This window comes from Kitasatospora sp. NPDC088346 (assembly GCF_044740765.1).
In the GTDB taxonomy this organism is placed as follows: Bacteria; Actinomycetota; Actinomycetes; order Streptomycetales; family Streptomycetaceae; genus Kitasatospora.
On sequence record NZ_JBIURH010000029.1, the window covers coordinates 1 to 54656 of the forward strand.

The following is a 54656-nucleotide window of genomic DNA, read 5'->3' on the forward strand; positions in this document are numbered from 1 at the left end:
GCGAAGGGCGTTCCGCTCGCCGTTGCGGCCCCGGGCGCCCTCCGCCCCATGTGCAGCCCGGGCATGCCGCCCCGCGCCGTGGCGCACCCGGTGACCGCGGCGATGAGCAGGACGGCGAAGGCCGTCCGCAGGCCACCGCGTCGGACATCAGCCACTGAGGGACGCAGCGTTCGGGCCCTCCGCGACGGGGCCGACCTCTCGGTGCCGTCGTCGCGGACCGGGCCTTCCGGTCCGCGGGCGGCGTCCGAGCAGGCGCCGGAACAGGCGACAGACGGCTGGAGGACTACGAGTTCGGTGGTGGCGCCCGCCGCCGTCCTGCGCGTGAGGTGGAACATGCTTTCCCCCTGGGGAGTATGACCGGGTGGCGGCGGCCCGCAGAGCCGGGCAACGTTCCGGCACCACACCGATCGACAACGGATGGGTCGGGTGAATCTCCTGGCCGGCATGTCGTGCGAACGAAGAGGCCTCACAGACACCGCAGTTCGCCGACATGCACCAGGTGGGAAGAGTCCGCAGGCCCCGATCGAACCCGCCCTGTCGCGCGCCTGTGACACTCCCGCGACCCTCCCGCCACGAGCGCCTCATCCCGCGAGCCCGCCCAGCCAGCGAACGGGCGCCGTGGCGACGTTGGCGGCCGTGGCGCCGCGGCGCCGGAGCTGGTACCGCCCGTCGAGCTGAATGAGGCCAGGCAGATGCTTCAGGCTGTGCAGTCAGGTCGGCACGCGGCGACGTCGTGCAGTTGCCGGAGGCGCTGACCCGTCCGACGGCCCGGTGCCTGCCCTCTGCGTCCGTCTGGAACCTCACGACGTCGCCCTCCGCCGCCCTGTCCTGGAGGAAGGCAACGTTCTGCACCCGCGCCGTGTCAGCCCCGATCTAGGTTGCCCACAGGCCCTCCGCGTCCTGAGGGAACTGACAGTGGCCACGACATACGTTCTGATCCCATTGCTGTGGAGCGTCACCGGCTGTGCTATCGATCAGTCCGTGTGGAGGATCTGCAGGTGGAGAAGGCCGAAGCCGGCGCGCCCGTATCCGTCCCTTCTTGATCCGTTTAACCCTGTTTACGTTTCCCTCGACGCGGCCGGAGTTCCACTCCATCGTTAGGCCGGCGGTGACGGCCTCGAAGTCCTGGCGGAGGCCGCGGGCGAGGCTGGACAGGGAGGGCGGCGTCGGCCCGTTCGAGCCGGTCGGCGAGGTTGTGCCCTTCCGCTCGGTCATCGTCTCGGTGAAGGTGCGCACGCAGGTCGCGAGGCTGTCCAGCTCCGGGCAGTCGGACAGGAGCTTCTTGAGTCTGCGGGCACCGTTCCCCTTCGAGGCGCTCGGGATGGCTGGCCAGCAGCTTTGTCACCTGGCGGACGGCCAGTTCCTGGCTCACCCTGGGAGCGGGCTGGCCGCCGGCGCCCGGAGGGCGCCACCGGCTCGTCCCGCTGTCGGTCGGTGCTCCCGAGACCGTAGATAACACGTCGGTAACGAGCCGGGACGGGGGGCGGCGTGGACCTTCTTACTGGCAGCCGGCTCCTACCGAAGCCAGATGTGCGTGGGAGAGCGGGGAGGACGTATCCGCTCCACCGCTTGTCGCAGGCCACCGCGTTGCAAGGCCACCGTCACTTTCAGCTCCAAGGATGGTTCATGTCCCAGCGTCACAGTCACAGCCGTCGCGTCGGTGCACTTCTTGCGGCCGCATTGGTGGTGGGAGGCGTGTCCGTCGCCCCCACTGCGGCTGCGGAGTCCACCTCCATCCCCTTCAGCGACGGCTTCGAGTCCGGCAACACCGGTATGTGGCCCCGCAAGGGCATCGACGGCAGTGGCGCGGTGGACGTCGTGGCGGCACCCGGTGGACACGCGGGCAAGGCTGTTCGGTTCACCATGCCCGACCAGGGGAACTCCTACCGCACCGAGATTGCCACCAGCCGCCTGCCGTACGGCAGCTACCGCTACACCTTCTCCAACTACCTACCGCAGGACTGGATCTCCTTCGGGGCCCAGACCATCGTGTCCCAGTGGCACGGCGGGGAGGGCACTACCCCCGCCGTCGTCCTCGCGGTGAGGGAGGACCGGTGGATAATGATCGTCCACTGGACCGTCGGCGCAGGGCCCCTGAACGAGATCAAATATGATCTCGGCCCCGTACGGCTCGGACACTGGAACCAGTGGTCCTTCGACATCACCTGGTCCACCGCGACGACGCCCGGCTCCATCACCGCCCGGCTCGACGGGGCCCAGGTGGGATCCCACCAGGGCCCCAACAGCTACAGCCAGACCACCAACGCTCCGCACCGCGATACGGTCCCTTATCACAAGATCGGGCTGTACCGGCCGAACTGGAAGGCCGAGAAGGGGTATGTGAACGGAGGGACGCCGCCCGTGGTCATCTACTACGACGACATCTCCATCACCCCCATCTCCCCGGCTTCCGGCAACCCGACGGCTGTGCCGTCCTCTGCCGCGTCGGTCCCCGCCACATCCTCGAAGCCCATGTCGTCGTCCCCGTCCGCCCGATCCTCCGCATCGGGGTCGGAGCAGGAGCCGCCCTCGGCGCAGCCTTCCACGTCGGCCCCGATGAACGGATCGGCAGCGCCCGGGTCGCCGTCCGAATCAGCGGACGAGGTCCTGGCCGAGAAGGACACGGACACGGACACGGATAACAACGACCGCGCCCTGGCGCAGACCGGCTCCTCCAACAGCACCCCGGCCGTCATTGCCGTGGGCAGCGCACTGCTGATCGTCGGACTCCTCGTGATCTACCGGGTCCGCCTGAGGAAGGCAACCCGCCGGACCCACCGCAAGGCCCTCTGATACTCAGTGAGGCTTCTCTACTCGCCCTGCTCCTGTTGCAGACCGGACTCTGACCAGCCTGGCGAAGGCTGGCATTCCAGCAACCTCTGGCTCCCAGCGAAGGGCACCACCAAACGGGCCTTCGAGGCCTCGCTCAACCGATCCGGCGCCCGAACGCCACCTCGCCCTCTGCCCGCCGTGCCGGCAGGAGGTCGCCGGATTCCGCACCACGCTCGCCCGCCCGGGCTGCGCCGAGGCGAACGGCCACCACCCGCGCAGGAAGCGGCACCGCAACCGCCGTCTGGTCCGAGATCCGCGACCGCGCAGCCTTTCTCGCCGCCGACCTCCCCGCCCTTCCCGCCGGAGGGGCCGCCGGTGCGCAGGCTTGTGCGGGCGTGTACCCCGGGTGGGTGAGTCGGCCGTGCGGCCCTGGGGCTGCACGTCGGCGGCGCTGCGCAGCGGATCGGGACGCTCCGGGCGGCGCGGAGGTGGTGGGGAGCGGTTGCCGACGGGGCCGGGAGCGGGCCGAATCGGTGACGGGCCCCGCATGTCAGGGACCGGCGGGGCAGGCGGTGGACGACCGCTGAATCGACATGGAAGTGAGTGCAGCGATGAGCAAGGTTCAGGAATCGATCGACGTGGACGTGCCGATCAGCATGGCGTACAACCAGTGGACGCAGTTCGAGACCTTTCCGCAGTTCATGGACGGTGTCGAGGAGATCACCCAGATCGACGACCGCCACAACCACTGGAAGACGAAGATCGCCGGGGTGAAGCGCGAGTTCGACACCGAGATCGTCGACCAGGTCCCGGACGACCACGTCGCCTGGCGCACGACCAGCGGGGACGTGAAGCAGACCGGGATGGTCCGCTTCGAGCCGATCGACGCGAGCCACACCCGGGTGATGATGGAGATGGACTTCCAGCCGGGAGGTATGGCCGAGAAGGCCGCCGACATGGTCGGCATGCTGGACCGGCAGGTGAAGGGCGACCTCAAGCGGTTCAAGCACTTCATCGAGGAGCGCGGCACCGAGAGCGGCGGCTACCGCGGCCGGCTCTGACACCTCACCAACGGTCCCGTCTGCTGTGGCAGGCGGGACCTTGGGCTGTCGCGGCGCCGCTCCGCCTGCCGCCCCCCATCACGGACAGCGCCGACGGCACGGGCGCCGGCTGCAACGACGTGCGCCCCGCCCGTGGACATTGCGGGCCTGCCGTGCCCGATGGCGGTTCGGTTGAGCCGGCGCCCGGGCCGGCCTGGTGGGTCCGGGTCTGTCCTCCCGGAGACCGGCCGTCCGGGTCAGCTGTGGCCGCGGGCGGTGGTCGGTGGGCGGGGGATTGTTCTGCGCAGGGCGTAGAGGTCCTCGACGGTGGCTTGCTCGGCGAGCTGTTTCAGCAGGCGGCGCAGAACGCGGTCGTCGTGGTCGTGGACGGCCTCGGCAGTGCCGCGCAGCAGTGGTTGCGGGTCGGAGCGGGGTTCCATGGTGGGGTTCGGCCTCCTTCCGAGACAGGGGGCGGGGATGCCGGGGCGGTTCCTCGGCCACCTACGGGCGCCCGTGTGTGCGTCGGGTGGGCGGGAGGCGGTGACGATTCGTCCCGACGGCGGGTACCGACCCGGGATCAGGGTTGTTCGTCGTCGGGCCATGTGTGGGTGTCGCGGGGCCGGACGTAGGGTTCCTCGCCCTTCGGCAGGCCGCCCTCGATGGCGCGTCCACGGGAGAGTTCGGCGTCGAACTCCAGGCCGAGGAGGATGGCGAGGTTGGAGATCCACAGCCACACGAGGAAGACGATGACACCGGCCAGGGTGCCGTAGGTCTTGTTGTAGGCGGCGAAGTTCGCGACGTACAGGGCGAATCCGGCGGAGGCCGCCAGCCAGAGCAGCACGGCGAGCAGGCTGCCGGGGGAGATCCAGCGGACGCCGCGGTCGCGGACGTTGGGTGCGGCCCAGTACAGCAGGGCGATCATCAGCACGACGAGGAGCACCAGGACCGGCCACTTGGCGATGGACCACACCGTCAGCGCGGTACTTCCCACACCGAGCGCTCTTCCGACGCGGTCCGCGAGCGGGCCGGTGAACACGACGATGACCGCGCTCGCCGCGAGGAGCACCATCAGGAGCAGGGTGAGCCCAAGGCGCAGCGGGGTGGTCTTCCAGACGGGGCGGCCTTCGCGGATGTCGTAGACGGCGTTGGAGGAGCGGATGAACGCCGCGACGTAGCCGGAGGCCGACCACAGGGCGGCGGCCAGGCTGACGATCATCAGGATGGTGCTGGTGCCGCTGTTGTTCTGGAGTTGGTCGACGGCGTTGCGCAGGATGTCGCGGGCGGGGCCGGGGGCGAGTTTCTCCACGTTGTCCAGGACGGTGTCGGTCGCCGACTTCCCGACGACGCCGAGCACGGACACGAGGACGAGGAGCGCCGGGAAGATCGCCAGGACGCTGTAGTAGGTCAGGGCGGCCGCGCGGTCGGGGAGCTCGTCCTCCAGGAACTCCTTGCCGGTGCGGCGCAGGACCGCCCACCATGAGCGCCGGGGCAGCTCGCCGAGCTCGTCCGGGGCGGCTTCCTCCACCTGCCGGCTGGGCCCCGGGGGGCCGTCCCGCTTCTCATCACTGCTCTTGCGCCTGCGTCTGAACAGGGATCCCATACCGGACGTCTATCCTCGTCCGCTGCAGTGAACCAGGACTCCGGCGACTGGTGGGGCGTTTCCGCCTCCCCGGCTGGACGTCGCACGGCACGGCAGTGGCCTGATCCGGCCCGGGAGCACCGGGTGCTGCCCTCGGTTGGGGATCGCGAACCAGTCCTCTGGACGGCGGTTGCGTGTGCTTCGAGAGCTGGGGCGTACCCGGTGCGCGGCCTCGACGCGCTGACCGGACGTGCCGTGGCCCCGACGGCACGAGCAGGACAAACGTGCCCCGCCTGAGTGGCAGGGGCGCCGGCGGAAGGTCCGTCGTCGTTGTCCGTTCCGGCTACGGACCCGTCTCCGTGCTGTGCCGGTCGGTGCCCGGGGCGGCGTGCCGGTGTTCCCTGACCGCCATCCGGGCGAGGTTGCCGAGCAGCCGGCGGTTGCGGAGGTGCAGCAGGAGTTCGCTCGGCGGCCCCTGGAGCCGCGCGCCGGGGCCGGTCAGAGGGTGTTCGTCGAGGAGGACCAGGGTGTTGTCGCCCCAGGGGAGGAGCGTGAACGCGATGCGGGCGGCGCCGAAGGGGTCGGCTTTCGCTTCGAGTTCCAGACGGGTGCCGGGCTCGCATATCCGCACCGTGCAGCTGTCGTTGACAGTGAGCGGGCCGAGGCCGGCCCGGTAGTGCAACGCGGCGCCCACGTTCGGCCAGTCGGGGTCGGCGTGGTCGATGTCCTGGGTTCCGACGACCCACTCGGCGTAGCGGTGGCCGTCCGCCAGGACGTCCCAGACGGCGTGCGGTGGGCATTCGACGAACTGCTGGCGCCGTGCCATACGGTTCCTCCTCCGTGCGCGTTGTGCCGGACCGTGGCTCGGGAGCTGTGGCCGGGTGGTCGTCAGTCGTGCCGTTCGCGGGGGCCGGAGAGCATGCGTTGGGCTGCCGCGAGGCCCGGTGAGAGCACGCGGCCCGCCAGGAGACGGTGCGAGCGCAGGGCCGCGCGGGCGGCGTTGGCTCCGCAGGCACCGTGGACGCCGCCCCCGGGGTGGGCGGACGACGAAGCCAGATAGAGCCCGGTCACGGGCGTTTCGGGGCGGCCGGTGCCCGGCACCGGCCTAAAGACGAGCTGCTGGTGGAGCGCGGTGGTGCCGCCGTTGATGGCGCCGCCGACGAGGCTCGGGTCCAGGGACTGCAGCAGGGGCGGGGTGAGGATGCGCCGGGCGGCGATCCGGGCGCCGAACCCGGGGGCGAAGCGCTCCACCTGCTGCTCGATGCGTCCCGCCATGGCCTCGGCCTCCCGGGAGTCCCACCGGCCGGTGATGGCGTCGGGGCCGAGATCGTCCGTGATCGTCTGGGGGACGTGGGTGTAGGCCCAGGCGGATTGGGTTCCGGCCGGGGACCGTGCGGGATCGGCGGTGGTCATCTGCCCCAGGAGGAGGAACGGCCGCCGGGGGAGTCGGCCGGTGGTCAGCTGCTGGGCGTAGTCGCTCAGCTCGTCCATGTCGGCGCCCACGTGCACGGTCCCGGCTGCGGCGGCTGCGGGCGCTGTCCAGGGGACGGGGCCGGCCAGGGCCCAGTCGATCTTGACGGTGGAGAAGTCCCACTGGAAGCGCCGCAGGTCCGCCGGCATCCGGGCCGGGAGGTGCTCCCACCCCACCAGGGTGCCGTAGAGGGCGGGGGCCGGGACGTCCGCGAGGACCGCGCGACGGGCCGGGTGCGCCTGGCCGTCGGCGGTGCGCACCCCGAGCGCGCGGCCGCCGCGCACGACGACCTCCACCACGGGGACGTTGCAGTGGATGCGGCCCCCCAGGGCTTCGAGGCGGCGTACCAGCGCGTCCGTCAGGGCGGCGGCGCCGCCGATCGGAACGGGCCACCCGACCTGTTGGCCGAGCATGGCCATCAGCCAGCCGAACGCCGAACTGCCGACGCTCTCGGGCATCAGGTCGGCGTGCAGGGCGCACCCGGCGAGCAGCAGGCCGGCTCCCGGTTGGGTGAACTCCTCCTGCGCCAGGCGGCGTACCGGCAAGGTCAGGAAGCGCAACGCTCGCAGTCCGCCCGCCGCCCGCAGCCGCGCGGCCGTCGCGGCGCCGGACCTCACCGGTGGGAAGGGGGTGAACAGCGTTCGCAGGAGGTGCGGGTCCAGGTCGTCCCACAGCCGGGAGAGCCGCTGCCAGGCCTCGGCGTCCGCGCCGCCGAAGGCGCTCGCCAGGTTCGCGCACGTCGTGGCGGCACCCCGGTGCAGGGTGGCGCAGCGGCCGTCTGGCATCGGGTGGGCCAGCACGGTGGGTGCCTGGGTCCAGCGCAGTCCGTGACGTTCCAGGTCCAGGGCCCCGATGGCGGGGGAGGCCACGGCGAGGGGGTAGAAGGAGCTGAACACGTCGTGGACGTAGTCGGGGTGGACTCCCCGGTCGCTGCGGACGGCGCCGCCGGGTTCCGGTTGGCCCTCCAGGACGTCGACCTGCCAGCCGGCGTCGGCCAGGATGTTGGCTGCCACCAGCCCATTGGGGCCGGCGCCGATGACGATGGCATCAGACATGAGGCTCCCTTGCGACCTCCCCGTCCAGCACGCTACCCGCGCTGCCGCGGTGCGGCTTGTCGGGGGCGGGCATCGACGCCGGTGGGTGGTGGGCGGGCGCGAGGACGACGGCGGTGTCCTCGGCCAGTTCGGCGAGTGGGACCTGGTGGGCCCGGGCGTAGGCGCGGAAGGCGGCGAACGTGTCTTCGAGGGGGAGTTGCCAGCGTTCGGCGAGGATGCCCTTGGCCTGTTCGATGACGATCCGGCTGGTCAGCGCGTACTGGAGCTGGCCGCGTTCGAGCTCGCTGTCGTCGAGGGTGCGCTGCTGGAGGATCGCGAGGGTGGCGACGTCCGCGAGTGCCTGGGCGAGCACGACGTCGTCCGCGCTCAGCTGTCCGGGCGTGCTCTGGAAGAGGCCGAGGGTGCCGATCACCCGCCCGCGCAGCCGCACGGGGATCGCGTGGGCGGCCACGAAGCCGACCTGTCGGGCCTGGGATGCGAAGGCCTGCCACTCGGAGGCGACCTTCAGATCGGTGAGGTCGATGGCGACGCGCGCACTACCGGTGCGGTAGCAGCCGACGTACGGGCCCTGGTCGTGCTGACGGGCGAAGAGCTCCGGCATGTGCGTGCGCTCGTCCGAGGCGGCGATGGTCATGAGCCTGTCCCGTTGTTCGGCGAGAGGACCACGTGGTGCTCCTCGACGCTCTCCAGGACTTCCGCGTGGAGTTCGGCGCGGAGCTGACCCGTGAACGCGTCATCGAGGGTGGCCTACTGAAGCCGGATGCGATTGGCCGTGTTCCTTTCGGACAGGCGCCTGTCAGCCGCTCGGCCGGGGCGGTCACCCGAACCCGGGAGTTCGCGATGGGCAAGATCTTGTACAAGCCACTCGGGCTGTTGTTCGGCTCCTTCGGAGGGGTGGTCGCGGGTGCAGTCCTCAAACGCCTGTGGCGTCTGGTCGGGCACAAGAACGACGCCCCGCAGGCCGGCGACCGCGACCGCACCTGGCGAGAGGTGCTCACCGCCGCCGCCCTCCGAGGAGCGGTGTTCGCTCTCTTCAGGGCCGCGATCGACCGTCGCAGTGCTGCCGGCGCTCGCCGCCTCACCGGCGCCTGACCCGGCTTATCCCGTGCACCCGCCGCACGACGGCCCCGCCGACACAGGAAGGCAGCCCGATGAACGAGTTCGACCGTGAGCGCGCCCACCGCAAGTCAGCCGACCTGTCGCACCTGAAGGACGAGGTCGACGAGAAGAACACCGACCACATCGACCGGGTGCGGCAGAGCGACGACACCCGCCGCACCGACCCTGAACGGGACGCCGCCGAGCAGCCGCCGCAGGCCCAGGCGGACTGACGGCACGGCAGCCGGGTCGGGCCCGGGCGTCACGGGCCGCCCAGCCGCCCCAGCGGGGCGCGGCCACCGCCCGGGAGGTCCCGCGCGCGGTAGCCGCCCGGCTGCGCAGCTGCCCCCACGCCCGGGCGAGCTGCGACAGCTCCGGGGGCCTCGCATGTACCCGAGGCTCTCCTCAGTTCGCGGAGGCCGGGAATCGTTCCCAGCTGCGGTGGACGCTGAGCAGGTCCACGAGCAGGGGGATGGCGTCGGCGTCCTCGGTGGCCGTGATCACGCCGGGTGCCTGTGGGTCGACTCCCGCTGCCACCCAGAGTGCGCGGGTGTCGGCGAGGCCGGCGATCGGTTTGGCGTGCCGCCAGGCCTCGTTGACGAGTAGGGCGGCGCGGGAGTCGAGCGTCTGCTGCCCGCCCGCGACGGCGCCGGACTTGGCATCCCTGGCCCCGCGGTCGTCGGCGCCGGGCGCGGGCGCACCGACCACCAGGAGCGCGTCGAACTCGACGGACCGTGCGGCGGCGTAGGTCCGCTGCACGGCGAGGCCGTCGGCCAGGGGTGCCCCGGTGGGGGCGATGACCAGCGGCAGCAGCCCGGCGTCGAGGGCGGCCTCCCGCAGCTGCCGGACGGTGGAGGGGTCGCTGGCGGCGCCGGTGACGATGCCGAGCACCCGGCCGGTGGTCGGCCAGCGCTGTCCGACCTGGGACAGGGCCGGGCTCGGCGCGACCTCGACGCCCGTCCCGCCGGCCGCCTGCGGCGCGGGCAGCCCGAGGCCTGCGGCGACCTCCTGGCAGAGCACGTCGTCGACCTCCGCCAGGACGGTCAGCACCCGTTCCCTGATGGTCTGCTCGTAGACCTTGGACAGTTCGAAGGTGTAGGCGGCGATGACGTGCTCTCGCTCGACCGGGCTCAGGCTGAGCCAGAACAGGCGGGGCTGGCTGAAGTGGTCGGCGAACGACGCGGGGGGCTCGCGGACCTTGGCCGCGGCGGCGATCGGAGTGGGGAAGTCGATGAAGGCGTGCTCGCCGGGGCCGGCGAGGAACGGGCAGCCGCCGTCGAGGGAGTTGGACTTGTAGGGGGCGACGCCGCTGTGCACGGCGTCCTGGTGGAAGCCGTCGCGGAGCATGTCGTTGACGGGGGCGTGGGTGCGGTTGATCGGGATCTGGGCGAAGTTCGGGCCGCCGAGGCGGCTGATCTGGGTGTCGAGGTAGGAGAAGAGCCGCCCGGCGAGTAGCGGGTCGTCGGTGACGTCGATGCCCGGCACCAGGTGGCCGACGTGGAAGGCGACCTGTTCGGTCTCGGCGAAGAAGTTGGTCGGGTTGGCGTTGAGGGTCATCAGGCCGATCGGCCGTACGGGGGCGAGCTCCTCGGGGACGAGCTTGGTGGGGTCGAGCAGGTCGATGCCTTCGAAGGTCTGTTCCGGCGTGTCGGGAAAGGTCTGGATGCCGAGCTCCCACTGCGGGAAGTTGCCGGTCTCGATGGCGTCGGCGAGGTCGCGGCGGTGGAAGTCGGGGTCGACACCGGCCAGCAGCTGGGCCTCCTCCCAGACCAGGGAGTGCACGCCGGCTCCGGGCTTCCAGTGGAACTTCACGAGCGTGGTGACACCGTCGGCGTTCACGAGGCGGAAGGTGTGGACGCCGAAGCCCTCCATCATCCGGTAGGAGCGGGGGATGCCCCGGTCGGACATGTTCCACAGGGTGTGGTGGGTGGCTTCGGTGTGCAGCGAGACGAAGTCCCAGAAGGTGTCGTGGGCGCTCTGGGCCTGCGGGATCTCCCGGTCCGGGTGCGGCTTGCCGGCGTGGATGATGTCGGGGAACTTGATCGCGTCCTGGATGAAGAACACCGGGATGTTGTTGCCGACCAGGTCGAAGACGCCGTCGGTGGTGTAGAACTTCGTCGCGAAGCCGCGGGTGTCGCGGACGGTGTCGGCGGAGCCACGGGAGCCCAGCACGGTGGAGAACCGCACGAACACCGGTGTCTCGACGCCTTCGGCCAGGAACGCCGCCTTGCTGACGCCTGTGGCGGTGCCGTAGCCGCGGAAGACGCCGTGGGCCGCGGCGCCCCGGGCGTGCACGACGCGCTCGGGGATCCGCTCGTGATCGAAGTGCATCACCTTCTCGCGCAGGTGGTGGTCCTGCAGCAGCACCGGCCCGCGCGGGCCGGCTCTCAGCGAATGGTCGGAGTCCGGAAGCCGTGTGCCGTTCGCCGTGGTGAGGTAGCCGCCGTTCTGCGACGCGGCGTCTGCGGGGGCGCCGGTGTCCCGGCCGGTCGGAGAGAGCGCGACCGGCGCCCGCTGGTCCGCCTTGGGCGGCAGCGGTGCCCTCGGGTAGGTGGGCTCGGCCACCGGCGGCGGCTCGACGCCCGGCGCGCCGGGCACCTCGACCGTCGGCCGGCCCCCGTGCACGGCATCGGTGACCGCCTCGACGATCTTCTTCACCGGTCCGGGCTTGTCCATCATTCCTCCGACGCAGCGTGTGGTGCCCTGGGCTGTGATCCATGTCGGGGTACCGCAACCGCGGGCCTATCGATTCCGTACGAACGACTGACTGGTGGGACGGTCGTGCTCGAAACGTGCCTGCCCCAGCCGACCACACCCGTGCACGGTCGGCGCGGCGGGCTGCGGGTGCCCCAGCTGACCACGAGGCATCCCACCCGCCACGGGAGGCGGCGGCTCGTCAAGGGCTCCGTATACCCCCGACAGGGGGACAAGGCCCCGGGAGGAGCGATGCTGGGCTGATGAGGGCACCAGGACCCGGACTTCCCGCCGTCGGGGTGGAGGAGGACTGCTTCCCCGTGGACCCGGTGTCGCGCGACGTGGTGCCTGCCGGCGCCCGCGCGGCGGCTGCCCCTGCACGCGGAGACCACCTCATCGAGCAGTACCGCCCCTCGGCACCGTCGTCCTCGCCCCCCGGCCGATCCGTTCCTCCTGCCGCCTGCACTGCTCCGGCCGGCGCGAGTGTGTCGAGGGGCGCTGGACGGGCAGACGCCGAGTATGTGGCTGCTGAGAACGCCTGGTGTTTACCGTGCGCAGGAGGACAGCGAGCTGTTGATCGCGAGCCTGGGCCGCGAGCGGCTTCGCGAGGGCGACGAGGTGCTCGACCTCGGTACGGGCACGGGCGTCGTGGCCCTCGCGGCGTCCGGTACCGGAGCCCGGGTCACCGCGATCGACGTCTCCCGGCGCGCCCTGGCCACCGCGTGGATCAACGGTGCTCTGAACGGGCGGCACATCCACGTGCTGCAGGGCGATCTGCTGGAACCTGTTCGTGGCCGACGGTTCGATCTGATCGCCTCCAACCCGCCCTATGTGCCGGCCGCCGGAACCGCACTGCCCTCCCATGGCCCTGCGCGGGCCTGGGATGCCGGGCCGGACGGGCGGGCCCTGCTGGACCGGATCTGCCGCACCGCCCCCGGTTTCCTTGCGCCGGGCGGGGTCCTGTTGCTGGTGCACTCCTCCTTGTGCGGGGTCGGGGTGAGCTTGCGGGCCCTTCGGCGGGCGGCGCTGCGGACCGAGGTGGTTGCTCGACGGCGGATCCCGTTCGGTCCCGTCATGTCGGCGCGCGCCGACTGGTTCGAGGAACGGGGGCTCGTTGCTCCCGGGGTCCGTCACGAGGAGTTGGTGGTGATCCGCGGTGTCCGCCCCGAGTAGCCGGCCCTGTGCGTCCGCGCGCGTGGTCATGCCCGCCGATGTGGGGCCCGTGCTGGTGAGCGGTCCGGTCGAGATCGTGCTCCCGGACGGCACGGTCGAGGTCTGCGAGCGGCCGGTGGTGGCGCTGTGCGTCTGTCGACGCAGCCAGCGTTACCCGTTCTGCGACACCAGCCACCGCCGTCGCTCGCGCCCACCGGCGGAACCTGCGCGGGAGGGGACACCGCCGGACCCCGGCTGACACCGGGAGCGCGGGCGGGTGAGGGTCAGGCGGCTGCGGGGGTGCCGAGCGGGGCGAGCAGAGCGCTACGGCCCTGCTTCCAGCGGGTGAGGGCGTGGTGGGCGAGGCGGTCGTCGAGCAGGGTGCTGGCGGCGAGGCCGAAGGCGATGTCGTCCTGCAGTTCGGGTTCGTCGGCCAGGAGGGCGTCGATGACGCCGTGCCGCATCAGCTGCTCGTGGACGGCGTCCGCCTCGACGTGCTCCAGGTAGAAGCGGGTGCCCGCAGGACCGGCACCGAGCCGCTCCAGTGCGGCGGCCAGGCGCGCGGACCCGGGCGAGGAGCTGATCTCGACGCCGGCGAACTGTCCGACGAGGGCGCCGCGGTGCACACGGTGCAGGGCGAACAGGGACATCAGGTTGACGACCGCCAAGGCGGGTGCCGGCGCGTGGTCCAGGTAGTGGCCGTAGCCGCGGTCCAGACCGAGGTCGGCCATCATCTCCGCGAACAGCCGGGAGTGGGTCCGCTCGGCCCGGCCGGCGCCGTACTCGTCGTACTGCACTGCCATGAGAGCGGCTTGGGCGGCGCCGTGCAGCCGGGGGACGACCCAGCTCTGCGGGTCGGCTTCCTTCAGGTGGTAAAGAGACCGCAGGGCCAGGTACTCGCGAACCTGCCACCGCTCACCGTGGCGCAGCAGGAAGTGGGACGGGCCGTCTCCGTCCGGGGGCTCGATCAGGAGGTCCCGGAGCTGGTCCTCCAGCGGCGGCACCGCGCCGATCTCGGCCCGCAACGCCTCCAGGAAGGACTGTTCCAACTGCGCGCGCAGGCCCAGGATCCTTGGATCCCACTCCCATCGGGCGTCCACACCCGCGAAGGATCGGTAGTGGAGTTCGTAGCAGAGGTACAGCGCGAGTTGGGGGTCCTCGCTCCAGGCCGAGGTCGCCGGCGCGCCGCCGGGCACCTCGCCGGCCCCGGCATCGGGGTCGGTGGTCAGCAGGGCGACGAGGTCGCTGGTCAGCGGGCCGCGCGGTTGCGGGAGGCGAGGGCCGGGGCCGGTGGCGGTGACACCCACGGTGAAGACCTCCAGGAGAAGTAGTGGCTCGGGGTGCGCCTACCCCCGTGGGGGTGTCCGACGCGTCGTCGTCGCCTGCCCGCCCGGGGGCTCAGTTGCAGGACGCAACATTTGGGACCGCCGCCGGCTTTGGCGAGTTCCGAGACGTCGAGCGCGACGGGTCGGTACCCGTGATCGGCGAGACGCCGGGCAAGGGAGCGAGCTGCTGCGGGGAGGAGGACGTGGTGGCCGTCGCTGATGGCGTTCAGCCCGAACTGCACGGCATCCCGCTCCTCGACGCGCAGGGCGTCGGGGAAGAGTTCCGCCAGCCGGCGTCCGCTGGACGGAGAGAACGCGCCGGGCCAGTACATGATCTGCTCGTCGTCCAGGACGGCGAGGGCGGTGTCGAGGTGGTAGAAGCGGGGGTCGACGAGTGTCAGCCCGATCACCGTGCGCCGGAGGTAGTCATGGGTCTCGGCGTGGGAGGCCCGCGTGGTGCGGAACCCGTTCCCGGCGAGGATCACGCCGGCCACCAGCAGGTGATCGCCTTCGCCCTCGTTGGTGTGCTCGGCGCGGCGGACCTGTTCGGTGCCGCGGCCGCGGAACCACGTCTCGTACGCGTCGGCCTCGGGGGCGCGTTGCGGATGACGGAAGGTGGCGATCAGCGCCTTCCCGTCCACGACGGTGGCGCCGTTCGCGGCGAAGACCATGTCGGGCAGCGACGGCAGGGGCTCGATCAGCTCGACGCGGTGGCCCAGGCGTAACAAGGTCCTGCGGATGGTGTTCCACTGGTCGGTCGCGAGACGCCGGTCCACCGGGTGTGTCGGCACCATCCAGGGGTTGATTGTGTATTCCACCCGGAAGTGGGTGGGCGGGCACATCAGGTAGCGGCGTGGGGAGGCGGTGCGAGCCGAGCCGTGGGGCTTTGCCCTCATGTCGTTCTGCCTTCGCCTGGCCTGGTTCGCGCATCCACAGCACCACGGTGCCCGACAGAGGGCCGGGACGCGCGCCGGCCGGAGCAGCGGGGAGCCCGCCGTCATGCACGCTCTGCAGGTCGGTGGCCCGGCTCGGGTTCTCCGAGGCGCCGTCCGGCGCGGTCGCCTGGCACCGTGACGGATGCCGGAAGGGGGCCTCCGCGGAGGCTTCGGTGCCCGGCACATCGCGACGCGGGCGTGTCCCGGCGGACGGAAGCAGGCGTGCGGTGAGACCCAGCAGGCGGGTTGTGGTGGCCGGAGCGACGCCCTGCAGGGTGATGGCCACCCGGGCCGCGGGGGTGAGAACGATCTCGGGCCGGCGCAGTTCGGCCGCACGGACGATCGCGTGGGCGGCGCGTTCGGCGTTCATGGACAGCACGGGCAGCGAGGCCGCCGCGGCGAACGAGCTGCACTCGGCGCCGGGTCGGCCGTGGAAGCGCGCGGCGGTGTCGGAGCCGGTCCGCATCAGGCCGGGCAGGACGGCGGTGACGCTCACATGGGTACCGGAGAGTTCCTGGATGATGCCCGCGTTGTTCACCAGGATGTCCAGAGGGCCGAAGCTGGCGTGTACGGCGGCCAGCAGGCGTTCGGGTGCGCCGTCGTCGGTGTGACGTCACACGCACAAGCAGGTCCGCGCCCGCGTCGAGCATGTCTTCGCGCGGATCTGGAAGATCCTCCGCGACTGCCGCCTCGAAGGCGAAGGCGTCCACACCGCCATGCCTAGAATCTCGGACTTCCCATCCTGATCGCCGCGGCAATCGTCGCGGTGGCCGGGATCCTCACCAACACCGGTGCCGCGCACGAGCTCACCAACGCGTTCACCGTGTTCGGACACCACATGACCGGCTCCACGGGCACACCGTTCCTCTTCGGGATCATCGTCGGGGCGGCGGGCATGCTGGGGCTCGCACTCCTCCTGACCGGCGCGCGCCGCACCTCGCGCCGAAACGCCGAAGCGCGCCACGGACTGCGCGACTCCCGCCGTGAGGCGGAGGCGGTTGCCAAGGACCGCGACGACCTCGCCGAACAGCGCGACACCACCACGGGTGCGGCGGCGGGGACGCTGCCGCCCGTGGGCCGGACTCCCGCCGGGCCGAGGCCCGCGGTCACCCGGCCGCAGGGCGGCGAGTCGCTGGGCGATGACCCCGCGGTACAGCGGCAGCCGGCCAGGAGGTCGAGGGCGACGGGCACGCCATCCGGTCCGCCAGTCAGGCCTGACCCTGGTCGGCGCCGGTGACGTCGTCCCTGTAGTGGGGCAGCGTGTCGATCTCCTCGCGCAGCGCCTCCGTGATCCAGTCCACGACATCGGCAGGCATCCGCACGGTGCGCAGCTCGGTGTTGTGCCCGGTTCCGATTGTCACCTGCACCCCGCTGTCCGTTCCCGGGACGCCGACCCGTTCCACGAAGTCCTCCAGGACCTCGGCGAGGTCGGCAGCCGCGGCGGCCAAGGGCCTGGACGAGACGCTGCGCCCGTTCGCGGACACACCCGTCGGGCCCGTGCTGCTGATCGCCGCAGCGATCGGTTTCCTGCCTCCTTCTGCGAAGCCAGCTGGCACAAGACGGCTCAACAAGTCAGAGCCGCCCGCGCGATAGCGGCAGGCGTGCCGACAGAGCAACCGACCCCGTTCCGGGCACCGGAGTACACACCCGGGCCCGCCCGAGCAGCACCGACAGCACGCCGATCCACAACCCCTCGAAAGGGGGACCCGGCCCCACCCGCCACCGCTGCGGCCGGCCCACCCAAGCCCGGCAGGCCGCTCGCCGCGCCGCTGGCACAGCGACGGCATCGACCGTGGTACTCAACACCCATGCCGAAGAAGCCCCCCGACCCCGAGGTCCGACCGTCCCTGCTCGGGCGGCTGCGCCGCAGGGTCGGCCGTTCACCGGCCGGGCGCGGGTGGAGGCGGGGCAGCGCCCTCGAACTGTGGCAGCGGGCGCTGGGCTTCGCGGCGCTCGGCTTCCTCACCCTCGTGCCGCTGCTGATCGTCATCTCAGCGGCCGACCCGGCGAACGGGCAGGGCTTCGCACAATGGCTGGGCGAAGGACTCGGCGTGTCGGCGCCCTCCAGGAGCAAGGTCGAGCAGCTGATCGCCCTGCCCGGTGAGACGCTGCGGACCACGACGGCCTTCAGCGTCGCCGCCCTCGCCGTGTTCGGCCTGTCGTTCGGGGCGGCGGTGCAGACCACCTACGAGAAGATCTGGGACCTGCCACCGGCCCGTTGGTGGGCCAGGTGGCGGCACGTCGTGTGGCTCGCCGCCCTCATCGGGCTCCTCCTCCTGTCCGCCACCACCACCCTGTGGCGACAGACCCCGGCCGGTGGCGTCGCCGCGGTGCTGAGCGCCGTCCTGTTCCTCTGGTGGTCGCAGCGGATGCTGCTCGGCGGACGGGTCCAGTGGAGCGCCCTGCTGCCGGGAGCCGTGGCCACGACGGCCGGGCTGCTCGGCCTGAGGGTCTTCTCCCGGCTCGTCTTCTCGCCGCTGATCGCCACCAACACTCTCGCCTACGGACCGATCGGGACCGTCCTGGTCATCCAGTCCTGGCTGGTCGGCGTCGGCGCAGTCGTGTACGGCGGCGCACTGGCCGGCCGCCTGGTCCACGACGAATATCCCCGCGTGCCAGGTGCGCTGAGACGACGACGGTGAGGCCTGGACCGGTCCCGGATCACACCACCTTACCGAAGCAGGCACCGTGACCGCCGCTCAGCACAACGCACCGGCGTCCGCTGCGCCCGGATCAGACGGTCGGGGTACTCGAAGGTCTTCTGATTTCCCACGGCCTGACAGATGACCGGAAGTGCACTCGGCTGCTGTCCTGCCGCGCTGTCCCGCCGTGTGGGTGGCTCCTGTCACGCGGGTACCCGGACGGCTGCCTGGTGGCCGACTGCCGGGCTGTGCTGTGGTGCGTCCGGGGCGGTCGGTGCGTGCCGGTGGCCAGTCGGGCCGGAGCTGTTCCACGTGGGGGCTCGTGCTGGTTGTTTCGGTGGGATGGTCGGAGGGTCCGCGGGCGTGGGGAAGGACTGCGGGGGCCAGGGCTGGTGGGCCAGGTCGTGGCGGAGGGCGTCGAGTCTGGCCAGGCAGGTGTCGATGGTGGCGATGGCGGCGCTGCTTTGCTCGCGGATACGGCGTTCGATGGCGGCGAGCCGGTCTTCGATGTGCTGCCAGCGGTCCTCGGCGGTGGCGGGGGGTTCAGGTGCGTCGTTGGTCACTGTCATGGCGGAGGCGTTCGGTGCGGCGGGTGAGGTCGTCGAGGCGGGCTGTGAGGTCCGGGTGGGCGGGGGCGAGGTGGGGTCGCATGCCGGCGAGGGGCGATATCAGGGCGGCCGGGTCGGGGGCGCCGAGGGCGGTGGTGAGCGCGGTGAGGGCAGGGCGGGCCCGGAGGGTTAGGCCGGGTGCGGCGGTGATCTGTGCGGCGAGGACGCGTAGATCAGCGGCGTTGTCGCGGGCCCAGGCGGTGACGGCGCGTTCCGCGGCCCGGTGGTCGCGCACCGCCTTGACGCGCTCTGCCCCGGTCGCGGCCTCTTCGGGTCGGCTGGTGGCGGGCCGCAGGCGCAGGTAGCGGTTCTCGGCGGCCTGTCGGCTGGCGACTCCCATGGGTTGGGCGAGGTCGGCCCAGGTGGCGCCGCCGGCGCGGGCGGTCTCCACCAGGCCCGCCTCCCAGCCGGCGAGCTCGGTGCGCAGCTCGCGCAGCAGCACCAGAGCGGCCAGGGCCGGCTCCGGCCCTTCGTCCGGCGCACCGGTATCGGGCGGGGCGATGGGTTCGCCGGTGATCTGTGCGGTGCGGACGGCGTCGTCGATGGCGGCGAGCGCGGCGGCGGCGGCGAGGAAGGACGCCGGCCCCGTCGGTGGGCCGCCGGTGGCGGGCGCGTCGGACCGCTCTCCCATGGTGTCACTCCTTCAGCGACTCGGGTGTTTGTCATTGGATGGATGACATGTTAGAACGGATTCAGGTGAAGCGCACTGGCTCCCACAGCCCGACCACCTGGAGGTGTTTTCCATGCTGATGCGCACCGACCCGTTCCGTGAGCTGGACCGTCTGGCCCAGCAGTTCCTGAGCACGACCGGCACCTGGTCGCGCCCGACCCCGATGCCGCTGGACGCCTACCGCACCGGCGACGAGTACGTGATCTGCTTCGACCTGCCGGGGGTGGAACCGGAGGCGATCGACATCGACGTCGAGCGGAACATGCTGACCGTCAAGGCCGAACGCCGTCCGCGCCGCGAGGGCGAGGGCGTGAAGTGGGAGCTGTCGGAGCGCCCGCTCGGCGTGTTCTCACGCCAGGTCATGCTCTCCGACACCCTCGACCCCGAGGGGATCACCGCCGACTACGACGCCGGCGTGCTGACACTGAAGATCCCGGTCGCGGAGAAGGCCAAGCCCCGCAAGATCGAGATCAGTCAGAGCGGCGGCCGCAGGCAGATCCAGGCCTGACCGGATCCCCGGACCGCTGTCCCGCACCGCCAACCCCCGGGCCGTGCAGGACGGCCACCCGGCCGGCCGGCCCCACAGTCCCCGCCACACCACGCTGCGCGGGCCGGGCTGGCAGCGAGGGACGCCACGCGCGACCTGGGCCAGGCGCCCGCCGTGGTCCTGTCGCAGGTGACGTTCATGGACTGTGTGGGCCCGAGCGCTCTCGTCCACGCCCGCAACCGGGCCGACCGGTGCGGCAGGCGCCCGGTCCTTCGCTCACCCGCCTGAACCGGCGTCTGACCGGTAGGCCCTGACCGGGCGCCGGCGGTTCGCGCCGGCGCCCTGGACGTGGGGAGACCCGCTGTGACTCTGCGATGGGAGGCGTTCCTGGAGGAGGTCCGGGAGCGCGGTGAGTACGACACACCCCGGGAGGCCGAGCGGGCGACGCGCGTCGTCCTGGCCCTGCTCGGCGCCCACCTGGTCGGCAACGTGCGCGCCGGACTGGCCGCCCGTCTGCCGGAGACCCTTGCCCTGATCCTGCTCAACCCGTTGCCCGCTGCCGAGCCGCTCAGCCCGGACAGGTTCGTGCGCGCGACCGCGGCCTGGATCGAGGGCGCCACCGAGCAGACCGCCCTGTGGGACATCGGCGCGGTCCTCAGCACGACGGCCGACGCCGCCGGCGACGACCTCACCGAGCGCATCCTGCTCCAGCTGCCCCCGGGCTACCACCTCCTGTTCGGCCGTCCCCAGCCCGGCCACCGCCCCTGAACCTGTCCGCGCCGCCACCCGGCCGGCCCGCCCCGTAAGGCCACCGTCATGACCCAGTACCGCCTCCTTCTCCAGCAGGTCCGCACCCTCGGCCGCTACACCGACGACGAGGAAGCCGAACGCGTCCTCCACGCCGTCCTGGCCGCTCTCGGCAGCCAGCTCACCGGCGAGGAGCGCTGCGACCTCGCCGCAGCCCTGCCGGAGCGGGCCCGCGCCACCTTCGCCCTTCAGGCCCAACTGCCCGAAACCGTCGCCGCACCCGCCTTCGTCGAAGCCGTCGCCCGGACCCTGAAAACCAGCCTCACCGCAGCCCGCTGGGACGCCTCCTCCGTCCTGGCCGCGCTCACCAACCTCGTCGGCGACCGACTCACCGACCGCCTCCTCGCTCACCTGCCTCGCGGCTACGCGCTCCTGTTCGGCCGCGCCGACCTCACCGTCGCGGCTTGACCAGGGCGGGCACGACCGGCGCCGGGCCGTTCTATCCGTGCTGTCCGGCCGACGTCGCCGCCGTGCCGACCGACGACGAGGGACCGCTACCGCCCCCACCGGTACCCGGTCCGAGCTCGGCCGCCACGGTGGTGCGCCGCGACATCCACGCGGGCAAGGTGCGGCCGGCCCAGCCCTGCCGGGCGCGCGCAGACACCGGCACCGTGCCGGCGCTCGCCTGCCGACCGGGCATCGGCCCCCTCGCCCCTGCCGACCAGGGCGAGCGCGCTGCGCACCGGTCACAACGCCAGGCACAGGATCGACCTGAACGCCTGGTCGGGCTCCCTGCGCGGTTTCGCTCGGTCATCGGCCGCGCGCGGCGGCGGCTCCGGAGCCGCCGCCGCGCAGCGGAGAGTACCTCACATGCGGCAGCCCCAAAATCTATACTCGCTGGAGTAGACATTGCTCGTGGGCGGGTCTACTGTTTCCCTCGTAGGCAGCAGTCGGCGATACCGGCCAGACACGAACTGGCCGGGGTACATGCACGGAAGTTCACAGGTCGGTGCGGCAGTCGAGTTCCGAATCCAGGCAGTGCAGGACGGGACTGACGTCCGGACCGGGCAGTCCGCAGGTACCAGGGGCCGCCACCAGCGGTGTCCAGGTCAGCAGGTGCAGTACCAGCAGTACGAACAGTGATCAGGTCAGTACAGAGGATGAATGGAGGGCGCAAGCGCCATCAGGATCGCCCGGCCGGTGAACACTCGCCCGGGCGGACACCGCAGACCCCAAGGCAAGGACGGTGGTTTCCGGTCACGCATACGCGATCCCCGCACGCCCCCACCCCCGGGGCAGTGCGGAAGTAACAGGACCGGCCCAGGCCGGTAGATGGTGTTGTTCCCCTTCGGGGCCCCGGAGCCGACACGGCGCCGGGGCCCCTCAACGCGTTCTCCCCAGAACCAGAGAGGTGCAGTGACTACAACGACCAGCCCCGACACACCCGACAAACTCGACGACGACGACTACCCCGCCTACACCATGGGCCGCGCCGCCGAGATGACCGGCACCACCGCCGGCTTCCTACGCGCCCTCGGCAAACAGGGCCTCATCACCCCACTGCGCTCCGACGGCGGACACCGCCGTTTCTCCCGCTACCAGCTGCGCATTGCCATGCGTGCCCGCGACCTCGTCGACCAGGGCACTCCCGTCGAGGCAGCCTGCCGCATCGTCATCCTCGAGGACCAACTCGACGAAGCCCTGCGCCTCAACGAACAACTCCGCCGCTCCCGACACAGCCAGGAGCCCCCCGCGGACACCTGACCCGTCGGCGTCCGATCCGCGGCGCAGCCCTCCGCCCGGCGCCGGCCATCACGGCCGAGCGGGTGCCGGGCTGCTGCCGCGGGACCGCGCCGCGCTGTGCCCGGGAGGGGTGACTGGTGCGGGCGCTGCAGGCGGTTGGGTCGGTGGAAGGATGGGGGGCATGGATGTCATGCGCAGGAACAACGTGGTGGTCACCGGGCGGGTGGACGGGCCGGTGGTGCTGCTGGCGCACGGCTTCGGCTGTGACCAGAACATGTGGCGGCTGGTCGTCCCGGCACTGGCGAGGGACTACCGGGTGGTGCTGTTCGACTACGTGGGTTCGGGCCGCTCGGACGCGTCGGCGTGGATCGAGGAGCGCTACAGCTCGTTGGACGGGTATGCCCGCGACGTGGTGGAGGTCTGCGAGGCGCTGGAGCTGCGGGATGTGGCGTTCGTGGGGCATTCGGTGAGTGCCATGGTGGGGGTGCTGGCGGCGGCGGCCGCCCCGGAGCGGTTGTCCCGGCTGGTGATGGTGGCCCCTTCCCCGCGTTACATCGACGAGGACGGCTACCGTGGCGGGTTCAGTGCCGAGGACATCGACGAGCTGCTGGAGTCGCTGGATTCCAACTATCTGGGCTGGTCAGCGGCGATGGCCCCGGTGATCATGGGCAATGAGGACCGGCCGGAACTCGGTGAGGAGCTGACCGCCTCGTTCTGCGCGACCGACCCGGACATGGCCCGGGTCTTCGCCCGCACCACGTTCCTGTCCGACAGCCGCACGGATCTGAAGGCCGTGGCGGTGCCGACGCTGGTGCTGGAGTGCGCGCAGGACGTGATCGCCCCGCGTGAAGTGGGCGCCTACGTCCACGCCGCGATCCCCGGCAGCCACCTCGTGACCCTGGACGCGACCGGGCACTGCCCGCAACTGAGCGCGCCGGAAGCCACAGCCGAGGCGATCCTCGGCTTCGTCGGTGCGGCCCGGTGATGTGCCGCACCGGTCAGGAGTCCCAGAAGCCGGACGGGGACGAGGATGTGGACGCTACCGACGCGGCGTTCAGCGCCCTGCTGGAGGACAGCGCCGAGGAACTGTACGAACGGGCGCCGTGCGGCTACCTGTCCACCCTGATGGACGGCACCATCGTGAAGATCAACGCCACGCTGCTGGACTGGCTCGGCCTGTCCCGCCGCCTGGTCGTGGGCCGGATGCGGTTCACCGACCTGCTCACCGTGGGCGGCAAGCTCTACCATGAGACCCACTTCGCGCCACTGCTGCGCATGAGCGGTGAGGTCAACGGGATCGCCCTGGACATCAAGGCCGGCGACGGCCGGCGGCTGCCGGTGCTGGTCACTTCCAGGGTCAAGTCCAGCGCGGATGGCGAGCCGATGCTGATCCGCACCACTGTCTTCGACGCCCGCGACCGTCGCGCCTACGAGGCGGAGTTGCTGCACGCCCGTCAGGCGGCTGAGGAAGCCCGTCGGCAGGCGGAAGCGGACCGTGAGCGCCTGCAGGAGGCTCTGGCGGTACTCCAGCGGAGCCTCCTGCCTTCCGAACTGCCCGACGTGCCGGGGCTGGAGGCCGCCTCGCACTACCACACTGCCTCTCCGGACCTGCTGGGCGGAGACTTCTACGACCTGTTCCCCCTGGACGGGACGCGGTGGGCGTTCTTCCTCGGCGACGTGTGCGGCAAGGGGCCCGAGGCAGCTGCCGTGACGTCCCTGACCCGCTACACCCTGCGCGCCGCCGTCCTGCACGACCCCGACCCCGTCACCGTGCTCACCACGCTCAACACCGTGCTGAACGAGCGGTACACAAGCGGCGACACCCGCTACTGCACCGCCGTGTTCGGCGTTCTGCACCCCCGGGGCGACACTTGCACGGTGCGGGTCGCCTCCGGCGGCCATCCTTCGGCGCTGATCCAGCGCGCCAACGGCACCACGGAGTTTCTGCCGACCCCGGGCGGCATGCTCATCGGCGTCCTGCCCGAGGCCCAGTTCGCGCCGGCCCACACCGAACTCCTCCCCGGTGACACCCTGCTGCTTTACACGGACGGTCTGACCGAGGCCCGGACCGGCCCGAAGCGCGAGCTGTTCGGCGAGGACGCCCTGTGTGCCTTCGCCGCCGCCCACGCCCCGGCCGGGCCGAAGGCTCTGGTCACCGCCCTGACAGCACTGATCGCCGGTTTCGGCGACGGCCTCGACGACGACACCGCCCTGCTCGCCCTCGGCATCCCCGCTTCCTCGACCGTCGCTGCGAGTGACGACCTGACATGAGTGCGCTGACCATCATCGCCCGACCGTGCCGCACGACCGCAGCGCCAGCCAGCGCCGCCCGGTGACCTCGCGCCTTCCCGGCAGCGGCGCCGGATCGGCGGGGACGGGACTGTCCGGGAGCATGGCATGGCACCACGTCCCCGACGACGCCCCGACGACCAGTACGACGAAGCGTCCGTCCGCTGGGAAGACCTCGCCCGCCACCTCACCCACCCCGCCGAGGGGCCGCGTAGCCCTGTTCCAGGTGGGCTCTTTCTCCCGGGACTCCCGGCCGGCGTCGGCGCTTGGCCCCGGGTGCGGCCCGGGTGTCTTCGTGCACAGCTGCCTCGGTCCGCTGCTGCGAGCCGAGCTCCTGCATGCTGCGTGCGAGGGTGTCGGTCAGTTCCGCGTATGTGCTTTGGCCTGGCTCTTGAGGTCACGGGCTCGGCGCTCGGCGGCGTGAAAACGCGGAGAGTCGCTTGGGGAGAGAGCCCGGGTGCTGCGGCTTCGGCGAGGCGGCGGCTCAGAGGCGGTCAGGCCGGGACGGAGCAGGCGCTGCGCGGATACCCAGGGCCTCGGTGGCGGCGGCGTGGACGGTGAACAGGGACGTGGCCTGTGGCGGGGCCCGGGACGCTGCTGCCGGTGTCCGCCGGACCCGGTCCGGGCCGTCACCGGCGGTACCGCGCCGCCGGCCGGGGGCAGGGTTGAGACACTCCCTGTCCCGGTACCATCCGACCGGTCGTCATGCGGGGTTACCTCCAGTCTCGCCAGGGCGCGGCTGGGCGGCACGGCAGGCCTCCGGTGATATGGCGCCCGCCTGTTCTCCCCGTGGCGGACGGGTCTCCTCGGCGAGGGCGGGGTCACAGGCCGTTGGTGGCGACCAGGGCGAGGACGGCGGCCAGGTCGTCGGCGGGGCGGCGGGCGGCGATGTAGCCGTCGGGGCGGATGAGGACGAGTTCGTCCCCTGTGATGCCGTAGCTGTGGTGGGCGTGGCCGTCGGGGTCGATGACCGTGCCGGGGCCGGCGGTGGCCGGGTCGGTGGTCACGCGGAAGGCCCGCAGGCCGGAGGGGGTCTGCTGGACTTCCGCGGCACCGAAGGCGAGCAGGGTCCAGTGCGGGCCTCGCAGCAGGTCGAACACGCGCAGGGGACGGCCGGTCGCGGCGTCGCTGCAGGGCGCGTCGGGGGCGCGGCCGCCCGCGCCGGGGCTCTGGGTGAGCGCGCTGTCCGGGTAGGCGATGCCCAGGCCGGTGGTGTGCTCGTCGGTCAGTCCCCGCTGTGCGGAGGGCCCGTCGCTGTGCTGTATCGCGCGCATCACCGCACCCAGCCGGGCGGTGCTGTCGTCCAGGACGGTCCGGGCCACGGGGCGGCGCTCGTCCTCGTAGGTGTCGAGCAGAACCGGGTCGGCCCCGCCCAGGACGGCGGCGAGCTTCCAGCCGAGGTTGTAGGCGTCCTGGGCGCCGGTGTTCATGCCCTGGCCGCCGGCGGGTGAGTGGATGTGTGCCGCGTCTCCGGCCAGGAAGATCCGGCCTGTGCGGTAGCGGTCGGCCAGCACCACGTTGATCTTGTAGAGGGACAGCCATTCGACGTCCTGGATCTGCGCCCCGGGCACGCCGGCCCGGGTGGCGAAGATGCGCCGGAACAGGTCCAGGGACGGTGCTTCGGGCTCGGCCCGGTCGGCGGGGATGGACGCCTGGAACTGCCACAGGTCGGTGCCGGGCAGCGGGAACAGCGACAGCAGGCCGCCCTCCGCGCTGGCCCACAGGTGCTGGCAGTGCCGGGAGAGGCCGGTCACGCGCACGTCACCCAGGTGCCAGCGCTGGTCCGGGTGCGAGGTGCCGTGCAGTTCGATGCCGGCCAGCGAGCGGACGGCGCTGCGTCCGCCGTCCGCGCCGACCACGTACCGGGCGCGCAACGTACTCTGCCCGGCCGGTGTCCCGACGGTGGCGTTGACACCGTCCCCGTCCTGCTGGAGGCCGGTCACCTCGGTGGCCCAGTGGATGGTTGCGCCGAGTTCGGCCAGGCGGTCGCGCAGGATCTGCTCGAACCTCGGCTGGGAGAGCCAGACCGGCGGGTAGGGGGCGTCGGGGGCGGACGTTCCACCGGCGAGCTCCACGGCCTCGGAGACCACCCGGGCGCGGTCGTAGCGGCGGGTGGGGATGTTCGTCGTGCCCTGTGCGAGGACGCGGTCGATGATGCCGAGGTCGTCGGCGATCTCAAGGGTGCGGGGCTGGATGGTCTTGGCACGTGAGGCGGTGCTCGGGCTCGTGGACCGCTCCACGAGGCGGAAGCTGACACCGCTCCGGGCCAGGTCGCAGGCCAGGACCATGCCGACGGGGCCTGCGCCGACGATCAGGACGTCGGTGGTGGTCGCGTGCGCGGCGCTGGGAGTGGGCTCGCTCATGGCGCTCATTACCTACCTTAGGTATCATATCTGACGGCGGCCCGATCTCGGTCGAGGTCGGCTTCGAGGGCGACAATATACCTACGTTAGGTATCTATCAAGGGAGTGCGGGACATGGATCCCCTCAGCGACGCGACTGCCGGACTGACTACCGGACTGTTGCCGCGCATGCTCCAGCTGCGGACCCTGCTCAACCGCGGACAGCTGTACGAACAGGCCACCGAGGCCGCAGGGATCGCCCTGGACCGGCCTGCCATGACGATCCTCGTCATCCTCGACGCCGCCGGACACCCGCTGCGCGTCGGCGAGATCGCCACCCGCATGCAGGTCGTCGGGCCCCACGTCACCCGCCACCTCAACAGCCTGGAAAAGCGGGCGATCATCAAGCGCGTTCCCGACCCGGACGACCAGCGGGCCCGGCTGATCACCCTGACATCCTCCGGCCAGCGACTCGTCGACCGCTACACCACCGTCGTCGACGGCTGGTTCGAGGCGGCGCTCGCCCAGTGGCCCGACCGCGACCGCACCGAACTCATGCGCCTGCTCGCCCGCCTGACCGCCGACCTGACCACCCAGTTCGACGCCGTCGCCTCAGGCGCCGTTCCGGCCGAGGACGACAACTGACGGCGATGATGACCGTGGTGACGCCGCGGGCCCGTGCCGACCGACACCCTGGACGGTACGGCTGCAGACCGAGCGACCGGGTCCGATCCGACAGGTCGGGAGCTTGTCGCAGTAGCCCCGTCACTTGTCTTGTCCACCCGCCCGACCGGCGCGTGCCGCCCTCGGCTCCGGTACCGGCACGTCGTGGCGCGGTCGGCCCACGCCGCGACCTGGCGCACCGACGGCCGCCTCGCCTACGCACTCCGCGCGGACCAGGCCAGCCGCGAACCGCAGATCACCGTCGCCCAGAACCTCACCGCACGCCGAGGCCTCACCCCAAGGCCCGCCTGCGGCGCCCACACCGACCGCGGCACCGACCGCCCCGCCGCCCACGGCCCACCACCCCGCACGCCGCCGTGTGCACGCCGCTCCGACGCCGGAGGCAACCGCCGCGGCGCGCACCCCTGATGAGGATCCGCGAAAACGGTCAGTACTGCAACGGTTCCTACCGTGACGAGCCTTCAGTTCCCGGGCTGTGGCCTCGTCTCTTGTAGTGGCTGGTCCGGGCCTGTCGTTGGCGTCTGCGGCGCCATCGGGACCAGCTGAATCTGCTCGGCCGCCACAGCTTCACCGCCTCCACCCCGGACATCGGCGCCCTGCGCCCGCTGCGGGGCCCGGATGTGTGCTGGAGTTGGACGGACGACGACGGGGCCGGACAGGACTACGGGTGGCCGACCCGGGCGCTGATCCGGGGCCGCCTCCGCCTTCTCGGCACTGGCCCGGCGACCTGTCCGTTTCACCTGGGCGGCCGGCTCTGCGTCCTGGTCGTGACGGCCGGATTCCTGCTGCTCCTGCGGCTTTCACGCGGCGCTGATCGGTGCCGGATCGGCGGGGAGCGCCGCCAGTCGCCGCCGCGGCCTTCCCTGGAGAGGCGTGCGGTGAGTTCCCAGGCCGGCCCGCCTCGCCACTGCCGCTGGGAACGCCCGCGCCCTGCCCGTCCGGACACCGCGGCCCCTGGGCAGAGCCGGTTCCTGAACGGGGAGGGCGAGCGGCTCGCCGGGTTGCAGGCGGTCTGCCCAGGCGTCAGACGATGACCTGGCGGCCAATCCTCATGCATTTGCGGGTAGTTCTGCTCATGTGGGCTGGCCGGCAGCCATGCCCGGGGGGATCATCCATGGAACCCGTACGGTGGCCGTACCAGTTCACCGACAACCTGACGAGCAGGGCCGGGACGAAAGAGACAGACAGATGACTGAGATGCCCAGCTCGCCTCCGCCGGCGCGGCGCTTCCTCATGGTGCACGGCGTGCAGCACCGTCGGCCGTAGCAGCACTGGCTGTGGTGGTTGACCGAGGCCCTGCGCCAGCGGGGTGAGCAGGTGCTCTATCCGCAGTTCCCCGCGCCCGAGCAGCCGTCGGTGAGCGAATGGACCGATCTCCTGCACGCCGAGCTGGCCCAACTCGGCGACCAGGAACGCGTCGTGGTGTGTCACTCCCTCGGCTGCGCCCTGTGGCTGCGCGCCGCCCGGACCCTGCCTGCCGACCTGCGCGTCAGCCGGGTGCTGCTGGTGTCCCCGCTCGGTGACCAGGCGTTCACCGTGGCCAACAGTAATGAAGAGTTCAAGCTCGACCGCATCGACCGTGAGCACCTCGCCGCGGCGTCGGCCAAGCCGCCGCATGTGGTCGTCTCGGCGACCGATCCATACGCGCCCGCCAACGCACGCGAGTGGAGTGCCGCGCTCGGCCTGGACTGCGATATCCTCCCCGCCGCCGGCCACATCACCCCCGCGGACGGATACGGCCCATGGCCGGCCGCACTCGCCTGGTGCCTACGCGAACAGACCCCCGTGTCAGCCGTCACCGGACCCTGAGCGCGGAAGAGTCCGTGGCCGGTGATCGTATGCGGATCGAACACGGACCTGGCGACGCCCGGCGCGCACAGCCGGGGCAGGGCCTGACGGCGACGCGTACCAGCACCACCGCCGTGATCGGCGCGCTGCTTACCGCGACGCTGTTCTGGGCCGGGACTACGTCGTCGGCGGTGCCGCCGTGTCCGCGATCCCACCGCTTGACCTCCTGGCGCTTCGACGAGCGATCGCCGTGGTACCGCCTTTCGTTCTCGCGCAGCTGGTCGAACGCCCCCCACCTCGTTGCTGTCCAACGGGTTCGGCCTCGGCGACGTGTTCATGCTCGGCGCAATCGTCGGATGGACCGCGTACACCCTTGCCGGCCGCCTGAGCACCGGCATGCCGCCGGTCACGAGTACGGCCCTCCAAGCGCCAGGCGCACGTAGACGGCGCCGCTGACCCAGCCGGAGGCGGGGTGGCGTGCGCCGGTCAGCAGTGACGGCCGCGGCCCGGTCCGCGGGCCAGTGCGGTCGGCGTCGCGCAGGATCGCCTTACGGTTGGGATCGTCCACGCGGGCAGCGGGACGAAGGTGATGGGGGAGGCGGAGCCGGTCATCGTCCGGATCTCGTTGGCGAGCTGCAGCATGTCGAGCTGCAGCATGATGATCTCGTGCGGGTTGCCCAGGTTCACCGGGTGAACCCGTTGCCGCTGCACTGGTTCCAGAAGGACGCGGTGGCTGTCGCGGTGAAGGCCGTCAAGACGGGCGGCCGGGCCACGGTCGCTGCGGCCGCGCTGCGCCCGGCGGGGCACCGCCGACCCGGACGCCGCACTCAGTACTCGGAACCGCTTCGGCGGTAGGCGCCCGCGACCTGAAGCCACGCCCCGGCCGCGAAGAACCCCTCGACGACATGGGGACCGTTTTCCGAGACGCGCAGGATCCGCAGGGCCCCACTCGGGTGCAGGTCGTACTCGTAGGTGACACTCACGGGCTTGTCCTCGTACTGCATGTCCAGCGGCCCGCTGGACGATTCGGCGGGCGACCTGGCCTCACGCGCAAGTTTGACGTAGACAGACATGCTTCCACGGTATTCCCGGCCGCTTGGCGAAGCACCGGCACGGCCGTCTCCGCATCTCTGCGGAGACGGCCTACGGCCTGCGTGAACGCCGGCCGGTACAACAGGATTCGAGCCTGCGGCCCCCACCCCGGGATGACCTCGATCACCCTCCCGCCGAGGAGGCGGGGAAGAATTCTTCGATCACGAGTCGCAGCGTCAGGGCTCCTGCCTCATTGATCTGCACGTTTTACCTCCTCGCAATCGGCGGTGCCGGTATTTTTAAGCTTTCCCGGCAAACTCCAGCATACTCCGCACGGTGCGCATTCAGGAAATTCATCCGCTCATTTCCATGCCGGGTGCCCGGACCGCGGAATTCAATCTCCGGTCTGCCTCCGGTCTGCGGCTCGTTCCGCTTCCGGGCAGGGGGCTCGGCGTCGGCGATCCGTTACCCGTCGACGACTCCCGGGCCGGCGCGGTGTTCCTCCGGGCGACCCCGTCCGAGCACCCGACGGCCGACGGCATTCGGATGTTCCTGCCGCTGTTGGACGGCGGCGACGAGGTTGGGGTGTTGACCTTGGCCCTCGGCAGCGTCGACGACGACCGTCGGATGCTGCGGCGTCTCGCCGGACTGGTCGCCGACATGCTGGTCACCAAGAACGGCTACACGGACCGGTTCTTCCGGGCACGACGGTGCGAGCCGATGAGCGTGGCCGCGGAGATCCAGTGGTCCCTGCTGCCCCCGCTGTCGATGAACACGCCACAGGTCGCGGTGGGTGCCTGCCGGCACGCCAGACGGGGCCGATGTCGGGCTCGCCGAACTGTACGCGTTCATGGATGCCGCCATCGACGAGCAGTTCGGCCCCGACCAGTTCGTCACGGCCCAGATGATGCGTGTTCAAGGTCGTGGCCGCGATCCCGGCTGGGGATCCGCGCGGTCCTCGGACTCGCGCGGGTCCTCCGTCGGGGACTCCAGGACGTCCCCGGCCAGGGGTCGGACAGCACCCTGGTGAGCCGGTTATCGGGTCCGCGCGAATGGCTCACAAGCCGCGGATCCGTCACCTCCACACTACCGCCGCCGAACCGGCGCCGTTCCCGTGACCGCCCGGATCATCGTGTCGGACTCGTGGGCGCGGACTGAGTCAGCGCTGATCATTCCGACGTCCGACGTCCGACGTCCGACGTCCGACGTCCGACGTCCGACGTCCGGCGAACGGTGCCGGGTGTGGGGACGGGGTGTTCTGCCTGGTGGGCCGGTGCCAGCCGCCGGCTCGGCCCCGGCTGCCTCGCCGCTGCTCCGGCGCCGGACGACCGGTCCTGACCGCAGCGCCGCCGGCCCGCCCGGGGCCGGCTACGTCCTGACGGAGGCCAGTGCCCCGTCGATGACCGCGCACAGCGCCGGCAGGTCGCGTTCGACGTTGCCCAGGACGGTGCTCGGCGCGGTGGTGGCGATAGCGCCGACGGCGACCAGGGCGAGCTGCTCGGCCCAGGTCAGGTCCGGGGCGGTCTCGGCGCCGGCGGCGCCCAGCAGCACGTACGCGTCCAGCCGGCAGCGCAGATCGCTGCTCACCTCGCCGTCCCCGTCCGGGACGATCTCATGGCCCATCACCTGCCGCACCGCCTCGGCGAACAATGCCAGCCCCCGCCGGTGCGCCTGATCGCCCTGCCTTGCCGCCAGCACCTCGACCCACCCGGCGGCCCGCTCTCCGGCGGCGGCGGCCTCGGCGAGCGCCTCCCGCACGGCGCCGGTCACCACCTCCTGGTCGTCGTCCTGGTCGATCGGCAGCGGGACGGGCAGGAAGGAGAGCGAGTTCGTCATGGCCGGTGAACCGCTCCCGGCCCCGGACGGTTACGGCCCGAGCCGGTTGGTTCGACGTCGGCGGGCCGGTTGGGTCCGCAACTGGAACCTTCCACCGCAGCGGAGGTCACGCCTTCGGCGACCTCCTCCAGGACGTACCTGCCGGGCCGCCCGTGACCGAGCCCGTGGCGCGCCTCGCCGAGCGATGCCCTGGTCGGGCCGCCCGCCGCCCGCCGCCCGCCGCACTCGGCCACCGTGCCGGTGCCGCCGTCCCCGAGAGTCTTTGGCAAGTCACCACGAAGATTCGTCAGGGTGTGCATCTCCGGCCGACGGCACGAACGGCAAAAACGATGCGGCAGTTCCGCGGCTCGGACGTGCCCAGCGCTTCGTCGGTATTCCGTCGTGGGCCTCCACGGTGCTATCACCCGTGGCCCGCAGGTGGCTGGCGACACGCCAGGAGCACCGGGTGGTCGTGGAGCCCGCCTCTGCCTATTCGTACATCAAGGACGGCTCGTTCAACCTTCCCGGCGTCACCACAGGCTATGTGGGCGTCGGCTTCGACAACTTCGGGAACTTCGCCGCCCTCTCCAGCGGTCCAGGCGCTCCCGGCCGCAGCCCCGACACCCTGGGCGTGCGCGGCTCCGGGGACCTGCCCGCCGCTGCGCGATGCCGGCCCGGCACCCGGGTCGCGGTGGATCGTTGACAGGTCATGGGTGAGGAGGCAGGTGCGTAGGCGCACAGGACGAGGTTGCCGTCGGCCTGCATGATCAGCCGGGCGTTGTCGGACGCGAGGACCGCACCGGTGGGCCAGGGCGGCCCCGTCAGGCGTTGCGCCGCCCGCGATCTTCCGGCGGTGATGCCGGGGCGCGAACCGGAAACGCGCTCGGAGGACGGTCGCCACCTACGAGTACTCGTGCCTCTCACCGGTCCAGGGGTCGATACCCGAGTCGAACAGCCGATTGTATTCCTGCCAGTGGAGGAAACGGGCATCGGGGCCCATGCGAAGGCCCTGGAGCGGGCCTGTCAGGAGATCCCCGCACGCCCTCCGCAGGTAGTCGACCATTCCGACGTCGCAGACCACGGGGGCCAGACCGTGCAGGGCGATGACGACGGGCCACTTGTCAGGGTCCGGCCCGCTGGCATGCCAGAGGTAGTTGTTGGCTCCGTCGTCACCGCCCCACTGGATCAAGTCATTCACAGGAAGGCGGTCCGAAGGCCAGAAGTCGTCGCCCGCGGCCGAGTTTCGGAAAGCGTTGGTCGCGCTTCTGACGCTCGGGGGAGCTCCCCTCCTTCCGGCGGGAGTGGAGGGGCAGGCGATCCAGGCGAAGTTGCTGATGCTTCCCGCCCCGTAGGTCGAGATGAAGGCCCCGTAGTCCCCGGGGAGTGTCATGCCCGAGCCGGATCGGAGGTCGGTCAGTCCTGCGGCATCGGCGGGGGCGCCCGCCGGACTTCCGGCACAGGTTCGAAGAACCCGCCGAAGATCATCAATGGACGTGAACGTCACAGAATCCCCCTTCGGGATCAATCAGCTCATTGTGCCCGTCGGGACCGGCGAGCCATTCTCGTTGGCCCTGCCCAGATTGAACCATCCGCCGGAATTGACGCCGAAGACCTTGTTTTCGATCGTGAGATCACGAATGGTGATCCCCGGGCTTCCGTCGGGGCAGGTTCCGACCGCCGTGATAGCAAACTCATAGGGGACCGTACGCGCCCCATCGTAGCGCGGTTCGACCATGTATCGAACGACTTGATGATCCACCATGACGGCCTTCCTCACCTGGGCTTCGATGGACGCCATATTGGGATTCATGCCGGGATCGTCGGCGGCTTGCCTGCTGGCGTTCGCGGCACGGGAACAGGTGGCGAGGTTGCCGAGGTCGGTGCCGCTTCCGGACAGGCTGGCCGCAAGCAGGTGGCAGTTGTTGATCCAGAGAGCGGGCGGACGGCTTCCCAGCCACGCGCCGTATCGGCCGGCCCAGTCGTAGCCGGGCGGTCGTATGCCGCGCGTGGTTGATGAACCCTCGTGCGTACTGAGCCATGCCTCATCGAGGCACGCCTCCGCGCCTTGGGCGCGACCGTACTGATCGACCGGCAGGTACGTACGCCAGCCGCCGCCGAAGCCCTTTCGGCAGTCGTCCGGCTCGGGATCCGGGTCGGGGAGCGGCGGACTCCCGGGGCCCGGCAGCGAGGAGTTCGGCACCTCCTGGACCGACTTGATCTCGTCGATGACGCGCTTCTCGCCGGCCTGGTACACAACGAGCCCGGCGGAGTCGAAGGCCTCCGGCGCCGGGGCCGGAACCGCGGCGGCCCCCGGCGTCTGCACCCGCAGTGCCGTGAAGTGCCCGTTGGGCTTGCGGACCAGCCCGTCGTAGGTGATGGAAGGGCTGCCGAGCACGGCCGCCTGCGCGGCGGGGAGCTGCCTGACGGCCTCGGGTGTCAGGTACGCCGTGCCCGGACGCATGTCGACGGCGGTGCCGCTCTGCTGCTCGTACTGCTTCAGGGCGGAGGCCTGCGGCTGCCTGTCGGGGCTGTCGGCAGTGTCCGTGTCCTGACTCTGCGACCGGTCGCTTTGCTGCGGCGGGGCGGGCGAGTCACCGCCACGGTCCATCGAGGCCGCCGGGTCGGGCGGATCGTCGGCGAGGCTCTGGACGGCTTGCGCCATCTGCTGAAGCAGTTGCTGGTTCCGGGTCTGGAGCTGCTGCGCCGTGTTCTTGAGCGTGGCGGCCGTCGCGTCGTTCGCCCTGGAGGCGGTAGCGAGCTCGGACTTCCTGGAGGTGAGCCGGGCCTGTTCCTGCTCGAGCTGGCTCTGCTCGTTCTTGATGCCGCTCGCCTCGGCCTGGAGCTGGGCCTGCTCACCCTCCAGCTCGCGCACCTCGGCGTCGTACGCGTTGGCCGCGGCGGCCTGAGCGGGCAGTTGGAACGTGTTCGGCTTGGCGTTGTGGGCGTCGATCTTGGCGTTCAGGGCCTTCGACCGCGTGTCGAGGCTGCCGGTCTTCTGGTTGAGGGCAGTGGTCTTCGTGTTGTTCGCCTCGGTGTCGCTGTCGAGGGCGGCGGCCGCCTTGGTGATCCGTTCCGCCTCGGCAACCACCGTCTTCTCCTGTTGCGCCAGCTCCGCCACTCGCCGGTTCTCCTCTTCGACCTCCTGGATGAGGGTCGCCAGGGCGGCCTCGAAGCCCCCGGGCGGGACAAGGCGGGCGGGGACGGCCGTGCCAGGCTGCGCCGTGACGGCCGCGGCGCCGGTGGCCGCGATCGTCTGCGCTCCCGCGCCGACGATCGGCACCAGGACTGCCAGCAGCACCAGGAGGACGACGCGCCGCAGCGTGCGCCGGCGGCGCTCGGCCGCCTTGTGCCGGGACGCGGTCATCCGGTCACCTTCCCGGCGAGCTCGTCGGCGATCCTCGAGGTGGTCGGTGCGCCGTCGCCCGCCTGGCAGACGGCGACCTGCACCAGGCTCGTGCCCGTCACCCGTGCCTGGTGGTAGCAGGCCCAGTTCGCGGCGCTGTCCTGCGCCGCCTTCCACGCCACGACGACCGTGAAGGGAGCGCGGGCCGTGTAGGCCCACTTCGCGGTGCGACCGGCCTGGTCGGTGACCGTCGAGGACGGGCACTTGGTGAGACCGTCGGTGAGCGTCCGGAAGGCCGCAGCCGCCTTCTCACCGTCCGGGAACACACCGATCACCTGGTTCACGGTGTAGGCGCCCGAGCCCCCGGCGTCCTGGTAGGTCGCCGACAGGAACGCCTTCCACGCCTGCCCGTAGACCGACTGCGTCGTCGGCCCGGCGGCGACGGCGCACTCCGACGGCGCCACGGTGAGCGGGGCGTGCGGCCGGTTCGACTGTGGGCCGGGGACCAGCGTCGTCCCGGCCAGCCGGCTGACGCTGTCGGGGCCGAGGAGATCTGCCTGGACGGTCCCCTCGGCTATGTGCGGCGGAAGACCTGTGGGCTGCTGCGGCCACACCCACCACCCGATGCCGGCCAGCACGAGGCAGGGCACCACCGCGGCCAGCAGTAGCCGCCAGTGACGCAGTGCCCGAACGCGTCGGCGCACCCGAGGACCCTGTGGACGTGAGGGGTGCGGGACCGGTGCCTGCCGCTGCGGCGCGGACGGCGTGGCCGGGACGGGGGCGGGTGGCGTCGAGCTGCCGGGCGACCCGCTTCGCGCGGGCGGGGCCGAGGAGCCGGGTCGGCCGAACTGCGGCGGCACCGCCCTGGGGGTCTGCTGCCAGGTGGGGGGCGCCGGCGTCGCCGGATCCGGATTCCAGTAGTGCTCTGTCATGCCGTCATCCCTTGTCGTGGTGTTCCTGCCGGCGCCCTTCGAGGCCCCGGATCCGGCTCGGCACGGTGTGCCGAAGGCTGGGTGGTCGGCGGATTGCGAGGAGGAGCCGTCATGCCGCGGCCGTCGACGAACGGATTCGCGGGTCCGACGGCCGGTCAGCGTTGCCGTACGGTGGTGAAGTCGCAGCCGGGGGCGGCAGAGTGTGACGACGCCGCTCCAGCTGCTGTGAACGCGGCTGCGCGTCTCGGAGTGGGTCAGCGGCTTCTCGCGCGGATTCGGCTGCCGGCACCGTGGGCGGTTCCCTGGCCGGGCCGTCCCCCCGCGGCTTCGCCGGGTCCAGGGCGCGGAGCGATGGGGCGAACAGGAGCACGGCGATCGCCAGGGCGATGATTCCGGCGACGAGCGCAGTGGTGCTGTGCGGTTGGGCGGTGCCGGACGTGTGTCAGCGGTGACAGGAGGCGGCGAGGAGGAGCAGCAGGATCGCGACGGCCACGAAGGTGAGGCAGCTGTTGCCGCCGTCCGGGTTCTTGGTGTTGGTTTCGACCAGGCCGCCGGGGACGAGGCCGGTGTGGCGGTCGGCGTAGTGCGCGCTCTGCTGCCGCTCACCCTGGGACTCGGTGCCCCAGGACGTCTTGAAGCCGCACTCGCCGCACCGGTAGCGGTATGCCATGTCAGTTCCTTGAAGCTTGTGATCCGATGATGGGTTGTCCGCTGCGGGCGCCCGGAACATCAGCGCCAGCGCCAGCAGACGGTGTAGCCGAAGGCCGGGTAGTCGCCGGATCGCCAGTAGGTGGAGCCGCTGGTGCCGCAGAACGCGGTGTCGTAGGCGGTGCTGGTGCGTCCGGTGACGTAGACGTTGGATTTGCCGCAGCTGCCGACGTTGGTGAAGGTGGAGCCCGACTTGAGCAGGCATTCGTTGACGGTGGCGTAGCCGGCGTCGTCCGGGTAGTTCATGGACAGGCACAGCAGGACGTCGAGGCCGGAGTGCCCGGCCGTCGGCATGGAACGCCAGTAGTTGTAGTGCGGCCAGTTGTCGCACTTGGTGTGGTCGGAGGTGCCGCGGTAGACCGCCAGGACCTTGAAGTTGCCCGTCTGGCAGGACTGCGTCGACCAGGCGTCGGCACCGGCGGCCCCGAAGACGCAGTCGCCTTGGCGGGCGTGGTAGGCGGTGCCGCCGGAACTCTGGTAGCTGAGGCACAGGACGCGGTCGTACAGGCTGGACGAGACGCTCTCGTCGCTGTTGGTGACGTTGTCGCAGCTGTTCAGGTCGGTGCTGCCGGCGTTGAGCCGCACGACCTTGAACGCCCCGGAGACGCAGTCGGTGGCGGACAGGTCGGCGTGGCCGCTGGTGCCGGAGTCGTAGAAGCAGTCGCCGACCTGCGCGGTGGCGATGGGACTGGTCGGAGTCGGCGTTGGAGTCGGCGTTGGCGTTGGGGGTGGGGACGGAGCCGGAGTCGGTGTCGGGGTGGACGGGGCGGAGGTGGTCCCCGCCGGTTGGGTGGCGGGCGTCCACGCGGGGACGTGGGAGGCGTACGGGGTGTGGGAGCTCGCCGTCCGGGCGCTGTCGGCCGCTCCGGAGGCGTCGGCCTCCGAGGAGTGCCGGTTGCCGACGATCACCAGCAGGAGGGCCAGGCCGGCGGCGAGGGCACCGACCGCGCTGCCGACCTTGGCTGCCGCGGAGGGCGGCTTCGGCGCCCCGGTGACGGTGGGCGGTCGACCGGTGACCGGTCGGCCGGGAGGCCACCTGGAGTGCCGGGGCGCCCTCGGTGTGGTGCCGGTGGACGCGTCGATCGCGGCCGAGGCAAGCCGCTCGGCCCACACGTCGGGGGTCGGTCGTCGCGCCGGGTCGGGGTCGAGCGAGGCGCGGGCCAGGTCGCCGAGCGCGGGACTGATCGCGCCGAGGGCGGTGAACCCGGTCGCGGTCTGGTCGCGGGCGAAGATACGGACGGCGAGCAGGGCGAGCTTGTACACGTCGCTCGCCCGGGTGGCCCGCTCCTCGCCTGCGGGGACCTGCCAGTCGGGGGTCTCGGCCTGCGGCAGTACGCTCGCACCGTGCAGGCGCATGGCGTCGCAGTCGATCAGGAAGCATCCGGGCTCGGGCGCCAGGCTGAAGAGCAGATTCTTCGGGGAGACGTCGCCGATGGTGACGCCGAGCCGGTGCAGTCGGTCCATGGTGGCCGCCAGGTCGGCGAGCAGGAGCAGTCGGTGCCGGTCGCTGACCGCCAGTCCGATCCCGGCGACGTAGGCGTCGTCGTTGAGGAGGTACTCCATGCTGGCCAGCCGCCGCGACCTGGTGTTCGCGCCGGTCAGTGTCCGGAGCATGAAGTGGAAGCGGTCGGGCACGGCGCGCATCAGGAACCCGCAGGCCCGTCCCTCGCGTTGGACCACCGCGGCCGGCCACGCGGTCTTCTCGCAGAGCCAGCGCCCCTGTGCTCCGGTGAGCCGGCCGAGCAGGGCAGCTGCGGCGTCGAGCGCGGCGGCGTCGAGCCGGGGCAGGACGGAGGGGTTGTACTCCTTGTAGACGATCTCCCAACCGCCTTCGGCAGCACCCTCGTTGATGCGCTTGTTGAGCACCTGGTGGACGGAGCCCTGGCCGCCCTGCCCGAGTTGGTGACCCAGGGCCAGGGTGGCGACGTCGACCTTGGCTGCGGGGTCGGTGCTCACCGCGGCTGCGCCTCGTTCCGGGGCCAGAGGGCCAGCAGGGTGCGGTCGTCGTCGAAGGTTTCCCGGGTGAAGTCCAGTACGTGCCCGAGCCACAGCGGTGGCGGTGGCGTGCTGAGGTGCCGGGCGAAGTGCGCGCCGACCCGGCCGTCGCCCTCGCCGAGCGGGTCGCCGAAGCCGTCCGTGCCGACCAGCAGCGTCCAGGGCGCCTCCAGCCGGCCGGTGGCCGTTTCGATCCGGTCGGGGATCAGGGGCAGCGGGGACACCTCGTTGGCGACCAGCAGGGCGTCCGATCCGGTCTTCGAACCGAACAGGGGCCGGTAGCGGCCTTCGGCCCGATCGAGGATCCAGGCTCCGGAGTCGCCGATCCGGAAGAGCTCGACGCTCGGGCCCCCGGTGGTGGGGCGGACCGCGCCGGCGACCAGGGTGGTCGCGTACAGGCGTGCCACCTCGGCGGAGCCCGGCTCGGTGACGCCCAGCCGCCACTGGGCGAGCTGCCGCAGCCGTTCGGCGGCGTGCGCGGCGACGTCGGTGGGGTCGAGCGGCCCCGGTGTCCGGTCGAGCAGGTGCAGGATCCGCTCGACAGCGGCCCGGCAGGCCTCGACGGCGCCCAGGTGCGACTCGGAGGCGCTGGAGACGCCGTCGGCGACGGCGAACACGATGCTGTCGGTGGCCTCGTGCACAGCCGCTCGGGCCGCGTCCTGGCGCGGCTGGCGGTAGTAGCGGTGCTTGGCGCCGCGTACCGAGGCGAACCGCAGGGTGAGAGCGTCCGTGGACCAGCCCTCGCACTCGCTGTCGGGGAAGTCGAAGGCGTACTGGCTGGGCGGGCGGGCCTCGAACTCCATGCCCGCGACGCCCACCGTGATCCGCTGCCACGGCGCCGGACCCGGTTCGGACGACGCGGAGGACGGCGCCGAGGGCGGGGCTGGGGGAGTCGGTGGCGGCCCGAGCGGGTGGCCGGGCGCGGGTGCCGGGTGGGCCGGGTCCTCCCGGCGGACCGGTGTCACAGGCCGACCTCGTCGATGGCCATGGTGAACTGGTCCGGGCGGTTCACGACCAACTGCGGGTTGGACGAGTTCAGCGCGTGCCCCGAGGCCACCAGGCTCGCGGTGAGGGAGTGGAAGAACTCCGAGATCGCCCGTCCGACGTCCGCACCGGACTTGGCGATGAAGGCGAACTCGGGCCGGGTGGCGACCTCGACCATGGTCTGCGCCTGCGCGTCGCCGATACCGCAGGCGATGATGTTCGGGGCTGCCGGGGTCCGGCCCCGGTCGGTCAGGGCGGCGTGCGGCCGGTGCCAGGCGGTTCCGTCGGTGGGCAGGCCGTCGCTGAGGAAGAAGACCACCGGGCGGTGCACCTTGTAGCCCTCCCCGCGGAGCCACTGCACATCCGAGGGGATCCGCTGCAGCAGGTCGTCGAAGACGGCCCGGTAGTTGGTCACCCCGCGGATCTCCACCCGGGGCACGGTGGTCTCGGTACGCATGTCGGCCACCGCGAGCCGGACCTGCACATCGTCGGAGAAGCCCAGCACCGCCAGCCGGAGCTTGGCCGCGATCATCGGCTCCGCGCGCAACCCCTCGCACAGGGACACCACGCCGCCCCCCAGTTCGCTCTGGTACGGCGCCATCGAGCCCGACTCGTCGGCCACCACGTAGGCCGGCAGCAGGACGCCCTTCGTCTCCGCCATCAGTAATCCGCCTCCTTCACTTCCACGCACGGATGTCGCGGGCGTGTCCGCCGGGGCCGCAGGCAGGTCCGCCGGGGCCGCAGGACCGGTGGCCCGCACCGCTGATGCTGGCGTTTGACCGGGGAAGTGCACAGGTCAAGGCACTGGTCATAGATGACCAGTTGTCAGGGTAGGCTCAACGCCTGTTCCGGATCGTGGGGAGAAGGGCCAGGCTGTGGCGGAAACGCTCGGAGCGTTGGTGCGCCGCCTGCGCAAGCAGGCCGGCATGACGCAGTTTCAGCTCGCGGAGCTTGCCCAGTTGGGCGAACGTACGATCGGCAGGATCGAGAACGACAAGCCCTTCGACCACCGGCTGGGGACCGTCGCACGACTGGCGGACGCGCTGGAGGCCGGCCCCGAGGACCGCCGGCGGCTGACGGCGGCGCTCGGCGGCGCCGAGGAGATACCGGCGCAGGAGCTGCCCGACCCCCCGTCCGCACCGCCGCGGGCGCACGGCCCGCTCGCCGACGCCGCCGACGAGTTGGCCAGGGAGAGCAAGCGGCGCTGGCGGCGCGAGGAGGCCCAGCACCGGGTGCACCACCCTTTCGCGCTGCCGGTGCGGTGGCGGCAGGTACCCGCGGGAATGTCCGACCGGTCGGAGAACACCCAGCGCCTGGCCCCGGGTGACACCTCGTCCGAGGTGGACCTGAGCGGCGACCTGCGCCGGGTGGCCGAGGTCTACCGGCGGATCCGGTCCGGGCGGCTGGTGGTCCTGGGCCGTGCCGGCTCGGGCAAGTCGATCCTGGCGATCCGGTTCGCCCTGGACCTGCTGGACGCCCGGGCACGGTCCGAGCGGGTGCCGGTGATCTTCAGCCTCGGCTCCTGGGACCCGACCGCCGTCGCCCTGCGCGACTGGCTGATCGAACGGCTGCTGCGCGACTACCCGCATCTGGCCCGCCGGGTCCCGAGCGGGAAGTCGCTCGCCGCGGACCTCCTCGACGACGATCTCATCCTGCCGGTCCTCGACGGATTCGACGAGATCGCGAAAGGCTTACGCGGCGAGGCACTCGATGCGCTCAACCTCTCCCCGCTGCCGCTCGTCCTGACCAGCCGTCACGGCGAGTTCGCCGACGCGGTCCGCTCGGAACACGCACCGCTCGCCTCGGCCGTCGTCCTCGAGCTGTGCGACCTGACCCTCGACGACCTGCGCGACTACCTGCCCCGGACGGATCCTGCGTTCCCGGACCCGCCCGGCCCCGACCAGCCCGGCGCGACCTGGGACACCGTCCTGGACGAAGTGCGGCGCACGGAGAGCGCAGGGGGCGCGAACCTCGCCACCGCCCTGAGCACCCCGCTGATGATCGCCCTCGCCCGGACGATGTACAGCGACACCCCCGACCGCCAACCGGGCGAACTGCTGGACACCACCCGGTTCCCCGACCCGCAGGCCATCGAGGAACACCTCCTCGCGGGCTTCGTCCCCGCCGTCTACCGGCGCCGCGCCCCCGAACGGCTCGACAACGGCCGTCCCCACCGCGGGCAGTGGGACCCGGAGCGCGCCCAGCGATGGCTCGGCTACCTCGCCCATCACCTGGTCCGGCTCGACCGCGAGCGCCAGGACCTCGCCTGGTGGGAACTGGGCACCAGCATGCGCCGCTCCTCACGCACGCTCATCATCGGATTCCTGGCGGGACTGGCCTTCGGCGTCACCACCGCCGTCGGCAACCTGCCGGTGGACCTGGTCGCGACCTCGCACGGGCTCAGGTTCGCGATCGTGCGCGGACTGGTGGTCGGGGTCCTGCACGGGCTCGCGGCCGGACTGCTCTTCGGGCTCGTGTACTGGTACGCCTCCGAACGCGAGGCCTTCAAGCCGTCCCCCGTACGCATCAGGCTCTCGGGCGGGACCAGGAAGACACGCGGGAACGCCCGCGCCAGGTTCCTGGTCGGGCTGGGCTGCGGGCTGGCTGCCATGGCCATGTTGGTCCTCATCGACGAGGGGGTCGTCGCACCGCTCGGGCTCGGGGACGGCCAGCGAGGCGACGGACTCCTGACCGGGCTCGTGTTCATACCCGCGATCGCTCTCGCGACCGGACTCGTGTTCGCCCTGATAGCCGTGCTCGAAGCTCCCGTCAGAACCGAATCCGTCGTCAGCCCGGCCGGCCTGCTGGACATGGACCGCCGCAATGTCGCCTTCCACCTTGTCACCTGGGCACTCGTGATCGGACTCCTGGTCGGGTTCCTCAACGGGATCGTGTACGGGCCCGTGCGCGGACTCGAGGTCGGCACCGTGTTCGGACTCGAAGCCGCCTTCGGGGCCGGGCTCGGGTACGGGCTCAGCCTGACCGCGTGGGGTCAGTGGGTGGCCCTGTCCCGCATCTGGCTCCCGCTGACCGGGCGACTGCCCTGGGCCCTGCTCGCCTTCCTGGACGACGCCCACCAAAGAGGTGTGCTCCGCCAGGTCGGCGCGGTGTACCAGTTCCGCCACGCCCGGATCCAGAGCCACCTGGGCCGGGCCTTCCAGGAGCGTCACGAGCCCCGCCGACGGGGACCGTCGGGCAGCGGGGGCCCGGCCCGGGCCACCTGACCTGGACGCAAGCCCGGTCCCCGGGATCCGCACAAATCGTTCGAGCACCGGTGCAGACGTGCAGTGGAGGGTGAGGGTGACCATGAGAGCCGAGGACGGTGCGCGAAGCACCTGGATGAGGACCGTCGTTGCGGTGGCGACGGCCTGGGGAGCCGCGGGCGTCGTGGGCGTCCTCGGGACCGGAACCGCAGCCGCCCAGCCGGCCTCACCCACACTGCGGTACAGCTGCACCTTCCCGACGATCGGCGCCCAGCCCATCACCGCGAGGATCTCCACGGACATCCCCAGGTCGCTCGCGGCCGGCGAGCCCAGTCCGCCGTTCGCCATCAACGCGGCCGCCACGGTGGACGCGTCCTTCACCTTCGGACTCCGCTACATCCTCGGCGTGAGGATCATCGAAGGCTCCCTGGACGCCCAGACCACCGTCACCGCGCCCCAGGGCGGGATCGGTGTCCCCGTGCACCTCACCATCACCAAGGCCACCATCCCGGCATCCGGTTCCTTCGACATCCCGGCGACCGGCACCGCACCCACGCTCACCTTCACCGAACCGGGCAGCGCAAAGATCACCGCCGGCAACTTCACCCTGCACCTCGTACCGGAGGACGCGAACGGCAACGTCACCGGCCCGGGCAGGACCAACGTGCCGTGCACCCTGAACGCCGGACAGGACAACGTCGTGGCGACGCTCGACATCACGGCGCCGAGGACGACGACCGGCACGACCGCCCCGGGAACGCCCGGCACCCCCGGCGCCGCCGGCGGGCCAACAGCAGCCCCGGACACCGCCACACCGACCGGTCCCACCGCTTCCCCTCTGCTCGACGGCTCCGCCACCGCGACCGCCGTGCCCACCAGCCCCACTGGCGCACCCGCGTCCGACGGCTCCGGCACCGCGCCCGCCGGTGCCGCGCCGCCGGACTCGACGAGATCCACGATCAACGCTGCGGCGACGACCACCGCCACGACCGGCGGCCGGGGCACCGGCGGCGTGGTCGTCCTGCTGGCGGGCGTCCTTGCCGCAGCCACGGCGACAGCCGCAGCCGCGTTCCGCTTCGGCCCGCGGCTGAAGCGCCGACGCGCGTCTCAAGGGGATTGAGTCATGGCACGTTCCTCCCCGTACCCGCTGAGCTGCGGCGTCGCGCGGTGCACAGGATCGCCGCGGCCCGCCCCGACCACGACACCGTCCGACCCTCAAGCCCCAGGATCGCTTTGATCACGGCTTCTCAATCCAGCCGGTCCGGGCGAGGCGGCTGGCACACTGCTCGGCATGAGTGACTGGTATGAGCAGTTAGAGCTGGGCAGCAGAAGACCCCCTCCGGCCTGCGGGCCTTCCGCGTGACCACCGACCCGGCCGCCGCCGGCCACGGCACGGTCATCGACACCGACGGCCACGCCCACCACACCTACGGCATCACGGGGGACGAACTCGTCCTCATCCGCCCCGGCGGCTACATCGCCGCCCGCCGCCCCGCCGACGACCTGGCCGCCGTCCTCGCCCTGGTCGCCACCGACGGCCTGTGACCCCGCCCTCGCCGAGAAGACCCGTCCGCCCCGGTGGGAGCAGGCGGGCGCTGAACACCGGAGGCCGGCCGTGCTGCCCAGTCGCGCCCTGGCAGGACTGGCGGGACTGGCGGCCACCCGGCATGCCGACCGGTCGGGCGGTACCGCCGGTGACGGCCCGGACTGTGCGTCCAGTGTCCGGCGGATACCGGCAGCAGCGCCACGGCGCCCCGGTGCATCCTGGCGCTGTCCTGCCGAGCGGTCGCAGCCGGGCGTCATCGGTTCATTCCGCGGAGCCCGTGTGTCTGATGAGGATGTGCTGCAGCTCCTCGACGACTGCGGGAACGGTGCCGCTGCGCCGCACGAACGATGTCCGCCGCATGCCCAGCTCCTGGACGGTGGCCCGCAACTCGACCGGGAAGCGGGTGTCCACCGCGACGGCCGTGGTGAGTGTGGCCCCCAGCCCTTCGGCGACGAGACCGTGGATCATGTTCAGATCGTCGGTGCGCATCAGCACCCGCGGATCGAACCCCACCGACCGGCACACGCGGCGCAGCACCCGGTCCGATGCCTCGCCCTCGTCTCGGCTGCAAACCCAGTCCACGTCCGCCAGCTCCGAGAAATCCAGCTCGGGCAGCCTCGCGAGAGCGCTGTGTCGGGCGACCAGCACTTGATAGGGCTCATCCAGCAGCACGGTCAGCGCCAGGTCGGGGGAGATGAATGCGGGATCGTCCGCGAAGTCGTAGATGAGGCCGGCGTGCACCTCTCCTCCGCGTAGCAGGCGCACGATCTCGATCGGTTCGGCTTCGACCACTTCGACCTGGACCCGGGCACGTCCTCGGAGCTCTCGGATCGCGGCCGGCAGCAGCCGCGATCCGATCGATGCGAACGTACCGACCCTCAGGGTCGCCAGGCCTGCATCCCGGTGCGCCGTGACGAGGCGTTCGGCCTGCTCGATGCGTTCCAGGATCTGTTCCGCCTCGGTGGCGAACGCCGTGCCGAGCGGGGTGAGCCGGGTGCCGCGGCGGTCCCGGTCGACCAGCTTCACCCCGAAGTGCCGCTCCAGCGCCCCGAGATGATGCGAGATGGTCGGAACCCCGTACCCCAGTGTCTCCGCCGCACGGCTGAGTGAACCGCTGTCGCGGATGGCGAGGAGAACGCGGAGCTGCTGTGGCTGAATCACGGCATAGATTGTATGACCAAGAGTGCTATTTCTTGATATTCCGCCGATGGCCGGATCTGATTACTCTCCTGCGCATGACGACCGTGGACACCCGCACACATCACGTGAAGCACGCAGACGCCCCCTACGCCGACGCGCTCCGCTCGCTCGCCCGGATCGACTGGCAGCGGCTGCATGTGCCTGCTCATCAAGGGCGCGAGGACAATGCCCCGGGCGTTGCGGCCCTGCTGGGTGCGGGCGCTCTGTCGCTGGACTTCCCGATGAGTGTGGCCGGCATCGACCAGCAGAGCTGGCGAGTCGCCGAGCCCGGACGCCCCACGCCGCTCGGGCGGGCGCAAGGCCTCGCCGCGGATGCCTGGGGAGCACGCCGGGCATGGTTCCTGACCAACGGGGCATCCGGTGGCAACCACATCGCCACCACCGTCGCACGTGCGCTCGGCGTCGAGGCCATCGTCCAACGCAGCGTCCATTCGAGTGTCGTCGACGGCATAGCCCACGTCGGGCTTGTGCCGCACTTCGTCCAAGGGGCCGTCGACAGCGGTCTCGGCGCCGCCCACGGCGTCACCGCGGCACAGATCGATCAGGCGCTGCGCGAGCACCCGGACGCCGCCGCCGTCTTCGTCGTGAGCCCCAGCTACTTCGGCGCGGTCGCCGACATCGCGGCGCTGTCCAAGACCGCCCACGCACACGGTGTGCCGCTCATCGTCGACGAGGCGTGGGGTGCCCACTTCGGGCTGCACCCAGACCTCCCGGCGAACGCCGTCCGTATGGGCGCCGACCTCGTGATCTCGAGTACGCACAAGGGGGCGGGCTCCCTCACCCAGTCGGCGATGCTCCACCTGGGCCACAGCGAGCACGCGCAGAGGATCGAGCAACTCGTCGACCGCGTCGTCCGGTCGTACCAGTCCACCAGCTGCAGCCCGCTCCTGCTCGCATCTCTGGACGAGACCCGGCGGCACCTCGTCGTCGACGGCTCCCGGGCGATCGGTGCCGCGCTCGCTTCGGCGGAGGCGATCCGTACCGGGATACGGGCGAGTGCACGGTTCCGTGATGCCACGGGCGACATCGCGGCAAGTCCCGGTACGGCCGGCTTCGACCCGTTCAAGATCGCCATCGACCTGCGCGGGGCGGGAATCACCGGGCAGCAGGCGCAGCATCGTCTCATCACGGACCACCGGATCTACAGCGAGCTGGCCACCCCGGCGACGCTGCTCCTGCTTGTGGGTGCGACCTCGCCCACCGATCCGAAACGATTCCTGAAGGCGCTGGACGACCTCCCGTTTCTCGGCACGGCACGCGAGAACGCCGCCTGCCTGCCCTCGCCGGGGGACCGGGTGATGGGAGTGCAGGAGGCGTTCTTCGCCGACACGGCCGTCGTCCCGTTCGCCGAAGCGGCGGGCCGTGTCTCGGCTGACTCACTGGCCGCCTACCCACCCGGAATTCCGAACGTCCTCCCGGGCGAGGTCCTGACCGCAGAGGTCATCGACTACCTGCGCACCATGGCCGCCGAACCGTCCGGCTACGTCCGCGGCGCCTACGACCCGCTGCTCGATCGGTTCCGGGTCGTCGCCCAGACCTGACGGCGCCTTGCGGCGCGCGCCGAGGCGGATGGCGGGCCCGCCCGGGGGCCGGGGTCTGCTCCGGTTCCACAGATCCTGGTCGTGCAGGGCGAGCAGGGCCCGCTTCACCCGGGACGGCGGCGACTCGTCGTTGCCCCGCCATCCAGGGTGCCGGCGCTCGAGCGGGCGATTCGGGTGACTACCTGGAACACCCCGGCCCGCACCACCGCGATCGCCTGCCGCTGGCTCGAGGACGGCACAGTGGACCACTTGGAAGCGCAGAAACGAAGTGACGCCAAGGCCCGCCGAGCACTCGCCGGACAAGAACCGGAAGGTCTACCGTTCATCAGTCACCCCTCGTCCTGCTTCACATGGCTGGCGCTGCCCGCCGACGCCCGCGCCGATCGCCTGACCGCCACCCTCGCGCGTCAGCACATCTCGGTGAGTACGGCGGGGCCCTTCGCCACCTCGAACCACATACCGCAGGCGCTCCGCCTGGCTCTCGGCTCGTACCGATCTGGACAGTCCCAGTCGGCGCTGCGCACAGTGCGACGAGTCGCCATCAAGGACGCCTACGCCTGAACTCCACGCGACCAGCCGATTCCCGACAACCCGGGCCAAGGCCGCCAAGGGCTCGCAGAAAATCGACCCGGTGATTGATTCTCTGTGAGTGGCGGCCTGACGGACAGTCAGCCCGCCGGGCCCGCACCGGGCGGCCGGCTTCCGACCAGCCGGGCAGCGGCCGGTGGGCGATCGGGCAGCGGCGGCCCCGGGGGCCGTCCGACCGCCCCCGGCGGGCCTAGCCTCCACGGAGTGATGGCACCACCACCCGCAGGAGCGTTGACCCCCAAGGGCTGGGCGAGCCGCCCGCCGGGGGACAGCGGCAGAGTGCGCGGTCAGGGGCGGCGGGTACGGGCGGCGACGTAGCCGGTCAGTCCGCCGAGGGCCACGCACAGCGGGGAGTGCAGGGCCAGGTCCCAGTGCACGAATTCCTCGGGCCGTTCGCCCGGGGCCAGGCCGGAGGAGGCCAGGCCGCCGACCCCGCGCAGCGCCAGTACCCCGGCCACCGTCCACATGCCCGACCGGACCAGGCGCGAGGACCCGAGCGGCCGCTCCGGTCGGGCGCCGGTGACGACCAGCCAGGCGGCGGCCCCCAGCAGTCCCGTGACCGCAAGCGTGAGCGGCGCCGACGGTAGCTGCGACTCGTCCACCCCGACCACCACCGCGGCGAACTCCTCGCGGGAGCCCAGCGGCCACGGCGAGACGGCCCACACCACGTGCAGCGCGCCGATCCCCGCCAACGCAGTCCCCGCCACCGCCGAGGCCGCCCGGACCGCCGGGCCCGCCTCGGGAACCCCGGCCGTCCCCTCGGCGGTACCCGCGGACCGGCCCGCCCGCGCGGAACCGAGCAACCACTCCACGACCTTCATGTCGCCACCCCTTCGCCGACACTTCCGTACAGTGCTGTACGGATAATCCATACAGTACTGTACGGACCATGGCGAAGGGCAAGGTCTGCAGGGACGACTGGACGATGGCGGCGCTGCGCGCCCTGGCTCGCGGCGGGGTCGCCGCCGTGGCGGTGGACGGGCTGGCGAGGGAACTCGGTGTGACGCGCGGCAGCTTCTATTGGCACTTCGACAACCGGGAGGCCCTGCTGGTCGCCGCCCTGGAGGCCTGGGAACTGCACGCCACCACCGAGGTCGTGGCATCCGTCCGCACCCTGGAGGATCCCGTCGCCCGGGCCCGCGCCCTGTTCGGCGAGGCGCTCGGCAGCGAGGAGATCGCCGGACTGGAGCCGGCCCTCGCCGCCGAGACCGGCCAGCCGGCCGTCGCCGAGGTCGTCGCCCGGGTGATCGAGACCCGGATCGCCTTCCTCGCCGAGGTCTTCACCGACCTGGGCCTCGACCGGCCGACCGCCCGCCACCGGGCGCTCGCCGCCTACGCCGCCTACCTCGGCTGGCTCGAACTGCGCCGAACGGCACCCCAGCTCGCACCCGAGACCCTGCCCCAGGACCCGCGCTCACCGGCCGCCTTGGACCACCTTGTCGCCCTGCTCCTGGCCCCGGCCCAGCCCCCGGTCCAGCCGTCGACGCCCGCTGCCGAGCCGGCGCCGTTCCGAGCGGTCCCCGGGGCCGACTGAGGAGGCCCGCCGCATCCGCCGGCAGCGGCACGTGAACAGAGGCCGAAGCGACCCGGGACAGTGCCCGCGCTCACGCCCGTGGCACCCGGTTGCCCGTATGCTCCCTGGGATCTGGCGTTCCACGGCCTGCCCCCTCGCCGGGGCGGTCCACCGGCTCGGACGCGGCGTGGTGTGGGGCGCCGACTTCGGTATGGACCCGTTCAGTGCCGAGGTGCTCGCGGCCGCTCGGGCGGCGGAGGGCCTGGATGAGAGGCGGCCTTCCGTCTCCACCGTTTCCCGGTCAGGAGCGTGACCGGCGCCTTGTCCGGCCCGGCGTCTGTCAGCCTGGGCGCGGGCGAACCCGAAGAAGAAGCGCCGCCCGGCGACCGAGCGTGCCGATCCGGCCACGACCGCCCAGGCGAGAGCCGTACCGCGGGACCTGACTGCCCGTAGCACCAGGACCGACCATCGCCTAGGTGATCGATTCCAAGTGGTTCGGAGGAGTTGGGAATTGGGTCGCCGGAGCGTGGATGAGGCCATACCGTCACGCCCCATGACGCTGCTCTCCGTCAAGGTCGGCAGGCCCCGGCCCAGCCTGTGGAAGGGCTTGAGGGCGACAGGCATCGACAAGCGGCCCGGCCACGGCCCAGTCGCCGTCAGCTCCCCCGGCCCGAAGGGCACCGGCGATGTTGGTCTTGTCGGAGATCGGGTGTACGACGTGAAGCACCATGGCGGCGCTGACCAGGCCGTCCACGCCTACGCCGGACAGGATCTCGACGGCTGGGATGATGGGACTCCTTGAAAACGGCTGTGGCCGCAGTTCCGTGAGGGGCCGCTGCGGAGGTCGCTACCCGGCAGCCACGACCTGGCCGGCCGTGACCTGGGGAGGATTGGGGAGCAGTGACGCGAGGTTGTCCCGCACGAACTCCGTAGCCGTCTGGATTGATTCCTCGGCCCCGGCTTGGTCTTCAAAGACGCTGGTGGAGACCATCACTCCGTCCCCGGCGTCAACCCAGTAGTAGGCCACGAATCCGGGCACCTGGCGAAGGAGGGGCACGAATCCCTCGGCCACGCGGCGTCCTGCCTCCGCAGGATCGGTCACCCCTTCGTACCGCCGCACTGCTGCGTACACGCTGGTCTCCTCATGGGTCCCGGGTCATCTGGTGCGAGACGACATACCCCTCACCGGGCGTCTCTCGCTCACGAGATATCCGGAAGGCACCCGGATGGCCGCAGCCACGGCCGGCTCCGGGCCCGGGACGAAACGAGGCTTCACGGAACTGCGGGCAGAGCCTTGAAAACGGCCAGTGTCGCTCCAATTCCCCACTCTGTAGAAGGCTGAACGATGTGGGGAATGGGGTGAGCGGGAATCGGCTGGGCCGTGGGTGAGCGGGTCGGTAGGCTGCGGCCATGGTCGAATACCACGGCTGGATCAATGTAGGAGAGCGCCAACGCCGACGACGATGACGACGGCCGTCTGCGGGGGATCGTCGAGGGCATCGAGCAGCGCATCCGGGAGATCGGCAGCCCGTATCTGCTTGATCTGCGGTGGATGAACGGGCAGGTGTTCGTCCACTTCGGGGGGTTCTGCAACCACCGTGACGTGGAGATCGTGGAGTTCTTCAGGGAGGCCGGTGAGCGGGCGCCGGGTTCGTACGGCCTGCTGCATGTGCGCCACGACGAGGACGCCGCCCGGGAGAACGAGGTCCTCGTCATCAGGATGGTCCGCGGGCGGGTGACCGAGCACGCGGAGCCACTGCTGTCGCCCTGTATCCCTGCGCTGGAAGATCCGTTCGAGGGATAGGCCAGAGCCCCCCGGACCCGCCCCGGAGGGACGTCGGTGCTCGGCCGCGGGATGGTCGGCAGGGCGACGCCGGTGATCGGCCGGCCGCAGTGCGGGCGGTTGCGGACCGCGGTGGGCGCGCGCGTCGGTGGTTTTCAATCGTGGGGGCGGCGGCAGGACAGGCATCGCCGGTGCGGAGCCTGCGACGGCCGGGTGGGGGTCAGCCGGGTGTCAGTGCCGGGTCAGGTGTCCGGGGCATCCTGAGGGCACGTCAGGGAACGCCACCGGTTCCCTGGCCGGGAGAGGTGTCCGGAGCGGTTCATCGGGTGCCTGGCCGGCAACGGCCGAGCAGGGTCCGCAAGGGCCCGCGCAGGTTCGAATCCTGCCCTCTCCGCCGCACCGGCCCGGCCGCTGCCCACGGCGGTCCGGCCCGCCCGCCGTCGCTGGACCGGCCCGAGCTGCCGCGCTCGCATTCGTCGGCGGCGATCAGCCTGCCGTGACCGGCCACCTCGATGTCGTAGATCTCGTTGTCGCCGTCGGCGGTACCGGCCGGTGTGACGGTGAATCCGCCGGTCCCGAAGCCCGGGTCGGGAGTGCCGTTCTCCAGGTAGCGGCCGGCCGGGAAGTTGCTGTCCACGAGGAACTCGGAGGCGGCGACGCTGCCGCCGATCAGGATCCGGCCGTCCGCCAGCACCACGAGGTTCCCGGGCTCGTCGTCCCCCGGACCGATCGAGGTGTAGCCGGCGACCGCCGTCCCCGAAGGAAGGGCCGAGCGTACCGTCGGGCAGGTGACGGGCGAGTGCCCGGTCCTCGCCGCCGGTCGCCGGCACGGCATGCCCGGTGGCGACGATCCTGCCGTCGGGCTGGACGGCGATCCGCCAGATGTTCTCGTCACCGTCGCCGCCCGCGGCCGACCCCGGGGTCAGCACGTGCCGCCGGTGCCGAACCGCGGATCCAAGGCCCCCGCCCGCCCGGACGGATGCCCCGCCGGGCCCGGTGCCGCGTGTGCCGCCCCGCTGGGAAGAGCTGCGGCGAGCCCCGCGCAGAGCACCGCCGTGGCGGCGATCAGCCGCTGGCGGGGCGTAGGTGGAGTTCCGCATTCGTACGGATCATGGGGTTTCTCCCGCGTCCCGGTCAGGTCGCCAAGGATCCTGGCGGCGCGTCACCGCGAACCCGGTTCCGGCGAAAGGCCGATTGCGGGCGGCCCACCCCGGGCACCGGGCGCCCGAACTGCCCCACCCCGGAGCACACCTCGACACCGCCGAACGGGTGCGGGCATCTCCCGCGACGGCCGTAGGGCGCGCCGTCGGACCGCACGGCGTGGACTGGTGGACGATCGGCCTCGGGCCGATCCCGGCCGCCGAGGGGGGATCCGACGCTGCGCGACGTGCAGGTCTTCACGGAGGAGGAACCATGATGGCGGGCAAGCCAAGCATCGTCTTCGCCCACGGGCTCTGGGCCGACGGGTCGTGCTTCAGCAAGCTCATCCCGACGCTCCAGGCCGAGGGGCACGAGGTCTTCGCCTCGCAGCACGGCCTCAACTCCCTGGAGAGCGACGTCGCGTGCGTGAACTTCACGCTCAACCACGTGCCCGGGCCGATCGTGCTCGTCGGTCACTCGTACGGTGGCACGCTGATCACCAAGGCGGGCACCCACGACCGGGTCGGTGCGCTGGTCTACATCGCCGCGCTCGGCCCGGACGAGGACGAGACCTCGCAGCAGCACCAGGCGCAGTTCGCCGCCACGCCGGTCTTCCAGCACATCGAGGTCGCCGACGGGCGGCTGTGGCTGAAGGCCTCAGGGGTTCCGGATTTCTGCGGGGACCTCCCGGAGGCCGAGCAGAAGCTGGTGCTGGCGACGGGTGCGGTGCCGGTCGCGGACCTGTTCGACCAGCAGGTCCCGGGTACCGCCTGGCGCACGAAGCCCAGCTGGTACATCGTCGCCAACAACGATCGCACCGTGAACCCCGACCTGGAGCGCTTCGCAGCCGAGCGGATGGGCGCGAAGACCTACGACGTCGACAGCAGCCACGTCCCGATGCTGTCCCACCCGGACTTCGTCCTCGACGTGATCCGCCACGCGGCGAAGGCCCTGTAGCACGCGGCCCGGTCGCCCCGGTACGCGCGACGGCGCCCCGCCCGGCCCCAGAGGCTCGGAGCGGGGCGCCGTCGCGCCTACGGGGCCGTGCGGCCGGGAAGGTGCGACGGTACGACGGTACGACCACGGGGGAGGCCGGGCGGCGCGACGTACAGCCGCGGCCTGACCTGGTACGGCGCTCGGCACTGAGCCCTGCGCAACTGTGGCACCCAGGAGGCGTTGGTCTTCCGGCACGAGAACCAAGGAGCGGCTTCCTGGGGCGTACTCCTCGACAGCCTCCGGGACGACGATCCGGCGGTGTTCATCCGGGCGGACCTCGCCGACGAGTCGGCCGAACGCTGGGAGAGCTGGTTGGATCGCCACTCGCTCTGCTTCGTCGAGATCGTTCTGTCCGAGGCCGGACAGGCCGGAGGTGGGTCATGCGACTTCCTGGATGCCGATGACGACGCCATCGAGGAACTGGAGGAGATCTGCGTCCGGCTGCCGTTCCCGGCTCACCCCGTCAGCGAGGATGAGCCCGGCACCCGCTGGTTCCTCGGCCAACGCGGGGATCTGGGGCGAGTTCCCTGAACTCCGGTGGGAGATCCGCTCGATCGCCTCGACCTTGGGTGACGTGCGGCCCGTTCTGAGACGTGAGATCGAGAACTTCCAGGCTCGGTAGGTCGCTGCCGTCGGCTGCCGCAGCCGAACGCGCCCGTGGGCCGTCTCGTCCGCAGATCGGGCTGAAGGCGATCGGGACAGGAGCGCTGTGGAGGTCGGGGCCGTCGGTTCGGAGCTCGATTCTGATCTGTTCTGACCGCATGTCAGAAGCGGGGCGGGCGGCTCCGTCCTGCGCAGTACGATCAACCAACTCCCAGCGACCAGCGACCCGGAGATGGCCGTCTGCCCATGGTCTTCACGCTCACGGAACTCCCGGATCAACTCTTCGTCGATGGCCGAACCTGCGGTGGTGCGGCGAGCACGGGCGCGGTGACCTGCTGGGATCTGGAGATCCCCGGTCGGCCCTCGCTCGTCGTTCGCGACACGGCCTGGACCAACGGCGAGCGCGATGTGGTTCTGCACCGCACCGAGACGCTGCCCGAGATGCCGGCCCGTCTCACCCAGCTGTTCAACCGCGAGCGGGCCGGCATCCATCGGGTGACCGCCGACCGGCGCCGAATCCTGGCCTACCTCGCTGTCCCGGAGGACGGCCGGGAGCGGCCGCGCCGTCGGCGGTCCCTCACCGTCCAGGACCTCGCCATCGCTTGCAACGCAG

Annotated in this window: 55 protein-coding genes, 1 tRNA gene and 2 pseudogenes (1 of these 58 running past the window's edge); 31 read left to right on the forward strand and 27 right to left on the reverse strand. The window is 71.6% G+C overall.

What is annotated here, in order from left to right:
* Nucleotides 1-147: 147 nt before the first annotated feature.
* Nucleotides 148-873, reverse strand: coding sequence for a DUF4265 domain-containing protein (locus tag ACIOFR_RS28695; RefSeq protein ID WP_401002196.1), 726 nt, complete (start codon nucleotides 871-873; stop codon nucleotides 148-150).
* A gap of 696 nt (nucleotides 874-1569) precedes the next feature.
* On the opposite strand from ACIOFR_RS28695, the gene ACIOFR_RS28700 reads away from it, so the two are divergent.
* Together ACIOFR_RS28700 and ACIOFR_RS28705 are read left to right on the forward strand one after the other, a co-directional pair.
* A complete protein-coding gene (locus tag ACIOFR_RS28700; protein WP_401002115.1) occupies nucleotides 1570-2793 on the forward strand; it encodes a polysaccharide lyase in 1224 nt (407 codons plus the stop codon).
* Between the two features lie 590 nt (nucleotides 2794-3383).
* On the forward strand, nucleotides 3384-3833 hold the full coding sequence (locus ACIOFR_RS28705) for an SRPBCC family protein (protein ID WP_401002116.1): 450 nt from the start codon (nucleotides 3384-3386) through the stop codon (nucleotides 3831-3833).
* A 236-nt stretch (nucleotides 3834-4069) separates the two neighbouring features.
* Here ACIOFR_RS28705 and ACIOFR_RS28710 read toward each other — a convergent pair whose 3' ends face one another.
* The 5 genes from ACIOFR_RS28710 to ACIOFR_RS28730 form a co-directional block, all read right to left on the reverse strand.
* Entirely contained in the window at nucleotides 4070-4252 is a 183-nt protein-coding gene (locus ACIOFR_RS28710; RefSeq protein ID WP_401002117.1) for a hypothetical protein, read from the reverse strand.
* Nucleotides 4253-4389: 137 nt separating this feature from the next.
* Complete coding sequence (locus ACIOFR_RS28715; RefSeq protein WP_401002119.1) at nucleotides 4390-5412, reverse strand: YihY/virulence factor BrkB family protein; 1023 nt, start codon at nucleotides 5410-5412, stop codon at nucleotides 4390-4392.
* A 322-nt stretch (nucleotides 5413-5734) separates the two neighbouring features.
* Nucleotides 5735-6217, reverse strand: a complete 483-nt coding sequence (locus tag ACIOFR_RS28720) for an SRPBCC family protein (RefSeq protein ID WP_401002120.1) — start codon at nucleotides 6215-6217, stop codon at nucleotides 5735-5737.
* 62 nt (nucleotides 6218-6279) lie between these two features.
* The gene (locus ACIOFR_RS28725) at nucleotides 6280-7917 is read right to left on the reverse strand and encodes a phytoene desaturase family protein (RefSeq protein ID WP_401002121.1); all 1638 of its coding nucleotides are present in this window, start codon (nucleotides 7915-7917) and stop codon (nucleotides 6280-6282) included.
* Nucleotides 7910-8551, reverse strand: coding sequence for an ANTAR domain-containing protein (locus ACIOFR_RS28730; RefSeq protein WP_401002122.1), 642 nt, complete (start codon nucleotides 8549-8551; stop codon nucleotides 7910-7912). The genes ACIOFR_RS28725 and ACIOFR_RS28730 overlap by 8 nt, the downstream gene beginning before the upstream one ends.
* Nucleotides 8552-8586: 35 nt before the next feature.
* Between ACIOFR_RS28730 and ACIOFR_RS28735 the strand changes: the two genes are divergently transcribed.
* A complete protein-coding gene (locus ACIOFR_RS28735; RefSeq protein ID WP_401002123.1) occupies nucleotides 8587-9009 on the forward strand; it encodes a DUF4235 domain-containing protein in 423 nt (140 codons plus the stop codon).
* A 59-nt stretch (nucleotides 9010-9068) separates the two neighbouring features.
* Nucleotides 9069-9248 (forward strand): hypothetical protein, encoded by a 180-nt coding sequence (locus ACIOFR_RS28740; RefSeq protein ID WP_401002124.1) that lies wholly within the window; start codon nucleotides 9069-9071, stop codon nucleotides 9246-9248.
* Between the two features lie 172 nt (nucleotides 9249-9420).
* Here ACIOFR_RS28740 and ACIOFR_RS28745 read toward each other — a convergent pair whose 3' ends face one another.
* Nucleotides 9421-11691, reverse strand: coding sequence for a catalase (locus ACIOFR_RS28745; protein WP_401002125.1), 2271 nt, complete (start codon nucleotides 11689-11691; stop codon nucleotides 9421-9423).
* A 537-nt stretch (nucleotides 11692-12228) separates the two neighbouring features.
* On the opposite strand from ACIOFR_RS28745, the gene ACIOFR_RS28750 reads away from it, so the two are divergent.
* Nucleotides 12229-12882 carry a HemK2/MTQ2 family protein methyltransferase gene (locus ACIOFR_RS28750; protein WP_401002126.1) on the forward strand — a complete coding sequence of 218 codons (654 nt, stop codon included), beginning with the start codon at nucleotides 12229-12231 and terminating at the stop codon, nucleotides 12880-12882.
* Nucleotides 12883-12910: 28 nt separating this feature from the next.
* The gene (locus tag ACIOFR_RS28755) at nucleotides 12911-13120 is read left to right on the forward strand and encodes a CDGSH iron-sulfur domain-containing protein (RefSeq protein WP_401002127.1); all 210 of its coding nucleotides are present in this window, start codon (nucleotides 12911-12913) and stop codon (nucleotides 13118-13120) included.
* A 25-nt stretch (nucleotides 13121-13145) separates the two neighbouring features.
* Here the strand turns inward: ACIOFR_RS28755 and ACIOFR_RS28760 are convergent, their stop codons facing one another.
* Nucleotides 13146-14168: an iron-containing redox enzyme family protein gene (locus ACIOFR_RS28760; RefSeq protein WP_401002128.1), complete on the reverse strand. Its 1023-nt coding sequence runs from the start codon at nucleotides 14166-14168 to the stop codon at nucleotides 13146-13148.
* Nucleotides 14111-15307, reverse strand: a complete 1197-nt coding sequence (gene ddaH, locus ACIOFR_RS28765; RefSeq protein WP_401002129.1) for a dimethylargininase — start codon at nucleotides 15305-15307, stop codon at nucleotides 14111-14113. The genes ACIOFR_RS28760 and ddaH overlap by 58 nt, the downstream gene beginning before the upstream one ends.
* Nucleotides 15308-15887: 580 nt before the next feature.
* Here ddaH and ACIOFR_RS28770 point away from each other — a divergent pair.
* Complete coding sequence (locus tag ACIOFR_RS28770) at nucleotides 15888-16358, forward strand: hypothetical protein (RefSeq protein WP_401002130.1); 471 nt, start codon at nucleotides 15888-15890, stop codon at nucleotides 16356-16358.
* Here the strand turns inward: ACIOFR_RS28770 and ACIOFR_RS28775 are convergent.
* A complete protein-coding gene (locus ACIOFR_RS28775) occupies nucleotides 16330-16569 on the reverse strand; it encodes a hypothetical protein (protein WP_401002131.1) in 240 nt (79 codons plus the stop codon). The genes ACIOFR_RS28770 and ACIOFR_RS28775 overlap by 29 nt on opposite strands.
* 360 nt (nucleotides 16570-16929) lie before the next feature.
* On the opposite strand from ACIOFR_RS28775, the gene ACIOFR_RS28780 reads away from it, so the two are divergent.
* On the forward strand, nucleotides 16930-17763 hold the full coding sequence (locus tag ACIOFR_RS28780) for a YhjD/YihY/BrkB family envelope integrity protein (protein ID WP_401002132.1): 834 nt from the start codon (nucleotides 16930-16932) through the stop codon (nucleotides 17761-17763).
* Between the two features lie 203 nt (nucleotides 17764-17966).
* Here the strand turns inward: ACIOFR_RS28780 and ACIOFR_RS28785 are convergent, their stop codons facing one another.
* Together ACIOFR_RS28785 and ACIOFR_RS28790 are read right to left on the reverse strand one after the other, a co-directional pair.
* Nucleotides 17967-18332, reverse strand: a complete 366-nt coding sequence (locus ACIOFR_RS28785; protein WP_401002133.1) for a hypothetical protein — start codon at nucleotides 18330-18332, stop codon at nucleotides 17967-17969.
* The gene (locus ACIOFR_RS28790) at nucleotides 18307-19002 is read right to left on the reverse strand and encodes a hypothetical protein (protein ID WP_401002134.1); all 696 of its coding nucleotides are present in this window, start codon (nucleotides 19000-19002) and stop codon (nucleotides 18307-18309) included. The genes ACIOFR_RS28785 and ACIOFR_RS28790 overlap by 26 nt, the downstream gene beginning before the upstream one ends.
* Nucleotides 19003-19114: 112 nt before the next feature.
* Between ACIOFR_RS28790 and ACIOFR_RS28795 the strand changes: the two genes are divergently transcribed.
* The 6 genes from ACIOFR_RS28795 (at nucleotide 19115) to ACIOFR_RS28820 (ending at nucleotide 24289) form a co-directional block, all read left to right on the forward strand.
* Nucleotides 19115-19549 carry an Hsp20/alpha crystallin family protein gene (locus ACIOFR_RS28795; protein ID WP_401002135.1) on the forward strand — a complete coding sequence of 145 codons (435 nt, stop codon included), beginning with the start codon at nucleotides 19115-19117 and terminating at the stop codon, nucleotides 19547-19549.
* A 342-nt stretch (nucleotides 19550-19891) separates the two neighbouring features.
* On the forward strand, nucleotides 19892-20296 hold the full coding sequence (locus ACIOFR_RS28800) for a DUF2267 domain-containing protein (RefSeq protein ID WP_401002136.1): 405 nt from the start codon (nucleotides 19892-19894) through the stop codon (nucleotides 20294-20296).
* A 48-nt stretch (nucleotides 20297-20344) separates the two neighbouring features.
* A complete protein-coding gene (locus ACIOFR_RS28805; protein WP_401002137.1) occupies nucleotides 20345-20743 on the forward strand; it encodes a DUF2267 domain-containing protein in 399 nt (132 codons plus the stop codon).
* 1014 nt (nucleotides 20744-21757) lie between these two features.
* Nucleotides 21758-22039, forward strand: coding sequence for a MerR family transcriptional regulator (locus tag ACIOFR_RS28810; protein WP_401002197.1), 282 nt, complete (start codon nucleotides 21758-21760; stop codon nucleotides 22037-22039).
* Nucleotides 22040-22199: 160 nt separating this feature from the next.
* Entirely contained in the window at nucleotides 22200-23003 is an 804-nt protein-coding gene (locus tag ACIOFR_RS28815) for an alpha/beta fold hydrolase (RefSeq protein WP_401002138.1), read from the forward strand.
* Complete coding sequence (locus ACIOFR_RS28820) at nucleotides 23003-24289, forward strand: PP2C family protein-serine/threonine phosphatase (protein WP_401002139.1); 1287 nt, start codon at nucleotides 23003-23005, stop codon at nucleotides 24287-24289. The genes ACIOFR_RS28815 and ACIOFR_RS28820 overlap by 1 nt, the downstream gene beginning before the upstream one ends.
* A gap of 839 nt (nucleotides 24290-25128) precedes the next feature.
* Here the strand turns inward: ACIOFR_RS28820 and ACIOFR_RS28825 are convergent.
* Nucleotides 25129-26670, reverse strand: a complete 1542-nt coding sequence (locus ACIOFR_RS28825; RefSeq protein ID WP_401002140.1) for an FAD-dependent monooxygenase — start codon at nucleotides 26668-26670, stop codon at nucleotides 25129-25131.
* Nucleotides 26671-26784: 114 nt separating this feature from the next.
* On the opposite strand from ACIOFR_RS28825, the gene ACIOFR_RS28830 reads away from it, so the two are divergent.
* The 3 genes from ACIOFR_RS28830 to ACIOFR_RS28840 all read left to right on the forward strand — a co-directional run bounded on the left by ACIOFR_RS28830 (nucleotide 26785) and on the right by ACIOFR_RS28840 (nucleotide 29142).
* On the forward strand, nucleotides 26785-27294 hold the full coding sequence (locus ACIOFR_RS28830; RefSeq protein ID WP_401002141.1) for a MarR family winged helix-turn-helix transcriptional regulator: 510 nt from the start codon (nucleotides 26785-26787) through the stop codon (nucleotides 27292-27294).
* Between the two features lie 183 nt (nucleotides 27295-27477).
* Entirely contained in the window at nucleotides 27478-27741 is a 264-nt protein-coding gene (locus tag ACIOFR_RS28835) for a transglycosylase family protein (protein ID WP_401002142.1), read from the forward strand.
* A gap of 867 nt (nucleotides 27742-28608) precedes the next feature.
* The gene (locus tag ACIOFR_RS28840) at nucleotides 28609-29142 is read left to right on the forward strand and encodes an RBBP9/YdeN family alpha/beta hydrolase (RefSeq protein ID WP_401002198.1); all 534 of its coding nucleotides are present in this window, start codon (nucleotides 28609-28611) and stop codon (nucleotides 29140-29142) included.
* 465 nt (nucleotides 29143-29607) lie between these two features.
* Here ACIOFR_RS28840 and ACIOFR_RS28845 read toward each other — a convergent pair whose 3' ends face one another.
* Nucleotides 29608-29808 carry a hypothetical protein gene (locus tag ACIOFR_RS28845; protein WP_401002143.1) on the reverse strand — a complete coding sequence of 67 codons (201 nt, stop codon included), beginning with the start codon at nucleotides 29806-29808 and terminating at the stop codon, nucleotides 29608-29610.
* A 140-nt stretch (nucleotides 29809-29948) separates the two neighbouring features.
* Nucleotides 29949-30194, reverse strand: a complete 246-nt coding sequence (locus ACIOFR_RS28850; RefSeq protein WP_401002144.1) for a hypothetical protein — start codon at nucleotides 30192-30194, stop codon at nucleotides 29949-29951.
* A 304-nt stretch (nucleotides 30195-30498) separates the two neighbouring features.
* Here ACIOFR_RS28850 and ACIOFR_RS28855 point away from each other — a divergent pair.
* Nucleotides 30499-31069, forward strand: a pseudogene (locus ACIOFR_RS28855) (serine/threonine-protein phosphatase); the annotation flags it as partial.
* Nucleotides 31070-31521: 452 nt separating this feature from the next.
* On the opposite strand, the gene ACIOFR_RS28860 reads toward ACIOFR_RS28855, so the two are convergent.
* Nucleotides 31522-31989, reverse strand: a complete 468-nt coding sequence (locus ACIOFR_RS28860; RefSeq protein ID WP_401002145.1) for a hypothetical protein — start codon at nucleotides 31987-31989, stop codon at nucleotides 31522-31524.
* A gap of 445 nt (nucleotides 31990-32434) precedes the next feature.
* On the opposite strand from ACIOFR_RS28860, the gene ACIOFR_RS28865 reads away from it, so the two are divergent.
* Nucleotides 32435-32671 (forward strand): hypothetical protein, encoded by a 237-nt coding sequence (locus ACIOFR_RS28865; RefSeq protein WP_401002146.1) that lies wholly within the window; start codon nucleotides 32435-32437, stop codon nucleotides 32669-32671.
* Nucleotides 32672-32869: 198 nt separating this feature from the next.
* Here the strand turns inward: ACIOFR_RS28865 and ACIOFR_RS28870 are convergent, their stop codons facing one another.
* The 7 genes from ACIOFR_RS28870 to ACIOFR_RS28900 form a co-directional block, all read right to left on the reverse strand.
* Nucleotides 32870-33472 (reverse strand): hypothetical protein, encoded by a 603-nt coding sequence (locus ACIOFR_RS28870; protein WP_401002147.1) that lies wholly within the window; start codon nucleotides 33470-33472, stop codon nucleotides 32870-32872.
* A gap of 21 nt (nucleotides 33473-33493) precedes the next feature.
* Nucleotides 33494-35332, reverse strand: coding sequence for a DNA/RNA non-specific endonuclease (locus ACIOFR_RS28875; RefSeq protein WP_401002148.1), 1839 nt, complete (start codon nucleotides 35330-35332; stop codon nucleotides 33494-33496).
* A complete protein-coding gene (locus tag ACIOFR_RS28880; protein WP_401002149.1) occupies nucleotides 35329-36015 on the reverse strand; it encodes a sensor domain-containing protein in 687 nt (228 codons plus the stop codon). The genes ACIOFR_RS28875 and ACIOFR_RS28880 overlap by 4 nt, the downstream gene beginning before the upstream one ends.
* A 670-nt stretch (nucleotides 36016-36685) precedes the next feature.
* Nucleotides 36686-36913 (reverse strand): hypothetical protein, encoded by a 228-nt coding sequence (locus ACIOFR_RS28885; RefSeq protein ID WP_401002150.1) that lies wholly within the window; start codon nucleotides 36911-36913, stop codon nucleotides 36686-36688.
* Nucleotides 36914-36972: 59 nt separating this feature from the next.
* Nucleotides 36973-38907: a hypothetical protein gene (locus ACIOFR_RS28890; protein ID WP_401002151.1), complete on the reverse strand. Its 1935-nt coding sequence runs from the start codon at nucleotides 38905-38907 to the stop codon at nucleotides 36973-36975.
* On the reverse strand, nucleotides 38904-39749 hold the full coding sequence (locus ACIOFR_RS28895; RefSeq protein WP_401002152.1) for a protein phosphatase 2C domain-containing protein: 846 nt from the start codon (nucleotides 39747-39749) through the stop codon (nucleotides 38904-38906). The genes ACIOFR_RS28890 and ACIOFR_RS28895 overlap by 4 nt, the downstream gene beginning before the upstream one ends.
* Nucleotides 39750-39907: 158 nt before the next feature.
* Nucleotides 39908-40591 (reverse strand): hypothetical protein, encoded by a 684-nt coding sequence (locus ACIOFR_RS28900; protein ID WP_401002153.1) that lies wholly within the window; start codon nucleotides 40589-40591, stop codon nucleotides 39908-39910.
* Nucleotides 40592-40829: 238 nt separating this feature from the next.
* On the opposite strand from ACIOFR_RS28900, the gene ACIOFR_RS28905 reads away from it, so the two are divergent.
* From ACIOFR_RS28905 to ACIOFR_RS28915, 3 genes are all read left to right on the forward strand, one after another.
* On the forward strand, nucleotides 40830-43154 hold the full coding sequence (locus tag ACIOFR_RS28905) for a helix-turn-helix transcriptional regulator (protein ID WP_401002199.1): 2325 nt from the start codon (nucleotides 40830-40832) through the stop codon (nucleotides 43152-43154).
* A 115-nt stretch (nucleotides 43155-43269) separates the two neighbouring features.
* On the forward strand, nucleotides 43270-44253 hold the full coding sequence (locus tag ACIOFR_RS28910) for a DUF6801 domain-containing protein (RefSeq protein WP_401002154.1): 984 nt from the start codon (nucleotides 43270-43272) through the stop codon (nucleotides 44251-44253).
* Nucleotides 44254-44492: 239 nt separating this feature from the next.
* Nucleotides 44493-44678: a hypothetical protein gene (locus tag ACIOFR_RS28915; RefSeq protein WP_401002155.1), complete on the forward strand. Its 186-nt coding sequence runs from the start codon at nucleotides 44493-44495 to the stop codon at nucleotides 44676-44678.
* Between the two features lie 262 nt (nucleotides 44679-44940).
* On the opposite strand, the gene ACIOFR_RS28920 is transcribed toward ACIOFR_RS28915, so the two are convergent.
* On the reverse strand, nucleotides 44941-45840 hold the full coding sequence (locus ACIOFR_RS28920; RefSeq protein ID WP_401002156.1) for a LysR family transcriptional regulator: 900 nt from the start codon (nucleotides 45838-45840) through the stop codon (nucleotides 44941-44943).
* Here ACIOFR_RS28920 and ACIOFR_RS28925 point away from each other — a divergent pair.
* Nucleotides 45828-47420, forward strand: coding sequence for an aminotransferase class I/II-fold pyridoxal phosphate-dependent enzyme (locus ACIOFR_RS28925; RefSeq protein WP_401002157.1), 1593 nt, complete (start codon nucleotides 45828-45830; stop codon nucleotides 47418-47420). The two genes, ACIOFR_RS28920 and ACIOFR_RS28925, sit on opposite strands and share 13 nt — an antisense overlap.
* A gap of 174 nt (nucleotides 47421-47594) precedes the next feature.
* Entirely contained in the window at nucleotides 47595-47981 is a 387-nt protein-coding gene (locus ACIOFR_RS28930; RefSeq protein WP_401002158.1) for a hypothetical protein, read from the forward strand.
* Nucleotides 47982-48295: 314 nt separating this feature from the next.
* On the opposite strand, the gene ACIOFR_RS28935 is transcribed toward ACIOFR_RS28930, so the two are convergent.
* Entirely contained in the window at nucleotides 48296-48829 is a 534-nt protein-coding gene (locus ACIOFR_RS28935; RefSeq protein ID WP_401002159.1) for a DUF3995 domain-containing protein, read from the reverse strand.
* Between the two features lie 68 nt (nucleotides 48830-48897).
* Between ACIOFR_RS28935 and ACIOFR_RS28940 the strand changes: the two genes are divergently transcribed.
* Entirely contained in the window at nucleotides 48898-49542 is a 645-nt protein-coding gene (locus ACIOFR_RS28940) for a TetR/AcrR family transcriptional regulator (protein ID WP_401002160.1), read from the forward strand.
* 532 nt (nucleotides 49543-50074) lie between these two features.
* Nucleotides 50075-50308: pseudogene (locus tag ACIOFR_RS28945) on the forward strand (MOSC domain-containing protein); the annotation flags it as partial.
* A 60-nt stretch (nucleotides 50309-50368) separates the two neighbouring features.
* Here the strand turns inward: ACIOFR_RS28945 and ACIOFR_RS28950 are convergent.
* Both ACIOFR_RS28950 and ACIOFR_RS28955 read right to left on the reverse strand, forming a co-directional pair.
* Nucleotides 50369-50653 (reverse strand): hypothetical protein, encoded by a 285-nt coding sequence (locus tag ACIOFR_RS28950; protein WP_401002161.1) that lies wholly within the window; start codon nucleotides 50651-50653, stop codon nucleotides 50369-50371.
* 300 nt (nucleotides 50654-50953) lie between these two features.
* A complete protein-coding gene (locus ACIOFR_RS28955; protein WP_401002162.1) occupies nucleotides 50954-51097 on the reverse strand; it encodes a hypothetical protein in 144 nt (47 codons plus the stop codon).
* Between ACIOFR_RS28955 and ACIOFR_RS28960 the strand changes: the two genes are divergently transcribed.
* The 5 genes from ACIOFR_RS28960 to ACIOFR_RS28980 all read left to right on the forward strand — a co-directional run.
* Nucleotides 51032-51325, forward strand: coding sequence for an Imm7 family immunity protein (locus ACIOFR_RS28960; RefSeq protein WP_401002200.1), 294 nt, complete (start codon nucleotides 51032-51034; stop codon nucleotides 51323-51325). The genes ACIOFR_RS28955 and ACIOFR_RS28960 overlap by 66 nt on opposite strands.
* 278 nt (nucleotides 51326-51603) lie before the next feature.
* Nucleotides 51604-51698, forward strand: a tRNA-OTHER gene (locus ACIOFR_RS28965).
* A gap of 1022 nt (nucleotides 51699-52720) precedes the next feature.
* Nucleotides 52721-53401: an alpha/beta hydrolase gene (locus tag ACIOFR_RS28970; protein ID WP_401002163.1), complete on the forward strand. Its 681-nt coding sequence runs from the start codon at nucleotides 52721-52723 to the stop codon at nucleotides 53399-53401.
* Between the two features lie 219 nt (nucleotides 53402-53620).
* Nucleotides 53621-53971: a hypothetical protein gene (locus tag ACIOFR_RS28975; protein WP_401002164.1), complete on the forward strand. Its 351-nt coding sequence runs from the start codon at nucleotides 53621-53623 to the stop codon at nucleotides 53969-53971.
* A 399-nt stretch (nucleotides 53972-54370) separates the two neighbouring features.
* On the forward strand, nucleotides 54371-54656 hold the 5' portion of the coding sequence (locus tag ACIOFR_RS28980; protein ID WP_401002165.1) for a hypothetical protein. Its footprint extends 194 nt past the window's final position; only the first 286 of its 480 coding nucleotides appear in the window; the start codon lies at nucleotides 54371-54373; its stop codon lies off the right edge, out of view.

What these genes read in the sequence shown, in the direction of transcription:
- ddaH (WP_401002129.1), bottom strand. Translation starts at nt 15,307, where the DNA reads ATGTGCCGGGCACCGAAGCCTCCGCGGAGGCCCCCTTCCGGCATCCGT.
- ACIOFR_RS28715 (WP_401002119.1), bottom strand. Translation starts at nt 5,412, where the DNA reads ATGGGATCCCTGTTCAGACGCAGGCGCAAGAGCAGTGATGAGAAGCGG.
- ACIOFR_RS28895 (WP_401002152.1), bottom strand. Translation starts at nt 39,749, where the DNA reads ATGGAGTTCGAGGCCCGCCCGCCCAGCCAGTACGCCTTCGACTTCCCC.
- ACIOFR_RS28705 (WP_401002116.1), top strand. Translation starts at nt 3,384, where the DNA reads ATGAGCAAGGTTCAGGAATCGATCGACGTGGACGTGCCGATCAGCATG.
- ACIOFR_RS28860 (WP_401002145.1), bottom strand. Translation starts at nt 31,989, where the DNA reads ATGACGAACTCGCTCTCCTTCCTGCCCGTCCCGCTGCCGATCGACCAG.
- ACIOFR_RS28725 (WP_401002121.1), bottom strand. Translation starts at nt 7,917, where the DNA reads ATGTCTGATGCCATCGTCATCGGCGCCGGCCCCAATGGGCTGGTGGCA.
- ACIOFR_RS28885 (WP_401002150.1), bottom strand. Translation starts at nt 36,913, where the DNA reads ATGGCATACCGCTACCGGTGCGGCGAGTGCGGCTTCAAGACGTCCTGG.
- ACIOFR_RS28875 (WP_401002148.1), bottom strand. Translation starts at nt 35,332, where the DNA reads ATGACCGCGTCCCGGCACAAGGCGGCCGAGCGCCGCCGGCGCACGCTG.
- ACIOFR_RS28940 (WP_401002160.1), top strand. Translation starts at nt 48,898, where the DNA reads ATGGCGAAGGGCAAGGTCTGCAGGGACGACTGGACGATGGCGGCGCTG.
- ACIOFR_RS28910 (WP_401002154.1), top strand. Translation starts at nt 43,270, where the DNA reads ATGAGGACCGTCGTTGCGGTGGCGACGGCCTGGGGAGCCGCGGGCGTC.
- ACIOFR_RS28815 (WP_401002138.1), top strand. Translation starts at nt 22,200, where the DNA reads ATGGATGTCATGCGCAGGAACAACGTGGTGGTCACCGGGCGGGTGGAC.
- ACIOFR_RS28745 (WP_401002125.1), bottom strand. Translation starts at nt 11,691, where the DNA reads ATGGACAAGCCCGGACCGGTGAAGAAGATCGTCGAGGCGGTCACCGAT.
- ACIOFR_RS28820 (WP_401002139.1), top strand. Translation starts at nt 23,003, where the DNA reads ATGTGCCGCACCGGTCAGGAGTCCCAGAAGCCGGACGGGGACGAGGAT.
- ACIOFR_RS28755 (WP_401002127.1), top strand. Translation starts at nt 12,911, where the DNA reads ATGCCCGCCGATGTGGGGCCCGTGCTGGTGAGCGGTCCGGTCGAGATC.
- ACIOFR_RS28810 (WP_401002197.1), top strand. Translation starts at nt 21,758, where the DNA reads ATGGGCCGCGCCGCCGAGATGACCGGCACCACCGCCGGCTTCCTACGC.
- ACIOFR_RS28900 (WP_401002153.1), bottom strand. Translation starts at nt 40,591, where the DNA reads ATGGCGGAGACGAAGGGCGTCCTGCTGCCGGCCTACGTGGTGGCCGAC.
- ACIOFR_RS28825 (WP_401002140.1), bottom strand. Translation starts at nt 26,670, where the DNA reads ATGAGCGAGCCCACTCCCAGCGCCGCGCACGCGACCACCACCGACGTC.
- ACIOFR_RS28805 (WP_401002137.1), top strand. Translation starts at nt 20,345, where the DNA reads ATGACCCAGTACCGCCTCCTTCTCCAGCAGGTCCGCACCCTCGGCCGC.
- ACIOFR_RS28795 (WP_401002135.1), top strand. Translation starts at nt 19,115, where the DNA reads ATGCTGATGCGCACCGACCCGTTCCGTGAGCTGGACCGTCTGGCCCAG.
- ACIOFR_RS28730 (WP_401002122.1), bottom strand. Translation starts at nt 8,551, where the DNA reads ATGACCATCGCCGCCTCGGACGAGCGCACGCACATGCCGGAGCTCTTC.
- ACIOFR_RS28785 (WP_401002133.1), bottom strand. Translation starts at nt 18,332, where the DNA reads ATGACAGTGACCAACGACGCACCTGAACCCCCCGCCACCGCCGAGGAC.
- ACIOFR_RS28970 (WP_401002163.1), top strand. Translation starts at nt 52,721, where the DNA reads ATGGCGGGCAAGCCAAGCATCGTCTTCGCCCACGGGCTCTGGGCCGAC.
- ACIOFR_RS28780 (WP_401002132.1), top strand. Translation starts at nt 16,930, where the DNA reads ATGCCGAAGAAGCCCCCCGACCCCGAGGTCCGACCGTCCCTGCTCGGG.
- ACIOFR_RS28935 (WP_401002159.1), bottom strand. Translation starts at nt 48,829, where the DNA reads ATGAAGGTCGTGGAGTGGTTGCTCGGTTCCGCGCGGGCGGGCCGGTCC.
- ACIOFR_RS28710 (WP_401002117.1), bottom strand. Translation starts at nt 4,252, where the DNA reads ATGGAACCCCGCTCCGACCCGCAACCACTGCTGCGCGGCACTGCCGAG.
- ACIOFR_RS28830 (WP_401002141.1), top strand. Translation starts at nt 26,785, where the DNA reads ATGGATCCCCTCAGCGACGCGACTGCCGGACTGACTACCGGACTGTTG.
- ACIOFR_RS28740 (WP_401002124.1), top strand. Translation starts at nt 9,069, where the DNA reads ATGAACGAGTTCGACCGTGAGCGCGCCCACCGCAAGTCAGCCGACCTG.
- ACIOFR_RS28720 (WP_401002120.1), bottom strand. Translation starts at nt 6,217, where the DNA reads ATGGCACGGCGCCAGCAGTTCGTCGAATGCCCACCGCACGCCGTCTGG.
- ACIOFR_RS28790 (WP_401002134.1), bottom strand. Translation starts at nt 19,002, where the DNA reads ATGGGAGAGCGGTCCGACGCGCCCGCCACCGGCGGCCCACCGACGGGG.
- ACIOFR_RS28850 (WP_401002144.1), bottom strand. Translation starts at nt 30,194, where the DNA reads ATGTCTGTCTACGTCAAACTTGCGCGTGAGGCCAGGTCGCCCGCCGAA.
- ACIOFR_RS28750 (WP_401002126.1), top strand. Translation starts at nt 12,229, where the DNA reads ATGTGGCTGCTGAGAACGCCTGGTGTTTACCGTGCGCAGGAGGACAGC.